We start from the raw sequence: 51,467 nt of genomic DNA, 5'->3' as shown, positions 1-51,467 counted from the left end.
AAAATAAAAGTAAAATCACCCGATTTAATTTTGTAGGACAAATAGGTAAAACGGCTCCCGGAGATATTTCCCTGATACAAGGGGTACATGTATTTGTTTTCAAAAATGATGTTTATAACAATAGGTTTAAAATTCCGTTTTCAGGAACTTCTTTAGCTCATTTTTATCTGGATAATGCCAATCCGGGGCTGTTAAAAAGAATCGAAGATGAGAAGATTATTATATCGGTTGATCTGAATCTGGCTGGTAAAGAATTGGTTTTGGAAGCAGGTTCTTATTGGTTGGCTTTTGCTCCGGTTGTAGCTACCGATGGTTTGCCGGAAGATAAAGTTTGGTATTGGTACGATGGTGATGGTGGCGGATATGACATGCTGGTATGGCAAAGCGGAGATACAGAATGGCGTTACAGGGGTGATCTGCGTTCTACAGCATTTAGTATTGAAGGTACAAAAGTAACGTTGGGTACTTCGGTATTGGATTCGCATACCGCTGTAGCGGCGATTTATCCTAATCCGACTGATGGTGTTTTTGCGATTACTCCGGGGCAAGGGATTGTTTTGACCGAAGTCTATAACATAACCGGGCAATTACTATTAAAAGGAAATTCGGATACAATAGATTTGTCAACTTACCCTAAGGGAACTTATTTAGTAGTTATTACGTATGGAAATGGCCATAAATCCAATACAAAACTAATTAAAGAATAAGATATCGGGATGTATAAACAAGAGTGTTCATTATTAGAGATACTAAAAAAATATATAAGCCATGATAAAAAAAATATTAGTACTGACCCTTTTATTGCCGCTATTTTCATTTGCACAACAGTTGCAATTACCGAAGTTTACCTATCAAGTTAACGAAGAAATCATTCTATACTATAAAAAATTTCCAGAAGCGGGAACGGATTGGATTGTATTTGGTAGAAAAGATACGGGGGAGGAGTTAAGAACTAGCGAACTTCTGACTGGAAATGGAACGTGGTCCAACAGTATCGGTGAACCGGGAACGTATTATTTTGGAGTGCAAAAACTTAGGGATGGTTCCCGTAATCTGGATGAAATATATGATTTTGTTGTTGTAGCGGATTCTTCAGCCGAAGAATCAATAATTTTTCAACGGAATGTTGATCCCGATGATATTTCGACGGGGTTTAAAGCAAGTATAACAAAGAGTGATCATGATAGTGTCTTTACTGACAGTTTTCAGACTTCGGAATCTTTTGATTTGTCAAGTATTACCTTTTATGGATTTCAAGTGCAGGATTTTTCATTTAATTCCGGTTTAGGGGTATCTATATATAAAGACAAAGATGGATCCCCTTCTGGGAAACCAACGGTGGAAGGTGAGGATGTAGTCATGGATCTTTTGCTTCATGAGGATTCTAAAGCTATTTACCAACATCTGACTTTAATAAGTGATGAACCTGACAATCGTAAAGAACTTAATGATTATACTGTCGATGTGAAACGTGCACTTGAGTTGGATGGAGCGCCGGCAGTGACTTTGGAAAAAAATGTAAGATACTGGGTATCTTTTGCGCCGTTATTTTCAGATGGTTTGTTAGCAGAATGGTTTTGGAGATCATTAAAAACCGAAGCCGGTCCGTATGCAAAAAGATTTGATTTTGGATTAGACGATTGGGTTGCTTTAAAGGCTGTTAATTTCGCCTTTACGGTAAGAGGTGTTAAAAGTAAAAAACTTAAAAACGAAGATTTTGTCTTAAGTCAGATAAGAGAAATTAAGATACTACCGAATCCGTCCGAAGGTTTATTTACGGTATTGTCAGATCAGAATATACGCTCGTTAAAAGGGTATGATGTAATGGGAAGGTTAATTACCCGGTCGGAGACAAATCAGGTAGATCTTACTTCGAATGAAAAAGGAATGTATTTGCTAATTGTCGAAGACGACGAAGGAATGCAAACAACGAAAAAAATCATAAAAAAATAAGAGAGATATACAGACATATATTAGACTTAAAACATACGATTTAAAATATAAATATAAACTGCACCCAAATGTCAGACGCTATCTTTGGGTGCGGTTTATTTCTAAATATCATTTATCTTTTTAATGCCAGTGTAACGCCATAATCAGAAAGTCTGTCTAATGCTTCCTGGCTGGTGTGGTCAAAATTATTGGTGTGTTCAGCGTGTTCTTTCTTGGTCTTTATTCGTCGAAGGGAATCATAAAAACGACGCACTTCGTCCAAAGTGGATAATATCGGTTTGGGTACGGCAATACTATTACCATTATCATCTTGGGCTACCATCGTAAAATAAGAGGAATTGCTGTGTTTTATTTTTCCAGTCTGGATGTTTTGCGAAACAACCCGAATACCAACAACCATAGAGCTTCGGCCTACATAATTGACACAAGCTTTTAACGTAACCAGTTCGCCTACTTCAATCGGATTTAGGAAATCGACTGTATCAACCGATGCGGTTACACAATAGCGACCCGAATATTTCGAAGCACAGGCAAACGCAATCTGATCCATTAACGAGAGGAGATAACCTCCGTGTATTTTTCCGCTAAAATTGGAATGCGAAGGCAGCATCAGTTCGGAAATACTGATCCGCGAAGAGCTGATTTTCTTAGGTTCGGTACTCATTTTTATTCGGTTAGTTCGTTGTTATTAGCACGGTTTAGGATGCTTTCGGGTAATGCCTTTTTGGCTTTGGCGCCCATCTTTTTTAATTTTTCTACACTGGTGATCAAGTTTCCTTTTCCGTCAACCAGTTTGTTCATGGCGCCCTGGTATTCGGTTTTGGCTTCGTCCATTTTTTTACCAATCTTGATCAGATCGTTTACAAAGCCTTCGAATTTGTCGTATAAAGCACCGGCCTGACGGGCAATTTCATAAGCGTTTTCCTGTTGTTTCTGATTGGTCCACATACTGTCAATGGTACGCAAAGTTGCCAATAAGGTCGACGGAGTAACGATCACAATATTTTTTTCAAAAGCCTTGTTGTATAAGGTAGCATCTTCATTTAAAGCGATTGCAAAAGCAGGTTCCATCGGGATAAATAGCAATACAAAATCCGGACTTTCCATCTGATACAGATCGTGATAGTTTTTACCGCCCAGTTGGTCAACATGACGTTTTATCGAGTTAACATGCTCTTTCAGGTAGTGAATTCGAGTCGTTTCGTCGTCTTCGTTTACATAACGTTCGTAAGCGGTAAGGGATACTTTGGAATCGACGATCATTTTTTTACCGTCCGGTAAGTTGATCACAACGTCCGGCTGTACACGATTGCCTTCTTCAGTTACAAAACTTTGCTGTACTTCATATTCGCGTCCTTTTTCCAATCCTGATTTTTCCAGTACTTTTTCCAAAATCAGCTCGCCCCAGTTTCCTTGCATTTTGGTGTCGCCTTTCAATGCCTTGGTTAGGTTTAGCGTTTCTTTGCTCATCTGCTCGTTTGTTTCCCGCAGATTTAGAATTTGCTGACGTAAAGCAGCGTGATAGTCGATACTCTCTTTATGGGTATCTTCAACTTTCTTTTCAAATAAGTGAATACGCTCCTGTAATGGCGATAGTATGTTTTTTAAGTTTTCTTTGTTCTGTTCGGTAAACTTATTGGTTTTTTCTTCCAGGATTTTATTAGCCAGATTTTCGAATTCTTTGGTGAATTTTTCCTGTAGCTGGTTTACTTCCTCTTTTTGTTCTTTGTTGCGTTCCCAAAGATTTTCAAAGTCGACTTCTTTTTTGGAAAGCTGTATGGCCAGCGCTTCTTTTTCGTTGCGGATGTTTTCCTTTTCAGTCTGAACCAATGCCAACTGTCGCTCAAACTGACTGCGTTCCTGTAAAAACTGTTGTTTGAGTTGTTCCTGTTGTGCTAACAGACCGTTAATACGCTCTTCCAATCCCGATTTTTCCGATTGTGAACGCGCGCTGAATAGGGCTTTTCCAAGATAGATTCCGATAGCCAGTGCTAAAATAAATGCGGCGAGTAAAACTAGAGTTTGTAACATCGTTTGTTTTGTTATGTAATGGTTCTGTAAAAATAGCTATTTGTTTTTTAGGAATGCAAAAAAAGAAGTCCCGTTCAAACGGGATAAAATTGATCAAAATAAGCTAAGATACCGGTACGGAAATCCGTATAAAAAAGGAAAGTGTTTTTAAGATATTGGGAGAGAGCGATAAGAATCCAATAAAAGTAACCTGTTACGGTAGCAACTTTTTGGTTTCCAGTCCGTGTTTTAATAAAGCAATCAGTTCGTCTTTTTCCTGCAGGCGTTTTTCGTATTGTTCGATTAGCTTTTGGTACACTTCGTCTAGAGCGATCAAAGTATCCCGCAATTGTAGTTTATCCTTTTGTTTTTTAGCAGGAGAACCCTCTTTTTGTTTAGACAAAAAACTCTTCGGCTTTACCTCAAAAATCGTACTTAGCTGTTCAATATGCGAAGCCCAGGATTGACTTTCTCCGTTTTCGATACGGGCATAAGCCGATTGTGAGATGTTGAGTTTTTCGGCAACTTCTTCTTGTGAATAACCGCGTGTTTTTCTCAAATGGCGAATTTTTGCTCCTACAGTCCGATTCATCTAATTACTCTTTTTTTAGGTCTTAAAAATATAAAAAATAAATATTATCCTATAAAAAACGGGTAAAATTACCCTTAAAACGAATAAGAACCTATTTTTTTACTTCCTAAATTTGAAAAAAACAAGATTTTTAATCATGTCAAATGCGATTCATTAAAAATTTTAATGGTTCAAAATGCATTGTTTTTTTAAGGTTGTTACCAGGTCGAATATAACATTTTCGAAGCGGTAAAACCATTTTAAATACCGCAACCAATCAAATTTATTATACAATGAAACGATTAAATTTAAAAAAGAAAGTAGTTTCCGTTTTAACGGATAAGGAAAAAGCAAACATCCAGGGTGGTGGAACAAACGAAACATGTGCCAGCTTCGCAACGGAAGTAAAATGGACAGATCCGGAGCCTTGTGGTGTAAAATTAACAAGAAGGGATTGTGTAAGTATACAAATCGAATGTGTGACACATCACTATTGTCCGACCTATACTTGGGAAGAGATGTAAAAAGAGCATCGTAGCATAAATAGCGATTGCACACCATCGCATTTATAATTGTATAAATGCATTGTAATATGCAATAGTGTAAAATTGTGCTATTTAAACCGTTGGAGAATACCGGTTCTTCAACGGTTTTGCATTTAATAATGACCTTGAACCTACTTTTGTTTATGAATTTTGATAGTTATAAGGAACTGAATACAATAGCGGCATATCTGCAAAACGAAACAGTACTTTTTCGTGATAATAAAGTCGCCCAAATCGCATTACATACCGGATTACCCGGGATCATTCTCACACTGACAGCTATCCGGAAGCAATTTCCGGAACTAGTAGATCCTGTCATTCTTACAAAATATATTGATAAAGTATATGCTATACTTTCGGAAAGTGAAGCGTTTTATCCGTCTTTTAGCGGTGGTCTGGCTGGTTATGCATTCCTTTTGTACCAGTTAGCAGCAGAGAAACATATCGATATTGCCGATTATAAAGAAGTTATCGAAGAAATTGACGAAATTATCGCAGAGCATCTGGATGATAATCTCGATGAAGATCATGTGGATATACTACATGGTGCGATGGGAATGGCACTTTATTTTATTGAAAAAGGACAGGCGGATTATGCTGAAAAGGTAATCGACCGCTTGAATATAACCGCTAAAAGAGAAGAAAATCGCTGTTATTGGAGTACGTTCGATTTTTTTAAAACAAAAGCCTATAAGATTGATTTTGGTCTGGCACACGGAAATGCCGGAATCCAATACTTTTTAGGTAAATGTATCAAACACAATATCCAAACGGATACCTGTAGAAAATTGCTGGAAGAAAGTCTGAATTTTTACCGCCACAATACTCAGGAATTAGGAACTATAAAATCGTATTATCCGACGATGTTGTTGGAAGAGGATTATCGAAACGGGACGACAAAACCGGAAACATCGAGAGTAGCCTGGTGTTACGGTGATCTTGGGATTTTATATACGCATTTATTATTGGCGGATGTCTTACAGGATGAGGCTTTACAGGCGGAAACGATAACAAAATTAAAACAGGTAGCCGGTCGGAGATTGATCGCTGAAACGATGCACCACGACGCCGGATTGTGTCACGGAACGGCCGGATTGGCATTGCTGTTTAAAAACAGTTACGACCGTACCGGCGAAATAATGTTCCGGGAAACCGCGGACTATTGGCTGCAAAAAACATACGATTATAAAACAGGAACCGATTCCGAAATAGGATATTGCCTTTATGATGGAGGCGAACGTAAGGAAAACGACAGTTCGTTGCTCGAAGGGCTTTCGGGAGTCGCTACGGCCTATCTGGCGACACTTTCTCCAATGGGAGCGCCTTTGGTTGACAAAGCGGTATTCCTTAGTTTGTAATGATTCAACACAATGTACATGGAACAAAAATCGCCCTATATAAACTTTGATAATTACGTCTTAAGAACACCTTTACTTCCAGTTGATCATTTTCTAAAACTGACTGCCGGAAAAGAGGTATCGGACGAAAACATAAAAAAACAATTTGAAAACCCGGTTGTAAAAGAAGCCGTTTTTCTGGCTTCGCCGGTTTTATACCGCGAAATAGAAAAATGGGTGTCGGGAAATAGTAAGGATCCAAAAGAGATCCAAAAAATTCGTCTCTCTTTCCTGAAATACCTGACCCGAATGGCTTCCCGATCGACTCCTTTTGGGCTTTTTGCCGGTTGTGGATTAGGAACTTTTGCAGAAGAAAGTGCTATCCGAAATACCGATTATACACAAAATAAACGCCATACCCGTTTGGATATGAATTTTGTGGGAGCGTTAAATCAATCGTTTACCACCAATCCGTCGATCCGGGAACAACTGCGGTATTATCCGAATTCCAGTCTCTATTTTATAGGTGATCATATCCGCTATGTGGAATGTCTGTATAAAAACGGAAACCGTATCCATCATCTGATCGAGATTGAAGGCTCGGATTATATTCGGGATTGCCTAAAACAGGCGCAAACGGGTGTTTTAAAAGCGACGTTGGCTGAGGCATTGGTTTCCGATGAAATTACCCAAGCGGAAGCAACGGAATTTATCGACGAGTTAATCGATAATCAGATATTGGTTAGCGAAATGGAACTTTCGGTTTCGGGCACGGAATTTATCGGACAAACGCTTAACATTCTTAAAAAAATAAAAGGAGCGGAAGCACAGGTGGCGTTATTGGAAGAAGTTGCCGTAAAAATAGGCGCACTTGATCATACTTTAGGGAACGATCCGGAACGCTATCATGATCTGATAGAAACACTACGCCGGTTTGAAATCCCTTTTGATGAAAAGTTTATTTTTCAAACGGATATGTTTCTGAACGCCAGTCGGAATGTATTGGCACAGGAAGTAACGGTTCCGCTTCAAAAGGCGATCACCGTATTAAATCGGATCACGCCCAAAAACGAAAATCCGCAATTACAGCAATTTATCGAAAAGTTCCGGCAACGTTACGAAGACCGGGAGGTTCCGTTATCGTTGGTGTTGGATAATGAATTGGGTATTGGTTATCCTGTAAATAATTACAAAGGAGGAATTAATACACTGTTGCATAATATCCGTGTGCCGAATGTTGGAACACAAAAACGAAAAGAAGTACGCTGGACGGCACTCGATAGTATTTTATATCGGAAAATGCAGGAAGCCCGGGAAAATAAAAGCAACGTAATCCGGATCGAGGAAGCCGATTTAAAAGGAACCGAAGCCGGATGGAACGATCTTCCGGATACCTTTTCGATCGTTGCTGAGGTGGTAAAAGGGGAAACCTCGGAGCAGTTGGTGATTCGATCTGTAGGCGGATCGGGCGCGGCCAATCTGATGGGACGCTTCTGTTTGGGCGATCCGGAAATGGACAAACATGCACGCACTATTATTCGGGCGGAAGAAGAACTAAATCCGGATAAATTAGTATCGGAAATCATTCACCTACCCGAAAACAGAGTTGGAAATGTGCTGATGCGACCGGATTTCAGGCAATTTGAGATTCCGTATCTGGCAACTTCAGGTAAACCTGTAGAAAATCAGCTTCCGATAACCGATTTAAGCGTTTCGGTAAAAAGCGGCCGGATCGTATTGCGTTCCCGTAAGCACAATAAAGAAGTTTTACCGCGACTCACAAATGCGCATAATTACAGTTATAACGCATTGCCGGTTTATCATTTCCTATGCGATTTACAGGCGCAGGGTAAAAGAGGCGGTTTGTATCTGAACTGGGGCGTTCACCGCGACGAATCGAATTTTCTGCCACGAGTGGAATACGAAAATGTTATCCTGTCGAAAGCCAAATGGAAAGTATTGGGCAAAGAATTTGAAAAACTAAAAGAAATCGATACCATCTCCGGTTTAACGGAAGTTACCCAATGGCGGGACGAACGAAAGATTCCGCAATATGTCTTTTTGGTTGAAGGGGATAATAAGTTATTATTAAATCTGGAAAACCTGACGTCCTTTCAGATGTTGGTTTCGGCTGTTGCGAAAAAAAGCGTGTTCGAGTTGGAAGAATTTCTGGGAACCGATGTGACGCTGGTAGGCGGAAACGAAACGGAGTATTTCGCCAATGAGTTTATTTTTTCTTTTTTTAAAACCGGATCTTAAAAAGAAACAAAATGGAGAACAATGTTAAAGCCTCGTTTCTTATAGGAGAAGAATGGCTGTATTATAAGATTTATACCGGTTTTGCAACAACCGATTCGGTGTTGTACAACCATTTTTATACGGTGGTAACCGGTTTGTTACGCGACGGATTAATCGACAAATGGTTTTTTATCCGCTATGCCGATCCGGAACATCACCTGCGACTGCGATTGCATCTTACGCAACCGGAACATATCGGAATGGTAATTCTCGCTTTTCGGGATACCTTTCGTCGTTTATCGGATCAGCATACGATCTGGAAAATCCAAACCGAAACCTACGAACGGGAATTGAGTCGTTACGGAGAAATGGTAATGGAAGAAACCGAAACGCTGTTTTTTTACGATAGCGAATGCATTGTCAAACTGCTTACGGTATTGGAACTTACCGATAATGATAATGAAAGATGGATGGTCGGAATGGCGGCAATCGATTCGTTTTTGGACGTGTTCGGTTATGATAGGGAAGCGCGGAAAAACCTGGTCGAACATCTTAGAGCAGGATTTTTTAAGGAATTCCAGGTAAATGCGGCGACTAAAAAAGACCTGAGTACCAAATACCGGAATCATAAAAATGAAATCGATCGTTTTATGAAAAGCGATCCCGATTCAAACGACCTAAAAGCATTGCTTCGGGAAAGAGATCACACGATTTTGGTTGCGGCGAATAGAATACGGCAAGCGTTGGAACCGGAACGTTTAAGCGATGTATTGGGAAGTCATATACATATGATGATGAACCGTTTGTTTGATTCCAATAACCGTCAGTGTGAAATGATATTATACGACCTGTTGTGCAGTTATTACACTTCGGTATTGGCGCGCGAAAAGAAAGCACAGTTAACGATTTCCGGCTAATCGATACAATTAAAAAAGTGTATTTTTGCCGCAAATACCACTGTTATGGCACACCATCATTTTCTGATCCACAAACCGCATGGCTATCTGAGTCAGTTTATTTATGAAAAGAAACGACATAAAAAACTACTGGGCGAACTCCATGCTTTTCCGGAAGGAACGATGGCTATCGGCCGACTGGATGAAGATTCGGAGGGCTTATTGCTCCTCACAACCGACGGTATGATGAGTGAACGAGTGCGTAGCAAAACCGTAGCCAAAGAATACTATGCTCAGGTAGACGGAATCATCACGGCCGAAGCAGTCGAAGCCTTGCAAAAGGGCGTCGAAATCGGGGTAAAAGGAACGCGGTACACTACAAAAAACTGTGAAGCGAGGGGTATAACCGAATTACCGGATTATATAGGAGTGGGACGAAGAATCCGCGACGAACGACACGGACCAACCAGTTGGGTTTCGATAACGCTTACCGAAGGGAAATTCCGTCAGGTACGAAAAATGACAGCAGCTGTGGGCTTTCCAACGTTACGTCTCGTTCGCGTGCGAATTGGAACTATAACACTACAAAATCTCGAAGCCGGAGCAGTGCGCGAAGTAGCACATTTTGAATTGCCGGAATCACTATAATAGCGCATTTTTTTTACTAGAAAATCACCAGTTGATCATCCTAAAAAATAACGAGCAGTTTACGCGTCGGATTTGAATATTGGCTACATTTGAGGTTCCAAACAAAACAAACAAAAAACAACAAAATTATGGCAAATGTAAATCCTTATCTAACATTCAACGGTACCTGTGAGGCGGCGTTTGATTTTTACCAATCGGTATTTGGTGGTGAATTCCAATACAAAGGGAAGTTTAAAGATATGCCTTCCGAACAACCTATTCCGGAATCGGAACAAGAAAAAATCATGCACGTAAGTCTTCCAATTGGCGGAACGGTATTAATGGGAAGTGATACATCTGAAGGTTGCGGCGGACATGCTGTTACAGCCGGGGATAATATTTCGATCTCGATCAATGCTGATTCGGAAGCGGATGCAAAACGTATTTTCGAAGGACTTTCAGCCGGAGGAAAAGTAACCATGCCTTTGGAAAAAACATTCTGGGGTGCTTTATTCGGAATGTTTACCGATAAATTCGGAATCCACTGGATGGTAAACTACGATTACGAACAAAAAGGATCATAACACCTTGATCATTCTATAAAATAAGACCTGTCCGGTTTCCAAAACCGGACAGGTCTTCGTATTAATTATAACCAGTCAGGTTTCTAAAACCTGACTGGTTTTTTATTTCTATACTTTATTTAAAAATCTCATCAAAAAAGTCAAGCATGGCTTTCCACGAACGCTTGGCTGCTTTTTCGTTATAGGCTACGCCTTTACTGTTATCGCTTCCGGCATCTTTATGCGTAAAACCGTGAACGGAATTGGCATAATACACCATCTGCCAGTCGGCTTTGGCATCGCGCATTTCCTGTTGAAAACTTTTAATGTCGCTTTCCGGTACATACGGATCATCGGCACCGTGAAGGATCAGTACTTTTGGTTGGATCAATCCGGTTTTTTCACCCTGTTCTTTTCCTAATCCACCGTGAAAAGAGACAATACCTTTTACCGGGAAATTTGCCCGTGCAGCTTCAATGGCTCCGGTTCCGCCAAAACAATACCCTATTACGGCCAGTTCTTTCGGATTGGCACCTTGTTTTACCAGTTCGTCCATGGCCAATCGGATGCGTTTTTGATATTCCGACGGATTCTTTTTGTAAAAACCGGCGCGTTCTCCGGCCTGTTTGGTATTTTCCGGTTTGTTGCCCACACCGTAAATATCGGCTACAAAAGCGTAGTAACCCAGTTTTTCCAATTCCTGAGCGCTTTCTTTTGCATTGGCATCAATGCCCATCCAGGCAGGTAAAATCAGGACACCCGGTTTATTGGCTTTTGCTTTTTTGGGAGTGGCTATCAAACCCTGAAGGGCTTGTTTACCATCGGAATAATCGATTGTTTTGAGTTGCGCCTGAGCAATACTGCTGGTTAGCATTAATATCAGAGCAGTGGTTGGGGTTTTCCAGTTCATGATAATTTTTTTTGTTCGGTTAAAATTACAAAACCGAATTGGATTTAGCGAATGATAAACTTCCCTTTTTCGCTGTCGAATACAATGTTTTCGTCTTTAAAAAGCTGATCAAATATCTGATTCGCAATTAGGTTACACGGCGTATCCTGTAAAACGGTTCCCGGTAACATCACAATCATTTCATCGCTAAGTTGTATGGCCAGGTCGATATCATGAGTGGAAAACAAAATACATTTTCCGGTTTCGTGTGCCAGTCGTTTTAAAAGTTGAAACAAGGTCACTTTGTGTAAAAGATCCAGATGGGTAGTCGGTTCATCCAGAATGATCAGCGGCGTATCCTGAGCCAACGCACGGGCTACGAGTACTTTTTGTAATTGTCCGTCGCTAATCTCATAATGTCTTTTATCGGACAGATGTGAGATCTGGGTGAGTTCCAAAGCTTTTTTAACCTGAGCGATGTCGTCATCAGAAAGTGTACCAAGCCAGTTGGTATACGGTTGCCGACCCAGTGCTACCAGTTCGAAAACACTAAGGTTACTCGGCGGTAGTTTTTCGGTAAGTACCAGGCTTAGATGTTGCGCCAGTTCAAGCGGATCGTAAGCGCTAATATTTTTATCGTTAAGTAAAACGGTTCCTTCCAACGGTTTCTGAATCCCGGTAAGGGTGCGTAATAAGGTCGATTTTCCAATACCATTACTACCGATTAATGTGATGAGTTTCCCTAATGGTAATTCCAGTTGCAGTTGTTCGGCGATAACGGTGGTGACCTTTTTGGTTTTGTAACCAATGGTCAGACCGGAAGCTGTTAGGATGTTGTTTTGTAGGGCCTCCATTAGTTGATCATTTTGCGTTTTCGGAGTAATAACCAGATCACTACCGGAGCACCGATCAGTGACGTGATGGCGTTAATCGGTAAGGTCATTTCACTACCCGGCATTTGCGAAAGCGTATCGCATAAAAGCATAATCGCCGCGCCTAATACTAAAGTCGCCCAAAATAATATGGCATGATTGCTGGTTTGGAACAACAGTTTGGCCATATGTGGCACGGCTAATCCGACAAAAGCAATAGGTCCGGCAAAAGCGGTAATGCTTCCGGCCAATAAACTCGTGGCGATGATAATGATAAAACGGATTCTTCCAAAATTGATCCCAAGGCTACGGGCATAATTTTCACCTAAAAGCAACGCATTTAAGGGCTTGATACTGATAAGGCTTAACAGCATACCGATAAACACGGTGGTACAAAGTATTGTGATCGAAGTCCACGACAGGTTTCCGAGACTTCCCAACGACCAGAATGTGAATTTTTGCAATTGTTCGGCGGTACTGAAATAGGTTAGTACGCCAACAATGGCCGAGGCAAAGTTCCCAAACATCAAACCAACGATCAGTATCGCCATCGTATCCCGTAACTGACGTGATACAAACAGAACGGCCATTAAAACCAAAAAGCTACCCAATGTAGAAGCGATTACGATGCCGTAGGAGGAAACCAGCAGATCGCGTAAAAAAACCGGTAAAATTCCAGCGCCCAAGATGACAAACGCCACTCCCAAACTCGCTCCCGAACTTAATCCGAGAACATAAGGTCCGGCCAGCGGATTGCGGAATAAGGTCTGCATTAGTAAACCGCTAATCGATAAGCCCATTCCGGCCAATATGGCGGTGAACGCTTTGGGTAGACGGTAATTCAGGATAATATATTCCCACGATTTTTTACTGACTTCATTACCGGTGAGACTGTTTAGGATTTCCTTTAAAGGTACGGAAACAGAACCCGTTCCGATATTGATCAGAAAAAGTACGATCAGGGTAATTCCCAGTAATCCGAATAACAGTTTATGGCGGTTGGTAGCGATCAAATTACTTTAATTTTTGGAAAAAATACAGTTGGTAATCCGGTAGTAATTCCGGATGTACAATACGGATCATATCTTTTAAAACCAGATCCGGACGGGTTGGTGCCAGTTCAAAATACATAAAACCGCCTTTCGGACCTCTTTTTAAAGCAAATGAATAAACTTGTTTGTTTTTTAGTGCATTGAACTGCGCATAATGCGGATTGGCATCCAATAATTCTTTAATCGATGAATAATCGCCCGGCGCAATCCAGAAATCGGCATTCTGAGCCTTGTCAAAAACGGCTTCAAACGAAACGGAAGCACTTCCGGTTCCTTTGGAATCTTTCCATAAATAATTGGCATTGGCATCTTTTAGGAAAACGGCCGCCCAACTGTCGCCTTGCGGTAAATACCAGGTGTCCTGATACATCGCGCCGCTAAATACGGTCGGTTGTTTTGTGGCGTTTTTGGCAATAGCCTGTGCTTCGGTATAGTCTTTTTTGATGTTGTTAAACAGGGTTTCGGCTTCTTTGTTTTTTCCGAATAAAGCACCAATTAGTTTGATCCATTCGGCTTTCCCTAATGGGGTTTGCTCGGTCCAGTCGCCGTTATATACTACTTTTAAACCGGCTTTTTCCAGTGCGGAATACGTTTTATTATTACTGTCGATACTAAAACCAACGACAACACCCGGATCGAGGTCGATCATCACTTCGGTATTCAGACTTTCGTTTTTACCGACTTCTTTTACTTTTTTCGCATCGATACGCGCTCGTGTTTTTTCGGACGAAATATAATCCGTATTCGGGAAACCAACCAGTTTGTCTTCCACGCCTAATAATTCCAATGCCGGTATATGAGTGGTTGAGGTTACCACAACCGATTGTACCGGTACTGCAATCGTGGTATATTTCTGAAGACTGTCCGGAATAATTCCGCCTTTTTCCTGTAAAATATAGGTAAAACCTTCTTTTGCATCCGGCCACGGATTGGTCACTTTTACCACGCTGTATCCTTCGTACTGATAAAGGGAAAGTCCTTTGGCATATTCGATACTGTTGGTTCCGGTAGCCACTGTTTTTTCGGAAGTTTGTGGTTCTTTTTTACAGCTGGTTGCGGTTAGTAATCCCAGAGAAAGTAAAGCTAAAAGCGCTATTTTTTTCATAATATGGCGGTTGCGGTTTCTGCAAAAATAAATTTATTTTCGATGTATTTTTGTAGGATATGCAAAAAAAAGGTTTTAGGATTAGATAATTTCAATCTTACGACTATCTTTGCAACGTATTATGGTTATACTTAAGCGATTCGCTGAGTATATTAAAAGGGAATCAAGTGTCGTCCGGATTTATGGATATAATCTTGAGCTGTACCCGCAACTGTGAGCTTTGTTCTTCCGAAAAACCGGAGAATGCCTGTTGTTATGCTTCGACCACTGTAACGTATCGTTACGGGAAGGTGAACCACAGGACGCAAGCCAGGAGACCTGCCATAGTAAATAATAATTAAAAGCTTTCGGGAAAAAAGGCTTGTTAAGACTATGAGATTAAAACTGCTTTTCGCATTTCTGTTTTTGAGTCAGTTGCTATTGGCCCAGAACGATACTATTAACCTGAACGAAGTGATCGTGTCAGACGTTCAGCTACGCGATAATAACGTGTCGCAAACCGTTTTAAAACTAAACGATTCGATTATACAACAAAATCAACCGGCTTTAACTTCGCTTTTAAATTATAATTCCGTGATCTATTTTAAAGAAAACGGATACGGAATGGTGTCGTCGGCTTCATTTAGAGGAACTACGGCGCAACAAACGGCCGTGTTGTGGAACGGAATCAATATCAATTCCCAGCTATTGGGTCAGACGGATTTTAATACGGTAACCACGCGCGATTTTAATTCCATCTCGGTAAAATCGGGTGGGGGAAGTGTGGTCTACGGAAGTGGTGCCATCGGAGGAACGGTTCACTTAAATACCGATTTCCGATTCCGCGAAGCCTTTCAGAATGAATTGTACCTGGGTTATGGTAGTTTTAATACAATCAATACACAGTACCGTCTGAATGCCGGAACTAAAAAATGGAATACGCAAATCAGTTTTAGTCGCAACAGTTCGGACAACGATTATCCTTTTGTCGGATCGGATGAAAAAAATACCAATGGCGAATACTATAATGCGACGGTCAATGCCAATATCGGTTATAAGATCAACGATAAAAACATCCTGAAACTATACAGTCAGTTTTACGAAGACGAACGGCATTTTTCCATTACTTCCGAAAATGCGATCCGAACCAAATACCGCAATGCCAACAGTCGGAATTTGTTGGTGTGGACCAATAGCGCAGGACAATTTACCTCGAATGTAAAAGCGGCTTTTCTAAAAGAACGTTATCAATATTACGACAATATCCAAAGTGATGCCTTTTCGTTTGGAGAAGTACAGACTTTTATCGCCAAGTACGATGTGGTATATGCCATCACCAAAAACATAAAACTAAACGCCATTATCGATTATACGATCAATGATGGAGAAGGTGAAGGTATTGGTGAAGCCAAACGCAAAATTGGTTCCGGAGTAGTGTTGTTTAAGCATAAGGTATCCGATGCGTTTACCTACGAAGTAAGCGGACGAAAAGAAATTACCGATGCGTATCAAAGTCCGTTTTTGTTTTCGGCCGGAGCGACCTATGCCGTTACCAATTGGTATAAAGTAAAACTAAACGGTTCCCATAATTTCCGTATTCCGACGTTTAATGACCTCTATTGGAAACCGGGCGGAAACCTGAATCTTCGACCGGAAAGTGCCTATCAGGCCGACTTCGGACAGGAGTTTACCTTTGGCGGATTGCAGTTGACGGCTACCGCTTATTATATGAAAATAAAAGACATGTTGCGTTGGCTTCCTACGAGTGAAGGCTATTGGGCGCCGGTAAACACCGACAGAGTGCAGTCGTACGGAGCGGAAGTTTTATTGGATTACACCCATAAACTCGGATCGCATGAGTTGGGATTAAAAGGAACCTATGGCTATACGGTTTCGGAAGATGAAAATACGAATAAACAGCTTATTTATGTACCCTATCATAAACTGACCGGAGCGGTATCGTATGCCTTTAAAAATTTTGGAGCCTATTACCAGGCATTATATAATGGTGAGGTATTTACCTTATCGGACAACGATCCGAAATATATGGTAAAAGACTATCTGGTGTCCAATTTTGGGATTGATTACCGTATCGGAAAGAAAAACACCTACCGTCTTGGTGCGCAGGTTCGAAACCTGACCAATGAAAAATATGAAAGTGTTGCCAGTCGCTTAATGCCGGGCAGAAACTATAATGTAACCCTAACTTTAATTTTTTAAAACAAATGAAAATCAACAAATTACTTGGTTTAGGCCTTTTAACAGCTGTATTTTTTGCCTCTTGTACCGATGAGGAAATCGTTTACAAAGAAGCACCGGCTGCCGTGTCTAAAGGTGCCTACGAAAAAGGTGTCCTGGTAGTGAACGAAGGAAATTTCGGTTCCCCGAATGCAGAAATAAGTTATATCTCATCTGAATTCCCAACCTTATTCCAGAATAGTATTTTCAATACCGTTAACCCAACAAAAGTTTTGGGAAATACAGCACAGAGTATTGGATTTAACGGAGACCTGGCGTATATCGTTTTAAACGGAAGCAACAAAATTGAAGTGGTGAACCGCTATACTTTCGAAAGTGTGGCAACCATCCAAACCGGATTACAAAACCCAAGATATATCGCTTTTGCCAATGGTAAAGGATATGTAACCAACTGGGGTGATGCCGGAGTAGCTACCGATGATTATGTGGCAATCGTAAACCTTACAACCAATCAGATTACAGGAAATATTGCTGTAGTGGAAGGACCGGAGCAAATCGTAGCCTATAATAACGCTTTATATGTAGCACATAAAGGAGGCTATAGTTTTAATGATAAAATTTCGTTGATCAATAGTTCTGATGTAGTGCAGACTACGATTACCGTAGGTGATGTGCCGTCTGTTATGGAAATAAACAATAACGAATTATATGTATTATGTTCCGGAAAACCGGCTTGGTCGGGTACCGAAACAAGTGCAAAACTGGTAACAGTAAACCTGGCGACCAATGCTTTGGCGCAGTCGCTTACTTTTGCTGCGGGTGAGCATCCAGCTCTTATGGATATCGAAGCAGGAAGCATTTACTTTATGAAAGGTAAAGGAGTTTATAAAAAAGATCTAGGTGCTGCGGCTTTACCAACAACACCGGTTTTCACTGCAACAGCAACTACTGTTTACGGTTTTGCAGCACAAAACAGTAAATTCTACGTAGGTGATGCTATCGATTATGTAGCAAACGGAAAAGTAACCGTTTACGACATGGCCGGAACACTTCAGAGAACGTATACCGTAGGGGTAATGCCAAACGGTTTCTATTTCAATAACTAATACGAATAACATCCGGTGATGAAAGGGTATAAAATAAAATGGAGCAGTAGTATAGCACTACTCCTTTTGTATTTCACTTTTGCTGCGTGTAGCAAAAGCGAAGACATTGTGGTGGAAACACCTTTGGAGGCCTATGATAACGGTGTTTTTATGCTGAACGAAGGTAACTTTATGACGCCAAATGCTTCGGTATCGTTCCTGTCGAATAACTTCCAGGACTTTCAGGCGAGTATTTTTCCAGCGGTTAATCCGGGTAAAATTTTAGGAGATGTAGCACAGAGCATGGCACTTTATGGTGATAAGGCTTTTATTGTGATCAACAATTCAAATAAAATTGAAGTAGTCAACCGTCATACGTTCGCTTCTTTGGGAATGATTACCGACGGATTGAGTCAGCCGCGTTATGGTGCTGCTATCAACGGGAAACTCTATGTGACCAATGCTGTTTCGAAAAATGTGACAGTATACGATACGGAAACGTTTGCAAAATTAGCTACGATTCCGGTAAATAAAACGGTTGAAAAAGTAGTGGCTGTTAACGGAAAAGTATACCTTCAAAACGCTTCTTTCGGAACCGGAAATGAAATCACAGTGATCGATGCTGCTACGAATACCATTAGCACCACGTTAACAGTGGTTGATGGTTTGAATTCTATCGAAGCCAAAGGAACACAGTTATATGCGTTATGCGGAAATACTACCGAAACCAAACTATATGCAATTAATACGGCGAATAATCAGATTGTTGGAACCAGTACGTTTCCGGTTTCTCTGGCAAATGCCCGTAATATGGATATCGATGGAGAAGTGGTCTATTTTACCAAAGGTAATGGCGTGTACCGTGTAGGATTGAATGAAACGACAGTAAGTGAAACGCCAATTTTTACGGTTGCGGATAACGACTTTTCGACATTCTATGGTTTTGCAGCGATTAACGGACGAATTTATGTTTCGGACGCCAAAGGTTTTGTAGCCAGAAGTCAGGTTACTGTTTTTAGTACTACGGGAGCGATATTAGTACAAAAAGAGACCGGTATAGGAACAAATGGTTTCTATCTCAATAATTAAAACTGAAATTATAAAAGTAGGCTACCTTATATAGGTAGCTTATTTTTTAGGTGCATTGCATCGAAAATCAAAAATAAATACAAAACAATGAAAAAAATACTACTTATCGCCTCGCTGGGGTTAACAGCAATTAGTAATGCACAATCCTATGCGCCACCGGCGGGACAGGAAGGATCAACGGCAATTGCGGCCGGTAGTTCTCAGTTTGTTGCATGGGCTACTGCGGCTACTGTGGTTCGCGGGCCACAAGATATCATTAATCCAAGCGGACCATTGGCAACTATAGGCTCCGCAGAATTGGCTACAGGCGCTGCCGACGGTAGTGGAATCGTAAGCTTAGGTGATGGTGGTAGTGCGGTATTGACATTTGCACAACCCATTGCCAACGGACCGGGATTTGATTTTGCCGTTTTTGAAAATAGTTTTTCGGATACTTTTTTAGAATTGGCTTTTGTAGAAGTGAGTTCGGATGGCGTAAATTTTTTCCGTTTCCCGGCACATAGCGAAACACAAACCGATACACAGGTAAATGGATTCGGAAATATAGACTGTCGTTATATCAATAATCTGGCCGGTAAATACAGAGCCAGTTTTGGTACGCCATTCGATTTGTCGGATATCCCGAATAATCCGTTGTTGAATAAAGATCGAATTACACATGTTAAAGTAATTGACGTAGTGGGAACGATCGATCCGCAATATGCAACCCGCGACAGCTTCGGAAATATAGTGAACGATCCGTATCCAACACCGTTTGGTTCCGGTGGTTTCGACCTTGATGCAGTTGGTGTAATCAATCAGGCAACACTGGGGACAAAAGATTTTGCTAACGAGCTGTTTGCAATTTATCCGAACCCGACCAGTGAAATCGTAAACATTCGTTCCGAAAAAGAAACAACAATTGTGATTTACGATCTATACGGACGTATGGTAAAACAACTACAAAAAGGAGACCATAAACAGATTTCCGTATCCGATTTAACAACAGGTACGTATCTGATTGTTTTGGAAAATGAAACACAAAAAGAAAGTAAAAAACTGATTATACGATAATCTGTTTATAAATGATCTAAAAGCCGGTGAACAATTCGTTTTACCGGCTTTTTTTATGATAATTTCAGACCGGCTTTATAATTAGTAACCATAAAACAGGAGTATAGTCATAGGATCAACCGGGAAAAATGAAAACGGACAGTTAGACGATAGCAGCTTTAAAGATCGTAGTCAGTTTGTACAAGTGGATTTCTATTTTTTTAAATCGTCATAAATACCTTTAATTTTATAATACTCCCAATCGCACCAAATAAAAACGACGATACAAACAAATCGGAAAACTATAGACAAAAGATGTCGAAAAAAGGACAATGAGGTTTAGTGTGGTTCTAAAGCGCTTATAGATAGTTAGTTATGATTATTTTTGCTTAAAAACGTACTGCTAATACAAAAAGTAAACGTCTATAAAAGACAAATTCGGAATAAACCAGCCCCACGAAAGTCTTTTAAACGTTCAAAAGAAGATTTTGAGGAACGACATTTAATAGTAACGAATAATTAATTTATTGATCATGAAAAAAATGATTTTTGTTTTTGGCGTACAACTAATTTCTATTATTGGATTTGCGCAGTGCATACAACAAGTTAAAACGGGGAAGAATCATATTGTTGTACTCGATGATAAAGGATATCTGTGGACAGGCGGAAGTAACGAAAGCGGAGAATTAGGTGATGGAACGGTAGAAAATAAAAAAAAATTCCATAAGATAGGAGATATGACATGGAAGCAGATTTTTGTTAGAGAGGGTATAAATCTTGCAATACGATCTGATGGAACTTTATGGGGATGGGGAAGTAATTTCTCAGGACAACTTGGTGATGGAACTAAGACATCGCGATTAAGCCCGGTTCAGATTGGAACCGATAACAACTGGAAATCGATTTCAATAGGATCCTATCATTGCATGGGATTAAAAACAGACGGAACTTTATGGGGATGGGGATTAAATGAAGACAAACAACTCGGATCCTGGATAACGAATATTGAAGAGTTGTCGCCGGTTCAAATAGGAACAGATTCAACATGGACGAATGTTTTTGCCGGGATAAGAAGCAATAGGGCTGTAAAAGAAGATGGATCGCTATGGAAGTGGGGATTAGTAGGAGAACCGGATCTGAAAAAGGTACTTGTTGATGGAATCAAACAGGTTGGAACGGAATACAATTGGAAACGTATTACGGGAACTGAAAGATATTTTTTTGGGTATAAAACAGATGGAACTTTATGGAGATGGGGAAGTAATGAAATTTCTTATCTGGGAGGTGAAAATGGAAACCTGATTAAGTTGAATGATGCAAAACTCTGGGTGGAATTAGTTTACAGTGACTATGACGATCACGCTTTAATGATTAAAGATGACGGTAGTTTATGGAGTGTCGGAGATAATAATTTTGGACAATTAGGCGATGGCACTACTGAAAGGAGAGAACATTTTATCCAGATTGGAAATGAGCATAAATGGAAAGCTGTTGCTGTTGGTGAAAATTTTTCCGCAGCTATTAGTGAAGATAACCGACTTTTTACCTGGGGAGCTAACGACTATGGGCAATTGGTCGATGGTAAAGAATCTGGTGATGGACCATCTCTTGATGAAGCAGATAGAGTGTTACCAAATCAAGTAGGTACAGAAGTATGTCTGCTAGGTACTCATGATAGCAATTTGAAAAAGAAGATAATGGTCTATCCGAATCCAACCCATCGCGATATAACTATCGACTTTGGTGAGGTACTATTTGAAGCCGCCACCGCTACGGTATATAACAGCCTCGGCCAAATCGTATCACAAAAAACAATTCAGAAACCAACTGAAATAGTACCTATAGAAGGAACTTCGGGCGTTTATTTTGTTAAAATCAATTTTCCTAACGGGGAAACAATAAACCATACTGTTTTGAAAAAATAAATACTATAAACATATAAAACTAAAATAAAGTGCAATAAAGAAACAATTAGAGGTTGGTTTTAAGTGTTTTTTTATTGTTAAGCATGAAAAAATAGAAAGTTAATTGTGAATCACTCATAATTGATTTTGCTTCTGAAGCAGGTGGGAATCGTCTTTTTCACCTGTTTTTTTATTATTTTTAATAAATTTAAAAAACGGTTGTAACAAAACAAATCCGTGTTCGTCTTCATTATATAAACCAAAACTAACCAACCCCAAATTATGAATCAACAGGAGTTTATCAGAGTAATTTCTCCTTTTAAAGACAAACTGTTCCGGATGGCGAAACGTTTGCTTGTGAGTACTGAAGAAGCGGAAGACGCGACTCAGGAAGTTTTGGTGAAATTATGGAAAAATAACCACGTACTGTCGAATTATAATAGTGTAGAGGCTTTTGCAATGACAATGACTAAAAATTATTGTCTGGATCAGTTAAAATCGAAAAGAGCATCCAATTTGCAAATTGTCCACAATAACTATTCCGATGGTACGGCAAGTGCTCAGAAGCAACTGGAAGATAAAGATAGCTGGAATTGGGTCGAAAAAATGATGGAAGACCTCCCGGAACAACAACGGTTAATTCTCCAGTTACGAGATGTGGAAGAATATGAATTCTCGGAAATCGCTAAAATTATGGACATGAACGAAACAGCAGTCCGGGTAGCATTATCGAGAGCAAGAAAAATAATAAGAGAACAATTGGTTAAAAAACACAATTATGGAATTCAATTCAATGGATAGGTTAATCGAAAAATACTTTTCAGGTGAAACCAGTATTGCCGAAGAAAAAGAGTTGAAAAATTACTTTTCGCAACCGGATGTGGCGCCACATCACGAGCAGTATCGCGCAATGTTTGGCTATTTCGCCCAGGCAAAAGACGAACAGTTTACAAAAACAGTTCCACTAAAACCAGGAAAACGCAAATATGTGGCGTGGATTTCTGTAGCTGCGAGCGTCGCGCTTTTGTTTGGACTTTTCACCTTTCTGAACCAAAAACCTCAGGAACAGGACCTCGGATCATTTGAAAACCCGGAAGTGGCTTATAAGGAAACGCAAAAAGCACTCGAAATGGTGTCGCAAAATGTTAATCTCGGCGTAAAAGGTATGGGGTACATGAAAGAATACGAAAAAACCACCAAAACAATTTTTAAATAAAAACAACAAGTAACAAAAACAGTATGAAAACAATAGTTAAAAAAATAGTAGTAGCGATCGCCTTAATAATCATGCCAAGTATGGTATTTGCACAATCGCCTTTTGAAAAATTTGCCGATCAGGACGATGTCACGTCTGTAGTGGTAAATAAGAAAATGTTCGAAATGATGAGTAAAGTGAAAATGGATGCCTCCGACAAACAAACGCAGGTGTACATTAACTTACTAAAAAAACTGGACAACCTGAAAGTGTATACAACCACTAGTGCCAAACCCGCTTCGGAAATGAAAAGCAGTGTGACGGCCTATTTGAAAGCGAATCCGTTGGAAGAACTGATGCGGGTTAATGATAACGGTAAAAACGTAAAAATCTACGTAAAATCAGGAGCAACCAGCAGTCAGATTAAAGAGTTGTTAATGTATATCGAAGGCGGAAGCGGAAAAGGAAATGAAACCGTATTGATGTCGTTAACCGGTAATTTCGATTTGGATGAAATTTCAGCCTTAACCGAAAAAATGAAACTTCCGGGCGGAGAGTCATTAAAAAAAGCATCACAGAAATAATATAAATCAGAATTCCTGTTCATCTTTGGTGAACAGGTTTTTTTAACATTAATACGGATATTATGAAAAGAATAGGAGCCTTATTGGTCGTACTTTCACTAGCACTGACCGGTTGTGAAACCAAACCGAGTTTACAGAAATATTTTGTGGAAAATACGGATAATAAAGAATTTTTAGCGGTTGATATTTCTCCGAGCATTATCAATGTGGATAAAGTGGCACTTTCGGCGGAAGAGAAAAAAGCGCTGGAATCCTTTAAAAAAATGAATGTACTGGCCTTTAAAGCCGATGGTAAAAACCAACAGGAATTTGATGTGGAACGCAGTAAAGTAAAAGAAATTTTAAAAGATCCGACGTATCAGGAATTGGTAAAAGCCGGAAATGGAAAAGATGGTGCTGCGATCTATTTCGTTGGCGATACCGACCATATCAGTGAGTTTGTATTGTACGGATGTAAGAGCGAAAACGGATTTGCCGTAGCGCGCATCATCGGTGATAATATGAATCCAAACGATGTAATGGCCTTATTTGGATTGATGAAAAAAGGAAACATCGATATGGAGCAGTTAAAACCATTACAACAGTTAATGGGAAAACCTTAAAAATAAAAAAAGCCCGTTAGGGCTTTTTTTATTTCTTTTTAAAATTTCTTCCATACCAGATTAAAAATCCGGTTACCGGGAGCATACCACAAATAAAACAGGCAATAAAAGCCAGTATTTTTCCGGGAATTCCCAAAATCGCCCCTACGTGAATATCATAGTTGGCGGTGATCAGTTTCTCTCCAAAATTTTTAGCACTGTGATCCCGTTGTGATAACAGTTTACCGGTATACTGATCAACTTGTAAATTATGATTGATATAATACGCACCGTCTACTTGTTGTACATATACGTTGATCACATCAGTTGCGCCGGCTGGTTTTCCATAATTATAGGCGCTTGCCGAGGGGTATTTTTCCCGACAGATTAGCAGTGTTGTATCCAATGCCGAAATTGTTCCCGGTTTTGTTACGACCGATTTTTCGGTTTTAACATCAGGTGGTGCGGTCGTTCCCGAACCGGCAACATAAACGATCGCCTGAAACCAGGTAAAAGCCCATACCATTCCGGTAAACGCAATTATAATCGCTATCGAAGCAATATAAAAACCCAGAATATTGTGCAGATCGTAATTTTTACGTTTCCATTGTGTCGTGGCTTTCCACTGAAACCAAACCCGCTGTTTGCGAGCGGCTTTGTTTTTGGGCCACCATAAAATGATACCGGTAATCAACATGATCACAAAAGTAAAAGTACCCCAACCGATAATGGGTTGTCCGATTTCCGTTTCCAACAGTAAGCTCCAGTGGAGCATTTTTACAATATTGAAAAAGTCGGTGGTTTCATCATAAACACCCAAAACCTTCCCGGTATACGGATTCACATAAACCGTCTGGTAATATTCGATATTCCCAAAATGAAAAATCGAATCGGGCTTGTCTTTTCGTTTATAACTGCGAAAGGTCCAGGCTTTATCCGGATCGTTATAGACAACAATCGATGCGTCTTTAATGCGTTCTCCAAGTTGCTGTTGGGTAGTTTCCCATAGCTGACTAACCGGAAGTGTCTTTTCGGCTTTTTCGGTTACATATAGTACATCTTTCCGAAGCCAATTGGAAATTTCTTCGTTAAATACAAAAATGCAGCCGGTTACGGAAAGAAAAAGTACAATGATGCCGGAAGCCAGTCCCAGCCACAAATGCATTTTTCCAATCCAATATTTAAAGTCTCTTTTCTTCTTCTTTTTAGTCATCCTGGAAAACGTTTTTTAGCAATTAGTTTGGTAAGGTATAAACAGCACTATGCCAGATAAACTGATACTCTTTGCCTTCATAATTTCCGGGTGTTTCTTCTTTTTGAGTAGCTTCCACCACATATTGCGTTTTATACGGCGTTTTAAACGTTAGCGTTCCGTTTTTGTCGGTTTTGATTTTTCGGGACCATTGATCCGGGATAAACAAATCGATTTCCTTTTCGGCAAACGGTTCGTTTTTATAAGTGATTTTTAGCGTTACTTCCCCTGCTTTTTTAGAAATGTCGGCTATCGATAAACCCGATGGATTTTGAGAAACACTATCCGCTAAACCGTTTCCTACGGTTGTTTTGGCCGTAGCATGGTAATGGGTTTTAAAAATTCCGAAATTGTATTTGGTAAAATCAATAACCTCGATTTTATCGTTATCCAGAATAAAAGTATAGGTTCCGTTTGTTTTTGGCGTAAAGGAAGCCTTGTAAAAAAGATCGGAAGGTGTTACGTCCAGTTTTGTTTTGTCACCATTTGGCGCGATTGCCCAAAGTGTGAAACGTTTCATTTTATTAAAAGTATCACTGCCTACTTTTTCGCGAACATCATGTCCGTATTCGCCAAAATAAACCCGAACTTCCTGTGGCGTATTGATTTTTCCTTTTGCGGTGGTTTCGATCCACATAAAATGGGCAAAGCTTTTGGTAGCACCCAGAATAAAAAGTGTAAAAATTAAAAACAGATTTCTCATAACATACGAGTTTAACGGTTAAAATAGAAAGGAGCCGACTCCAAGGAGTAGCTCTTTTTATGGGAAACCTGCCAAATCAGAAATCTGGCAGGTTATAGGATATGGCATTTTAAAAACACCCTGTATAACTAACTAAAATCAATTAGAATTTATAGGTTAATCCAGCCGTAATTGAACGCAATGTTTGCGGACTAACGGTAGACCATCCCGAATAATATTTTTCATTCGAAATATTATTCATCTTCAAAATGATATTGAATCGGTCGGCAGTATAGGATAAAGCCGTGTTAATTACCGTATAGCTCGGAAGAACAAAAGTTCCGATGTCCGCACGGTTTAATGTTTTTTGATCACTGGCATAATTTCCACCAAAACCAAAACCAAATCCTTTAATGCTACCTTCGGTAAACGTATAATTAGCCCAAAGGTTTACCATTGTTTCCGGACCGGCACTTTCCGGGCGCAATCCTAAATATCCTGATGTTTCAAGGTCTTTTGTTACTTCGGCATTGTTGGTGCTAAAACCGGCAATAATGTTTAATCCTTCTACCGGATTGGCCACCACGCTCACTTCAAGACCTTTACTTTTAATTTCGCCTCCCTGTGTATAGGTTGCAGGACCATTACCTACATTCATTACGATATTGCTCACCGTAATGTTGTAATAACTTACCGTAGCACTTAGTTTATTGTTGAAAAAGCTGGATTTAACACCAAACTCATATTGGTTTGCTTTTTCCGGATCGAAAGTACGGTAGCCTTCGCGCTCATTGGTTACCGAGTTGGTAATAGCTTGAGGTAATACGTTTTTAAATCCGTTCATATAATTGGCAAAAACGGATAATTTGTCCTGAATCGGTTGGTATAATAAACCGAATTTCGGTGAAAAAGCGGTTTGTCCTTTCTTTTCGTCTCCTACTTCTCCTATAAAATGATCCACACGCAAACTTCCCATAGCCGATAAGGCAGGTGTAATATTGATCACATCCGAAATATAAGCGGCATACGTTTCGGTTTCGGCATTCGATCGTGTAAAGTCGGTAGTTGCTAATGCGGTATCAGCAGCCAATTGTGTCAGGTTTCCGGTGTCTTGGCTATTGGATAAGGTTACCACACCCAAAGCGGCCCATCCGGCACCGTTGTCTTTTTGAATACCATTATAATAATCCAAACCTACGACCATACGGTTGCGTAAACCGGCAATTTTAAAATCACCAATAAAGTTTTGCTGGATATCGGTACTATTGGTTTGTGCGTTTGCTTTGGTAATATAGCGGGTAAACGAATCGTCTGTTCCGCTGCTGTATAAATAGGAATAATAACCATCAGATTTGGCTGTACTTCTGGAAATAGCCGTTTGTGAAGTCCATGAATCCGATAGTTTATATAGCATTTGAGCTTGTAAACTAAAGCTTGGATTGCTAATGGATAGTGCGTTTGACGTAAATGAATTTTTATAATTTTTGTCAAACAGTTTAATGTCGGTAAACGGAAGTGGTGAATTTCTATTTAGAAACAACATCGGTGCATACGATCCTTCCGAATTTAAAAATTCTGTATTGATCATAAATGTTAAGCGATCCGATGCTTTATAGGTTAGCGATGGTGCGATAAAAAATGATTTGCTATAACCGGAATCCTGGAAAGTGTCTCCGTTTTGGTAAGCGGCATTAACACGTAAAAAGACATCGTTGTTTTTACCCAGTGGGGTATTTACATCGGCGGTTACACGGTTAAGTCCGTAGGTTCCGGCCTGATAGGACAATTCGCCTCCAAAGGTTTCATATGGTTTTTTGGTTACAACATTGATCAAACCACCATAGGAAATCAGACTGCTTCCGTATAACGTCCCGGATGGTCCTTTGATCACTTCAATACTTTCGATATTTGAAAAATCAATTTTACCATTGTTGATATACGGTAAACCGTTTAACATGGTTGGTTGTACCGAAAAACCACGCATGGAAAAATATTCGGCACCGTCGCCACCACGCCCGGTCGATTCCCATAAACGGGTGATACCGGTTGCGTTTTTTAGCGCATCGTTAAAGTTGGTCACAACCTGTTCTTTTAATAATTCTGCCGGAATGGATACATAAACCTGCGGGTTTTCGATATCTTTTAATGGCATTTTCGATACGGTTGTACTGCTTCGTTTCGTGAATTTGTTTGTTTTTTTCTCGTTGATCACAACATCATCCAATTCGTTTACGGCTTCTTTTAGAATGATGTTGGGTAGTGTGGTTTGTGCTGCGTTTAGGGTAACTTTTGTTTCGGTTCTTTTATAGCCTACCATAGTTACGCGTAGGGTATAGGTTCCGTAATTCAGATTGGAAATGGTGTACTGACCTTCGTAATTGGTCGACGTTCCGATGGAGGTTTTCAGTACGCTTATACTGGCATTTGGAAGTGCTACTCCGGATTCATTTTGAACAACCCCTTTTATAGTTCCTTTGTTTTGGGCAAATGTTACTAGAGAAAATAGACTCCATAATAACACTAGGATTTGTCTGTTCATCTGACTATTTATTTAGATTCATTAAATTTTATTGCAAAATTAAAAGGCAAGCTCGGAATAGGCAAATTAATTTAGAATAAATAAATTATAATATGTAAGTTGTTGTTTGTTAATTATTTGTGTTTTATATTGCGTGAATTTGCGTAAAAAATTATAAGATTTTTTTTCTAAAAATTGTAATACGAATTTTTGAAGTTGTGACGACAGTCTTCTTTTTTGTCGAGTGATGTTACTTTATTGGATTTATTAGGGTAGGAAAAAACTTTAAAAATAATTTGTTTTATAGGGTAGTTGCCTTTATATCACTTACTTGTGAAATAATTTTAAGCTTTCAATTTTGATACAAGCGCTAAAAAATAACAGCATTATAAACGATAATTTCCTTATTTTTTTTAGGGTGCTTACTTTATTTTCGGATATCAATCGGGAACGTAATAAATAAAATTGTAATTCATAAAAAAAATATACATTTGTAAAAATAAATACTTGATAACTCAAATATATTTCAATGATAAATGAAGATTTGAATTTCTTACTTAACATGGCTAAAGTGCAATCGATCGTATCCCGAAAATTCGATTCGCTGAGTGTTCATGGTATCGGGTTTAGCGATTTTATGATACTCTATGTGCTATATAATGCACCTAGACAACGGATGCGCCGAATTGACCTGGCCGAAAGAATCGGATTAACGGCTTCCGGTGTAACCCGTTTGCTTGCTCCGTTGGAAAAAATCGGATTGGTGAGACGGGAAGTTAACGAAAGGGATGCGCGGGTGAGTTATGTCGTGATTACCGAAAATGGTGAAAAGCTATTCGAAGAAGCAAAAGTAACCGCCGAACAAATTGCCAATTCTTTACTACCAGCTAAAAAAGGGAAATCCATACAATTGATGGCGGAGTTGCTGGCCGAACTGGGAGGGAATCTGTAATCGGGTTTTAGCTAAAAAATAAAATGATAGAAAAGTTTATACTAATATGCATACAATTTCAATACATAATGTCGAATTGTGTTACACCGTTTTAGGCGAAAATAATCCGGAAAGTATCGTGTTGATTCCCGGTCTGGGTAGTCAGTTAATTCGTTGGGACGAGGCTTTTTGCCAGTTATTGGTTCAAAAGGGGTTTCAGGTAATCCGTTTGGATAACCGGGATTCGGGCGCTTCCGTTTATAAACCCGATTCTAAAAATGATTATGACGGTGATCTTGAAAAAGCGTTTGAAAAAGTGAAAAGGGAAGGGCCTCCGTATTCGTTAAACGATATGGCAGCCGATGTGATTGCCTTATTGGATCATCTGAAAATCGATAAAGCACATATAGCAGGACGCTCGATGGGCGGCATTATCGGGCAATTACTGGGAGCCAATTATCCGGAAAGAGTACGGTCGTTAACCATCATTATGTCAACATCTTTAAATCCGAATTTGCCACCGGTCGCACCGGATGTTATGGCTATGATGACAAAACCGGCGGTCGATGCATCCGTAGATCGCGAAGCCTATATTACGCATGCACTGACTTTTGCAAAGCGTATTGCAGGAACTGCTTTTCCATTGGATGAAGAACAGGAACGCAAGATGATTGAAACCGAATTAAAACGTTCCAAACCCGGGAATAGTGTTTTAAGGCAATTGCTGGCCATGGGTTCCTGGAGTTATCAGGAAGCGATTTTAAACAAAATAATGGTACCCACACAAATTATTCACGGTACGGAAGATCCGATTTTTCATCCGGAATGCGCAAGGGATTTAGTCCGTTCTATTCCGGATGCCAAACTTGAGTTGATAGAAGGAATGGGACATGCCATTCCACCGGAATGCTATACTGTTGTGACTGAATTAATTGTCGCGAATACTAAACGCCAAAAGCAATAGTCGTCTAAAACAAACGGCTGCAGACTATCTGTGTCTATAAAAATAAGTTTTTCTGTATCTGTAACTATTGGTAGTGCCTTTATAGCTTTGTCTTAGTAAATCAAATGTTATGAACCGTATCGTTACCGACAAAGCAGCGTGGAGTATAGCGGAAGTATATGCCACGGATATAAGACAATTAAAAGATTCCTTTAATGAATGGAACGGCCGGCCACAGGATACGTCGGTTGGAACGTCGTTCGGAATTCCGTTTTTACAACTGAAAAATAATACCAAGCCAATTGCTTTTGCCAGTCTGATCGTAAATGAAAATGGAGAAATAGGATATAAAATATATCAGAAATCTTCCGAAAATCCGAAAATACAAACAGAATGGGAACAGCAGGTTGCCATGGAATTTCTGGAAAAAAGAGTTGCTTTTAAAGATGCCGCTTCGTTACAATCGGGCATTTTATGCCTTTTAAACTGGCTGGATTATAGCTGTAATTAAAGAGTTTAACAATACATTTGTGAAAAGTAGTCCGATGAAAACAGAAGCGTTGTACCAAAAAATAGCCAGAACCATAGCCGAACAGATTCAAAGTGAAACCTTACAACAAGGTGATAAATTACCGTCAATCCGAAGTGCGCAAAAGCTGTATAATGTAAGCATTAATACGGTTAAACTGGCCTATCTGGAGTTGGAAAGTCATTCATTGATCGAACCAAGACCCAAATCGGGCTACTTTGTGAGTCAGACGTCGCAGCGAAAACTGGCATTACCGAGTGTCACCCGAATTAAAGCTACGGAAAAGAAAGAAACCGCTCAGGATTTAGTCGACAAAGTTTTCGGAACGATAGCCAATGAAGACGTAACACAGTTTGCTCTGGGTATTCCGGGAAAGAATTTCCTTCCGCTGGCAAAACTAAACAAGGCAATTATCAAAGCGGTAAAAGACCGGGACGATAGTGCGACATCCTACGAACCCGTTCAGGGAAGCGAACATTTGCGTCGGGAAATTGCAAAATGGGCATTGGTATTGGAAGGCAAAATTACCGAAGAGGATCTGGTGATTACTTCCGGTGCGATCAACGCGATTTATAATGGACTGATGGCGGTTACCAAACCGGGCGATGCTGTGGCGATCGAAACGCCGGCCTATTTTGGAGTGCTTCGGGCGATTCAGCTTTTGGGCTTACGGGCGATCGAAGTACCAACACATCCGGTTTTGGGGGTCGATCTCGATGCGTTAAAAGAAATCCTGCCACAGGTAGCCGCCTGTTGTTTTGTGACCAACTTTAATAATCCGATGGGATTCCAGATGCCGGATGAAAATAAAAAAGAACTGGTTCGATTGATCACCCACTATAATGTACCGTTGATTGAGGATGATATCTATGGCAATCTCTTTTTCGGAGCGGAACGTCCCAAGCCTTGTAAATACTACGACGAAGCCGGATTGGTAATGTGGTGCGGTTCGGTTTCCAAAACAATGGCACCGGGTTATCGGGTCGGATGGGTAGCACCGGGACAGTTTAAAGATAAAATTATTCGCCAGAAAATCGGACAAACGGTTTGTTCTCCTTCATTGTTTCCGGATGTTATCGCGCATTTTTTGGAACACGGAAGATATGATCATCATTTGAGAACCTTCCGACAAAAATTGTATGCCAATTATCTGCAGATTCAACGTGCGGTTGAAACGTATTTTCCGGATAATACTAAAATTTCGCAGCCAAAAGGCGGTTTTATGCTTTGGTTGGAACTGGACAAACGGATTTGTACGGAAGATTTGTACGAACAGGCTTTAAAGCAAAAAATGAATTTTGCACCGGGAAGAATGTTTTCCCAATACAATCAGTATAACAATTGTATGCGCCTCAATTATGCGATGGAATGGACCGATCGCGTTGAAAACGATTTAAAAAAACTGGGCACTATGGTTAAAAACAGTATTTAATAGCGGTGTCTTAGTTTCGTAAAATTTTCTCCATTGCTTTTCCTTTGGCGAGCTCGTCAATTAGTTTGTCGAGATAACGAACTTTCTGCATCAGCGGATCTTCAATAGTTTCGACACGGTAACCACAGATCACACCGGTAATTTTGGAAACATTCGGATTTAAAAGCGGGGCTTGTGCAAAGAAGGTTTCAAAATCGGTTTTGTTGTCGAGAAGCTGTTGTAAACTTTGCGGATCATATCCGGTAAGCCAGAATATAATTGTATCGACTTCGTCTTTTGTACGACCTTTTCTCTCTGCTTTCTGGATATAATGCGGATAAACACTCGCAAATGCCATTTTGTATACTCTTGAATTATCCATTTGAGTAGTTTTTTTATTGCGTTTGTAAATATCGGACTTCATCGGGACAATTCTTTAAAAAAACTTTCGAAACCTTTATATAATTTTTGAGATAAAGTAAGATTGTTTTTGTCATTTTCCGAATTGTTAAAGCGACCGAAGATGTCACTATCAAATTTTGAAACAATCAGAATTTCATTCACGGGTATGATTATACCTAATTTTTCATCAATTTCCTTTTTTCGATTACTCTTGATATACTCTTTAATGATGTCGGTATATTTTATTGTAATATCGATTCTTAAATTATCTTTATTCCGATAGCCACTAAAGTTTGGGATCATTCGAATATGACTTTCACCTAAAGGTTCTGAAATTTTAGTTACATATCCGATATAAACTTCGTTGCTTTTTGAGGTAATTGTCAAAAGTTTGTTTTCATCTTTTTTTGCGGTAAGTGAAAACCAAAATATTCGATCCAATTGATTTCCCCATTTCCGAATAGAATAAGCAAAAGCATATTTTCGATGAAAAATAATATTTAGAAATTTTCCTAAAGGATAGGACACCAGAAAAATTAAGATGAAATGTTTTAATCCGAATACAATATTGTTTTTCCCAAGAACATTATCGATGAATTCACTGATATCCTTTCGGCATTGTGGAAATGATTGAAGCGAGGTGAAAGAATAATGGTTTTGTAAAATGATATAATCAAATAAAAATGCAGTAATTGTTAGAATAATACTGCTTATCAGTGAATTAAAAATTAAACGCTGTTTGTCAACTCTAATGTTATAGTATTTTGTTAAATTAAAAGTACAAAGGAATATATATCCTGCAATTAAGGGTAAAATGATTAAATCAAGGCGTGGCATTAATCCGAATGACAACAATATTTTCTATTGTCACTTTTATAAATTTTTACAGCTTTATCTAATTTATCCAATAGCGCTAAAGCTTCTGTATCATCATTAAATAAATCTTCACTTTTCATATAAAAGGCACCGGAAGAAGTAACCGTAACTTTTTCAATATCGGAGTCTTTGTTATTACCAAACCATTTGCATATATTTTTGAAAAAATCCATATCGCTTTGTGTTTTTATAATTGTAAATATACCGATTTTAAAAGGGGCGAGCAATAGTTTCGCTGGCGTTTATCAGGTAAAAACAGGAAAAACCGGCTAAAGTCCAAATTTGTCCTGCTTTTACTTTTCCAAACATTAATGACTATTAAATAATTCCAACATAGTGGTTAATGCTTTATCAGAATGCATATGTTCACCGTTTTCAAGGGATTCCTGAGCGGCTTTGGCGGCTCTTTTCCGCATATTGGTTTCATAGGCGGCTATCGCTTCCTGTATGCTGTCGTATTCATTTGAAGTTAGGCATTCGCTTAATTCCAGCGCATCGAGCATCGCCATATTGGCACCTTCACCGGCAAAAGGTGGCATGACATGAGCCGCATCGCCAAGAAGCGTCAGATTGGATTGCGCTTCCCAGGTCTGATCCAAAGGCATACAATAAATAGGACGCGGGATAACCGTAGCGGGACTTTCAAACAGTTCGTTCCATTTGGAGTCCCATCCGATATATTCCGTTTGAAACCATTCCTGTAATTGTGCCGTATCGGAATAATCCAAACCATTGGTGGTCGTCCAGTTTTCCGGAACTTTAAAACTGGCGTAAAAGGTTAATTCACCATTGCCTTTCATCCCCATTAGCAGGCATTTTTCTTTTCCAAAAGCCATGATTTTGCCATCATTTAGTAAAGCATGTATAGTCGGAACCGCTTTTTCGGCATTTGGAATCGTAAATTCCACCATGGTAATACCGGAGTAAAAAGCCTTGATATCCGTAAGGTACGGACGTATTTTCGAATTGGCACCATCACCGGCAACAACAAGATCGGCATAGGCAGTCGCACCATTGTTAAAATACAATAGCCAACCTTGGTGTTGTTTTTCCATTCGGATAAAATGACGATCCCAGATCACGGTTCCCGGTTGTAAAGAATCCAAAAGCATGTTGCGCAGCGGACCGCGGTCGATCTCCGGTCGGAAATGGGCATGACCAAAGTTTTCTTCCGGTTTGGCATCGTGATCACTATAGGCGATTTCGGCCTTTTCGTTCATGATTAGCTTTTTGTCGGCTCCGGGGCGGAAATTCTGTTTAAAGGCCTCGAATAAACCGGCTTTGTATACGGCTGCAAGACCCGATCCTTCGTGTAAATCTAAAGGAGAACCCTGTAAACGGGCTTCCTGATTATAATCGCGTTCGTATACGGTGACGTTTGCGCCCTGAAGTTGTAACAGTCGGGCTAATGTTAGTCCTCCGGGACCACCACCTATGATGGCGATTTGTTTATGTGCTAGTTTCATATCCTACATTTAATGTGGATACAAAGCTATCGCTGTTTTAAAACGGATAATAGTATAAATCGGTCGTTTTGATTTTTGGACAGTTCACTTGGAACAACACCCGAAAATTTTTTGATTTCCTTTATAAAATGATTCTGATCGGTGAAGTTTAATTCCGGGAATAACTTGCCTTGGGCGATATGTTCCAAAGAGGCTCTGAAGCGTAAAATGGTACAAAAGGCTTTTAGCGAAAGTCCGAATTGCTGGTTAAAATAACGATTAATCTGCCGACTGTTCCATGCGGTTTTTTCCGAAAGTTCCGCGACACTCATTTCGCCTTTGGAAGTATAGATTAGCTCAAAAAGCTGGCGTTTTCGGTCGTCTGTTTTTGAAGGTAAATGCACGGTTAATTGCTGAGTCGCTTTTTTATGGAAAGTTTCAAAATCGAGTAAATCATCGGTGTCGAAATCCCAAAAACCATTCGGAAGATCTGTAGCGGTGTTCAGTAATGACGCTATGGATTGCTGTAGGATATATTCAACACCCAAAGGCTTAAAGCTAATTACAAAAGTACGGGTTTGCGGCGGAACGCTTCTTTGTTCGGGATAAGTCTCCAGTCCGAGGAGTAACGTCTGGATGGTTCCGGTTCCAGTTTGCGAAAAAAACAGATCAACCCGGCCATCGGGCATTACAACGACCTCTTTTTCCTGATTGGATGGATTGGAAAACATCCCAATGCTTTCGATATAATCGGCGAGTGCAGGCTCCGGTTCTTGGAATTGGTACTGGAAATCCTTGTCCATGGCTTTTGTTCGGTGTTAGGATACAGGTTTAAAAGTAGCAAATTATCAATTATAATAAATCGCCCGAACAAAATTTGATCAAATGAAAATACGTCGATGAAAAAAAAATGACCTTGGAACGTTTCGTCTTGTACAAGGAGTAAGCTCCTTATTTTTAGTAGCATGGTCTATTTTTGTAATAATAAAAAGGAAGGAAATGAAATTAGAAAAACTAAATAGGGTTGTACTTAGTGATTTGGAAATGAAAAGTATAGAAGGAGGCCGAATACCTTGGAATAAACTGTATAAATGGGCAGAAAGAGCCGGTGTTTTTATAGCGCTTGCAGATGCTGCAGATCGGTTCGTTGAAGGTTGGAATGCAGTTGAATGTGATTGTAAATAAAAAAAGAGCACTATTTATTGCGATTTTTTGCATTCATATTTCCTTTATTGTCATTATAGAATTGGCTATACGTTATTTTAATATTGATTGTGTCCAGTCAGATCGTCTTATGGCTTATTTGGAGTCGCCATTGGAATTACTGTTTGTAGTAACTGTTTTGGCTCCCATAGTAGAGGAAATCGCTTTTAGATATGCGTTAGTAAAAAGTAACTATTCTAATTTAGGACTCCTATTTGGAGTTGTTTTTGCCTTTGTCGCGAATTTTAATTCGTATTTACTCGTTTTGATGATTCTGTTAAACGTTTTGGCTTTTATTGTATTTCGTTTTTCAAATAAGAAAATACTCCCTAAAATTTTTCTTGTAAGCTATGTTTTAATTTTTGGAATTTCACATAGTTCTAATTATACTGTAGCCTCACTCCAAGAACTTCCGGTATATGCATTGGTAATTCAGTTTTTTCCTCAAATGATACTGGGAACGGTATTAACCTATGTTCGGTTGTCTTCAAACATATTTTTAAATGTAATTATTTATCATGCATTATATAATCTGGTTTTTGTTGGGTTAGCACTAATGCAGCTTTAAAAAAATAGAAATGGAAAATTTTAAGGAGTTGTCGATACAGGAGTTAAAAACAATTAGAGGAGGGGATTGGATTCGGGATTTTGGAAGCAGTTGCCATAAGTTATGGTGTATGTGTAAAGATGGTTTGGGCTATTTAAATGAAGTTGGTAAGGGAGGAAAAATGCATTCCGCAGGGTAAAGAGAGTTTGGTAGAATGGGCTAGTTTGTTTGAATGGTGCTAAAATAGTATTTGATAGAACACTTTCATATTACGAAAGTTAGCCGGATACGAAATAAAAGTAAGAGGTTTGATACTGCTTTAAGATGTTCGAATAGTTATAACGCAATAAATTTTTTAAAATAGTAATGAAAACTTAACACTAATTTAAAATAATAATATAAAATATGTTTTTGTAATAAAATTTAACATTTTTATGAATTTTTATTTTGTAGTAAAATTTTGGCATGAATTTTATTACTATACTTTTGGCACACTTTTACAAACAGCAATGAATAGGTTCATCCCTTTACTTTTATTTTTCTCCGGATGCGTTTTTTCGCAATCGGATTCGTTATCAATACTTAACAAACGTTTTGAAAACCGAAAAACGCAAACATATACCATTGATGCAAATACCGAAAGAATTTACTATCAACCCAAATGGCACGAACCGGTAACCAATCTGTGGCACGATTTTAAAGATACCAACAGGGATTTCATTGCCGATGATCACGCTTGGTATTTAGGTGGCGCTTTGGCAGCTACGGCAGTTATGGTTCCATTTGATCAGGATATAATCGATGAATCCCGAAGATTTGCAGATCAATTGGGATTGTCGCCCGATAATAAATACGGGAGTTTGGGACCGCTGAGTAATATTCCTCAGAATACCGGTGCGGCATTTTATCTGGTGGGTAACGGAACTACGGTATTGTTGCTGTCGGCTGGTTTTATGACGCATGCGCTTTTTACAAATGATTACCGGGCCTATGCCACCGCTTCGGGTATGCTCGAAAGTATGGCATTATCAGGGTTTTATATTCAGGTACTCAAACGAACTACCGGAAGAGAAAGTCCTTTTATCGCTCGTGAAAACGGTAATCCGGGTGGCGATTGGAATCCATTTCCTTCTTTTACGGCCTATGGTGAAAATACGCCTACTTACGACGCCTTTCCATCCGGTCACCTTGCTACTATCATGTCGGCATTTACGGTAATTACCACAAATTATCCCGAAGTGAAATGGCTTAAACCGGTTGGTTATTCGGCCATTGGACTTTTGAGTTTCCAAATGGTTCAAAGTGAAGTACACTGGATATCCGACTATCCTTTGGCTTTGATCATCGGATATTTTAGCGGTAAAAATATTGCCCGAAACCGTTTTGTTGACCGCAAAAAAAACGGACAGGCCAACCTTCAAAAAAAATACGACCTCCGCGTTACCGGAAACTACCACCGCTATGGCTTTCAAACCCTAGGCCTTAAAATGACATTCTAATGACAAAAATCCACCATTTACTGTGCTGTTTTGTAGCAGTACTATGCCTTCCTGTTTCGGGCTTTTCGGAAACAGTATCCGATACTTTGGTAGAATCCAAAATATTGATCAAGTCCGATACCCTGGTAAAACAAGACTGTTTTTCGTACAAAAAGCTTATCATTCCGTCGGCACTTATTATAGGTGGTACCTTGCTTCGGCATTCTGCAGTTAACAACAATGTAAAAGAGTTTAGAGATCGAAATTTCGGATCGTTTCAAACCTCATTCGACGATTATTTCCAATACAGTTCGGTTGCATTGATGTTTGGTGGGAATTATATGGGATTCAAATCGGAGCATAGCAATGCCCGTATGCTTTCGAATCTGTTGGTTTCAAAATTATTGCTAACCGCGATTACCTTACCATTAAAGAATAATATTGGTGATTTACGACCGGATAATTCGGCGTGTAATGCTTTTCCATCCGGTCATACCGCAGCCGCTTTTACCTGTGCGACTTTACATTTTTTAGAATATAGAAATAGTAATATATGGTTTGCCAGTACTGGATTTATGATTGCAACAACTACCGGAGCACTACGGGTAATGAACAACCGCCATTGGGTGAGCGATATCACCGCCGGTGCCGGAATCGGGATGACTACGGCTATTTTAACCTATTATTTTAATCCGCTAACGTTTGAGGTAAAAAAGGATAACAGAGTGTGTTTTAGTCCGACGTATATCGATAATAAAGCCGGATTGGCATTGAATTATAATTTTAAATAAATCGTTTTGCTATAGTTCAAAAAAACAGGATAAAAAGAAGTTGCTTTTGAGAACGGTATTCCAGAATCACTACAGTTTTGCATCGTAGTATTGCTGCTGTAACGAATACACCTCAAATTTCAAACGCTTTTTATAATGCGCATACAAACAACCATAACAAAAACACTTTTCCTGTTTTTTGCATTCAATATGGGATCGCTTCATACGATCCAGGCACAATTAAGTCCGCCCGGATTGGGGAAAACAAAAACTGCTTTTTGGTCGGCGGTTGGCGTAAAACGCAAGCTGGATTCCGTTGGGAAAAAAGAAAGCATGACCTATATCGGACTGGGACGAAAGAGTGATCCGGATCATTCCGGATTACTCGAAAATCAGGCAATTTTGGTTTTGAACCACGAAATCTATTGCAATTTTGCTCCGAATCAGCAGTATAGTTATGCGGTGAGTTATCGCCGACAGGATAATTACGAAACGAAAGCACCTTATCGTTTTGAAGACGTCGAACAGGAATTCCGGGTATACGGACGTTATGCCTATACGTTGCATTTGAGTGATCAGTGGCAATGGAAAAATACCGCCCGTCAGGAATTTCGAAAGTTTTATACCGCCGATTTCAATAAAGCAGCTGAAAATTTTCAGTTCAGAAGCCGACTCAAAACACAGCTAGCCTATAATTTTCCTACCAAAACAAAACAGGCATTTACTTTAAGTGCTGAAGGTCTCTTTGCGGTGAGTCGTTATAACGGAGACGATAAAAAGTGGTCGAAATTTACGTATAAAGAAGCGCGATTAGGTTTGTACTATATGTTGCAGATTCCCAAAACACCGCTTACAGTGGATATTGGTTATGTGAATAATCTGATCAAAGGATATCGTGCCGCGAAATCCGGGGTGCATTACCTGGCGGTCGATCTTATCTGGACGATTCCGTATTCGTGACACTATCATTTTTGTTGATCACAAAAAAACGTTCACATTTTCCAAATGTTGTGTCAGCAATCCTTTTATTACAAAAATCAGAAAGTTAAAAATGTATTGTTAGGTAAGGTAATTTTCTTAGTTGTACGACTAATTTTTTTCGTAAAATTTTAATTTTCAATCGTATCGAAATACTATTGTAAAAGAGCCGTTTTTTTATATAGATTTGTTGTTTACAGTAAAAAAATAATCTTTTTAACAGCAATTAATGAAAAAAGTAAAGATAATTATCTGTTTTCTTATCGTTATTCTGATTACCGCGTATTTTGTTTTTATTAAAACAGATTTTTACATGCCGGAATCAAAACGAATTGCGAATGAAAAGGGATTAACGGCATCAATTGTAAAAGAAGTTGCAAAAATTGCGACTACTAAGGATACTCTGTTTTTGATTGTTTATAACCCTTTTCTTATTTGTGGGAGCGAAATACATTCGAGATCACCATTTAATGAGAAAATGGAGGCATTAAAATATGCGATCAAATCACAATATTATTTTGATCAAATGACAAGTTTTCCGCCCATTTATAAAAACAACGACGTAACAATTGTAACCGGAACAAGCTCAACGGGCTATGAAGGCTGTGGTTGTTTTAGATCGGCCATTGTAAATTTTGAGCATGAAAATATGAGTGAAAAGAATGTGTATGAAGTTCAGTACAATGCGATAGGTAAAGATAAAGTTGAAATTGCGATAACGAATTTTAATACCGGTGAAGCACTACGAGTAATGGACTTTGTTCTAAATGCTAACAATTGGATTTTGAAATAAGATGTCAAAAATACTATCGTGTATTATCATAATGTTACTCTACCAGTTTTCTTTTGGTCAACAAACCCATACCGTTACCGAAGGACAATTGTACTGCATCGCTCCGGGAAAAGGAATAGTGATCCAAAAAGGAGCCGACTATTATCATTTACAAATTGAAGTCCGTTTTGAAGGAAAGCAACAAAAAATAAAATCGGTTGTAAGTCCTATAAAAAAAGAGGAAGCCGAGACACTATTCAAACAGGAAAATGCTATTTCATATGACAAAATAGACGGGAGTTATAATTTTAAAAAACTTCAGGAACTACAATTTACCTATACGGATGATGATACGGATAAGGAACATTATGAGATTCGTAAACTATGCCAATTCAATCCGAATTATTTTGCGATTTTTTCAGATAAGCATCAGAATGATAACGTATACACAAATATAGAAGAATTCCTGCCCTATATTTTTATTCAATTTGATCAAAAACGAATACTATATACGTATGATAACGAACCGTTATACCTGATTCCCGTTCAGAATAAAATACTTCTCTTTGGACTTTTTGATGCGTATGTTCCCGAATTAAAAGTTGAAAAAAAGAGTTTGACCAACCGTGAAATTTATACGTTTTCAAATCATGCTTTTTATGACCTGAAAGAGGATTATTTTAAAATAGATACCTTATCCAATAAAAAGGTACAGTTGAAAAATTGTTATAACGAAACGCTAATCCGTAAAACCTATGATACTATTACTTTGGGTAAGATTATAATAGGGTATGCTGGAAAATCGATCGATGTATATAATTTAACTTTTAAAAAACTAAACCAACACAAGGTTAAAGCGGTAAAGGTCAATCCGGGTTTCCTGCAGCTAATCGAAAAGAACAACCTTAAATCAATTGACTGGACCGGACAGGAGTTGAAAACAAAGGTTAGTTATATGGTTGATCATATTTATGAACCTACACCTAGAGAGTACTTTTATGAAATAGCATTAAGTAAAAAGAATACGGATTTTAGGCTTACAATGCGAAATCTGAACGATTTCGGTTTCGAAGATCAATATACAGTTTCTGACAGTATTGTTTTACAAAACACAACTGGAATTCAGGAAATCTATTTAAAAAATGCTACAAAGGATACGATAAAAAATGGTGTGGATTTTGGGCGTTATAGTGCGTTTAATAAAAAAGAAAGGATGAGTAAGCATGTTGCTTTTGACAATGTTATCGTTACTTTTTTAAGAAAAGACGGAACATTTGGAATGAATTATCTTCACTATTTTCTTAAACCGGAAGACAAAGCGGACTATTTTATTGACAACAATGCTTTTACGAATTATCAAAACCTACAATCGGTAGTGTACAAAGCACCTTTTTACAAAATAAAAAAGAATGATTTGTTTTTACTATTTCCTTTGCAAAAGCAATTTCGGTATAAAAATATAGGTGATTTTCAAGGGTATTTTGCCCGTTTTGAGCTCGGAAACGGACAAAAAGGCTGGTTGGATTTAAAAGGAAATGAATATAACGATGACTAAAAGCGAGCAAATAGATAACACTATAAAAGTAACGAGATGAAACTCTATATCCACAACAAAAAATCCGAACATCTTCCCTATGAAGAAATCAGGGAGGCATTTAAAGCCTTTCTTTTTACGCAAGATGAATACATCGGTATTGGGAATTGTCTGCGACAGACAGTTGAGAAATATGCGGTAGTGCATATCCGGATGCTAAAAGAGTCCGGTACTTTTGTCTGGGATGTTCCGGAAAGCAAAATTCCGATTGAATATATGGATGCCATTTTATCGACGATAAAAAATATTATAAATATCCCAATGGGAATGGCACCGTTTAGTAGTTATAATTTTAGTTATCAGATTATTGACGGTTCCTGGAGTCCAACCGATTCGAGCACCAAGACTTTTGAAATCGCTACTTTTATGGCGATTGCCGATATCATTGGATTTGATCATGAAAAGATAAGGGTTTATAAAAGAAATAAATCATAAGCAAGACATTTGTTTCCCTGAAAAAAAACAAAAAATAAGAATTGCAGTACGATTTTGCCCCGTACGGCTCTTGTGTTGATTTTTGAAACCTATTTAATACTATGAAAAAAATTATTGTTTCCGTACTGATGGCTTTGGCACTAACATCGTGTCTGCCAAAAAAGGATTCTGTTTCTATGAATAAAGAAGCCGAAGTCTATAGAAGATTGGAAAAAATTCCGGATAGCGTTAGAGTAGGGGAAATAACAATTCTGAATCTTTTTAAAAATCAGATTTTAGCACATAAAGCAGTAATATACGACAGTTTGAGAATTGTTGAAAACGTGTATAAACCACATAAAGGTTTATGGGATGATTGCTATGGAGCAATATTTGGCGAAGAAAATGCATCAAAATTTAACACGCCCGAAGGAATGATCAAATGGAATAAAACCTTTTATAAAGAAAATAAAATCTTTATTGATCAACGTGTTTTGGAAATGCTACAAATAGATATGGAACAGGTGTTCAAAGAGCGTTTACTAAAATTTGAACAAATGGTTCCGTATGTGCCAAAAGCACGGATCAGCATTCTTTTTACACCCATTACAGGAATTGGTTTCGGAGGCTGTAATGCGGAGCAATTCGCCTTTGAATTAAATAATAATACGCTCGATGTACAGTATTCTTTAGAAAAGGGTTTGCCTCACGAATTGAATCATTTGGTTTATGAAAAATTCAGAGGGGATGATGTCGATAGTAATTCGGCTTTAAGTCAGACAATAGATGAAGGTTTTGCGTGCTATTTTACCTATGTTTTTTTCAACAAAAAAATTACCGAACACGAGGCTGTCGAAAATATGTCAAAAGCCGATTGGGATTGGTTTTTAAAACACGAAAAAGAAATCTTTACAAAAGTAAAACCTTATTTTTCCGACAAATCGGGAGACAATCCGTTATTGCGAAACGACAAACTAAAATTGTTTCCGGAGGCACCCAAAACGCTAAATTATTGGTTAGGCTTTCGAATCATTTCAAAATACGTGGAAAAGCATGGTAAAAATTCCTGGCGCGATATTTATACTTTAAAAGCTACAGAAGTACTCGAAAAAAGCGGATACGAAAATTACATTCAAAAGTTATAATAGCGTTGGGAATCTAGATTTCTAATGTTTTAAAATTTTTCGGATACTCTCATCCGCTCCGGTTTCATTTATTTGTAAGATGATACTGGTATTAATTGCTCTTTTTGATCATAATTTCTTCCCATTTGCTTTCCGATTGTAGAGGAAAGCATTTTTTATTTTATACAGATCGGTTAATATATCTGTAAAAACCTGTCATAAATGGCAATACAACTTCCATAAAGTGCTCAGTACTCATTTCTGCCTTTTTTCAACGGCTGTACCTAATTCCTTTCTACTGCAAAGACAGAATCCAATAGCCTTATAAATAGTCAGATAACCTTACTTCTGATAATTTTGAGCCTTGAAAGTATAAATTTTAAAACCCGTTTTAGAGAAATAAAACCAAGTTGAAAAAGACCGTTCCAAAGGGGTGTTTTCTTTTTCAATAATGTACGTCGGAGGTTGTATCAATGTCCTGTTATAGGTGTTGAATGCTATACGATGACACATTTCTTTAAAGAGTACAATCAAAAAAAATTATGAGCCATTCGATCCTTCCAACCGAAAGTATTCAAAAAAAGTATGTAGAAAAAGAGGTAATCACGATTAAAAAAAGTGAGTGTACTACGACAAAAGCTAAACTTGTAAGTCATGATTCTCTGAATAAAGAAATGGAATGGCTGGAAACGTTAATTGCAATACGCTGTAAGGAGCTGTTTTTAAAAGGGAAAGCAACATCGGAAGACTTTGAAAAAATTCCGGAGTTGCCGGTAGTAGACAATGATTCCCCCTATGGCAGCACAATTAATACATATAAGCTTCAGGAGATGGACCGGGTTTTATTGGTTTTAGGCGTTGCTTCGGCACATTATCCATCGCTATTTAAGTCGTTTATACAAATAGAAGAAACGAATAGTGCAATGGCGATAGAGGTTGGAGGCGAATATAACCGTGGTAGTCGGACTTTTAAACCGACCTTCCAAACGGCTCTTTTTTTACTCGCTGGTACTGATTTATCATTATGGTCCTATTATAATGCACAACTGATCGAAGGAAGTGTGGTCGTACAAAATGATATTATTTACAATCGTACGACAACCGATTTTATTCACGGACAGATTGAATTGGACATTGCGTATTCCGGTTATTTTTTATCGGGCAAAAAACCACGACTGGATCATGGTAGTTATTTCCCGGGAAGTTTATATGAGTCGGATCTTACCTTAGACGATATTGTTTTAGAACCGATGGTACGGGAACAAATAAAACCCATCGGACAATATATTAAAGCTTTGGAAAGTGGTTTTTTTAAAAACGGAAACCACCGTTTTAAATCCGGATTTATGGCCTTGTTTTATGGTCCGCCGGGAACCGGAAAAACAATGTTGGCCGGAATACTTGCGAATACATATGGTATTGATATGTACCATGTTGACCTTTCTCAGGTGGTGAGTAAATACATTGGAGAAACGGAAAAAAATCTGGAGGTACTTTTTAATCGGTTACAGGGTAAAAACTGTATGCTTTTCTTTGATGAGGCAGATTCTTTATTCGGAAAGCGTTCCGATGTAAACGATGCCCACGATCGGTATGCGAATCAGGAAGTATCGTATTTGCTGCAACGTATCGAAAAATTTGACGGGCTTACGATTTTGGCATCCAATTTTGAAAACAATATGGATGATGCTTTTAAACGACGTATCGATTTATCTATAAATGTAATACGACCAACAGAAGCAACCCGTGAAGCACTTTGGAAACAATACCTGCCTAAAAATGTCATGTTCGAAAGCGAACTGCTTTTAAAACACCTGTCTAAAGAATATTCCTATACCGGTTCCAATATTAAGAACATCATGAAAAATGTTGCCATAGCATTACATAGTATGGGAGATACAATTATTACGCATGAATTGATAAGCCCGTTTTTGGCCATCGAAAGCGAAAAATCTTTCGGGAAAAATCAAGCCCGGGTACACCCATTTATACGGAAAACAGAATAGAACCTACCAAAATCTTTTGTAACGATACAGTTATACACCAATTAGCAACTTATGACCAGAAAAAAAACATTTGCGCCCAGGACAAAAAAAGATGAGGAGCAATCAAGCACATATTCACAAGCGGGCAACAAAACAAAAGTGAAAATCACGGATCAGGATGCCGCGATACGACTAAAAGAAAATGAAGTTACCAAACTAACCTACGACGGGTTTAAAAACCAGGCATTTAGTAAAATTGAAAAAGGCATTTCCACTCTGGAATTTTCTGAAAGCGGATATGCCGTTTTGGAAGTGAACAAAGCATTACACTTATTGGGTTACAGTATATCCGAAAAACAAGTCTCTTTTTCTCAAAATACACAAAATGCGCTAATCGCTTTTCAGATAAGTCAACGAATTACGCCTAATGGCGTTTTTGATATGATCACTTTATTCAAAATGGATCAGGCACTGAATGCCCTTCAGGAAGGTGAAGATGGCGGTCTTACGATTCCGGAACGGGCACAAATGTTATATGAAGGATTTACCCATAGAACGTTTTATCTTCTTTGGGGTACCGATGAAGACAAAATTTTTAGTGCTTTAGAAAAACTTTCATCAGATGATCGAATACGACTTATTGCCTATTATGATAAAGAATATAGTTCCAAAAGAAAAAAAGGATTAGTAAAAGAATTATATGACGAACTAGGTGACAGAGATCTCTATAAAGCGATAAATCTATTGTATGCCGATTATGAAGAACCGCAGACCGAACAACCGCAGGAGCAACAACAATCGGAAAGTACGACTACAACCGAAATGGCTGATCTGGAACTTAAGACAATTGATTTAGCTCCGGTTATTGTTAATGCTTTGCACCCATGGATTAAATCGAAAACAAAATATACCATTGAAGGCTCAAAAATTGAGTTTGATTGTGTCTTCGATTACCCAACGGGATCATTTCGCTCGTTGGATGAAAAACTCGTATTGCCACGAGTAGTCCGCAAAGTACTGGTTCAAAAAAATAATAGGGTTTACGATCTTTTTGCGACGCCCTATTTTCGTGCCGCCAATAGTGCTTATCAAGATGGAAGGGTTATTAATAGCTTTTCGATAGGTGCCTACGATCCGGGAGTCTATACGTTTATGTTTATTATTGAAGATACGGAGAAAAAAGCATTCAGCGCCTATACCACAACGCATCAGGTTAAAACCCTTGCCGATGCGGCTACAGAGGAGTTGTCGTCAAATGAAACGCAAAATTATAATGACTTCAGACAACAAGTAGCCTTTGTAGAGCAGAATTTATCGAAAAGTGCCGATAATGACCAGAAAACCGATCCAAATTTTTATATAAAATTGGTAAACAATACCAAAAATCCGGAAAGAGTAGTAAGTGAAATTGGAAGCTATGCTCCGCAATTATATTATTCTTTACAAGGAAAAATTAACACCAAAGACAACCATTATTTTTGGTTTGCAGAAATTACAACTCCAAAAGAAATGTCTAGTGATGCCAGTGCATTGTTAGGATCCAATTATGGTAAGAATGCTGTCGTACGTGGTTATCAAAGAGGAGAATACTACGGTAAAGATGGCTGGAACATGAATTCGTCACAATCCGCGGCCACGTTTTTAGGAACGATGTCCGGTATTTTTGTGATTCATTGTATCGAGTTAGACAAAGACAACAAACCAACCGAGCGCTATGCGTCCTTCCGACAAGTGGTGTTACCAAGTGAGGATTATGAAGCACTTCAGAAATTTCAAAAATATAAAGCGGATATTGATACCAGTTATAATACAATTAAACCGGGAACAGCAGTAGAAGTAAATGCGATCGCTATAGAAACCAAAACCACTAAAACGATAACACTTAATTTGTTTTTAGGAAAAAGCAAAAACAATCCGGGGAATTATGTTTTATCCGACCTTACGCCGGGAGCAGAACATAAGCGTACATACGAAGGAAAAAATATAAAAGAACTATTTGAAAGTTTTGATAGCAAAAATACCTATCCGGATGGTATGCTGGCTTATGAAATCCCGGCAAATGATTTTGGCTATCCTACTTTAAAAGGAAACTTCACGACAAATGGCGCTTCGTTCTGGGAAACCGTTTCTTCGGGAGCCGGTTGGGCGTCGTTAGGATTGGCTGTAGCCGGAATAGTAGCTTCGTTTACCCCGGCAGCACCAATTGCACCGTTCTTGTTTGTGGCTTCCGGAGCAACAGGAGCTACTTCCGGAGCGGCTAGTATTGTGGATAAAATGGAAAAAGGAACCCTTACATCCGAAACCTTAGCCCTAGATACCATCATGATTGCTTCAAGCTTTTTGGCGATAGGTGGTGCCATGTCCCGAGTTGTTTATAAAGGACTGCCAATTGTTAAAATCTCAGCAACGGGATTGCGTTATATTGTTATAACCGACTTTGCCTTAAACGGTACGGCGGGTATTATGATTACAGTCGACGGTCTGGAAAGCATAAAAGCGATCAATGCTAATGATCAACTAACAACTGCCGAAAAAATTGATGCTACGGTTAAGATCGTAGCGCAATTAACCTTAACTACGGGATTGTTGGTATTGAGTAGTAAAAATTTAAAAGGAGCAGAAGTAGAACAGCTTCCGGTTGAAAAAAAGAAAACAGTAACAACAAAACAAAAATTCAACCCGGAACAACACGCTGAATTTATTGATACTCCAGAAAATTTACCACGAGGAAAAGCACCAAAACCGACGGAAACGAAAATAAACCAAACGGAAACACCGAAAAATAAAAAGGTTACTTCCAAACCACAAATCGAAGTCATTCCGACCAAAAAATATCCTACAGAAGCGGAATTACTAAATTTTGAAAAGGCCTTAGATTCGGCAGATCCTAAAGTTCGTGCCGAGATCAATAAAATGGGGAAAGAGGAGTTTGATAACCTTAAAAAAGGTTATAAAGATAATCCGAAAGCCTTTACCGAAGCTCTAAAAAGTTACGACAGTTTCTTTGGAGATAATGGATGGCATAAATTTTGGAAAAATACACCCGACATCATAAATTCGCTAGATGATATTGATAAATTAAAACGCGAAAATAAATTATTGCCAACCGGTGATGCGACCGATATTGAACTGGCTTCGGTTCACGCTTTTACAGTTGATGGAGGATTTATAAACACGCCAGCTCGTTTTATGCCTTCCTGGTGGGGTGAATATAACAGTGCGGTATATAAAGATTTAAAAAGTGCCTTAGACAAACTGAGAAAAGTTAAAGAGCGAAATATGTACGGGAAAATAGTATTTAGTGGACGAACGGAAACCTTAGAGTATTTTGAGTCAACATTAAAAAATGGAAAAGGGACGGAAGTTGCTTTTACAGGGATGGTATCCGGTTCATTAGATAGAGAAGTGGCCGAAGGATTTATTCAACTTTCTGCTAAAAATGCAGGAAAAGGAAAAACAGCAGGAACAGCAGAAACAGTAGGAAAAGCAGAAGTAGTAGAAAAAGTAGCCATTATTAGAAAAATAGAAACAGCAGAAGGTGTTTATATTGATGATTTGTCCGATTGGGGTAAGAATTTTGGAAAAACAAGACACTTTAATGCTGATCCTCCATCTACAATGATACAGGAGGAAGTACTTATGAACGAAGGGTATTTTCGTCAAATGACGGAACCCAAGTATACCAAGACCGTTAATGGTGTAAAACATTATGAGATCGGATACAAAGAATTAGTAAAACCATTAAAATAAAGAAATATGATTTTTGCCATAGACGATTTTACACGTTTTAAAAACGAATTGCCCGAGTTTAATTTAAGATTATTATTAAATATCGAGGATTTAAACAATGCTATTTTTGACGAAGTATTTGCGGTACTTACACCACTACAGCAACAACAATACAGTATTTATAAAGCGTCTGAAGAAGCTCAAAAATACAGAGAAGAGCGAAACGCAGAACTACCGTATGTTGATTTTAGTAATTTGCCCGAGACTTTTGACGATGATTTATTACAAAAAATTAGCATATATCAAAAAGACGGAGAAGTAAGAAGAGCGATTTACGATTCGTTATCCGAAGATCATATCGGTCAGATGGCGTTATTTAATGCAAAAATATATGAAGAAGAAAAAGCCCGAAAGAGAGCTTTAATGTCAGACGAGGAAAAAAGAAAAGAAAAGGAATGGTGGGATAATTATAATGCGGATCCAACACCACGCTTTTTCGGAAATATGGGGGAACCGGATACCGTTACCGGTTATATTTTAAAATATGGTTATAATCCCATAACGCGTGAACCGGAGACAATTGAAAGTTTTAATAAAAAGTATACCATCGATCCCAAAACAGGCGATCCTATTCCAAGAGAAAACCAGGAATAGTACCTGTACCTATTGTTTATAGTTGAACACCAGTAATAAATTGTAAAACCACAACACAAAAAGTTGTGGTTTTTGTTTTTTTATAACTTTTGTTAGGTTTAAAACAGGAAAGTACATAAATGATAATATTACGGCTGTAATTTTAAGATACAAAATAGATTGTATTTAAAAACTTTGAGTATTTTTATGACATTCAAAATAGCGGTAAATACTTACAAACCGCAAGCGATGATTAAAGAGTCTAAATGAGCTTTAAGGAATAACTCTTTAAAATGTAATGGAATAATTCCGGAGCAATTTTACAGTAATTACAGTCAACCAAATACCTAAATATGGATTTTCAACAAGAACTCAATGAAATTTTTGAGCTTATAAAAGACACGCTGCCCGCCGGTGTAGAATTCACAACTTATAATATTCCATCATATTCCGGTAACGGTTCTAGCGGTAAATCCTACTTTACCCTTGTTGACGGAAAAATAAACAGGGATGCAATACCCGAAGCACTTAAAGACAGTTCCGAATACCGCAATATTGCGATAAACCGACGTATTAGCGATATCGAATTCGATATTACCGTTGCTCAGGAACCGGGACGTTTTGTTGTCTTTTCGATTTCGAAAGAAAACGGATATAGCTACAGAATCGCCACTCCGGAAGAGTTGGTACAACTCACAAAATTACATCTGAGAACAATTGTCGATCCGGGAATGCGTAAGGAGGTTTTTGCCGAAGTCGCCCCGGATAAAAAAACAGGTAAACCGGATGTCGTAGGAAGACAAATACTCTATTACGCAAACGGGGAAGTAAAGGAATATACGGGCGTACCGGCTTCCGATTTCGCTAGAGCGGCTTTTCATGCACTCGACGGAAAACTCAAATTTGTATATGTAATGATTTCCGAAACGGATGTGATCATCAAAA

The 51,467-nt window shown here is 38.8% G+C and carries 50 protein-coding genes and 1 riboswitch; of the genes, 35 read left to right on the top strand and 15 right to left on the bottom strand.

The features are described 5' to 3' along the window. Together Q1R07_RS10385 and Q1R07_RS10380 are read left to right on the top strand one after the other, a co-directional pair. Positions 1–707: T9SS type A sorting domain-containing protein (locus Q1R07_RS10385; protein WP_300489599.1), on the top strand; the 707-nt coding region annotated here is incomplete at its 5' end. Between the two features lie 61 nt (positions 708–768). After that, positions 769–1,953, top strand: a complete 1,185-nt coding sequence (locus Q1R07_RS10380; protein ID WP_300489596.1) for a T9SS type A sorting domain-containing protein — start codon at positions 769–771, stop codon at positions 1,951–1,953. A 112-nt stretch (positions 1,954–2,065) separates the two neighbouring features. On the opposite strand, the gene Q1R07_RS10375 is transcribed toward Q1R07_RS10380, so the two are convergent. The 3 genes from Q1R07_RS10375 to Q1R07_RS10365 all read right to left on the bottom strand — a co-directional run bounded on the left by Q1R07_RS10375 (position 2,066) and on the right by Q1R07_RS10365 (position 4,555). Next, positions 2,066–2,617 carry an acyl-CoA thioesterase gene (locus tag Q1R07_RS10375; RefSeq protein ID WP_300489593.1) on the bottom strand — a complete coding sequence of 184 codons (552 nt, stop codon included), beginning with the start codon at positions 2,615–2,617 and terminating at the stop codon, positions 2,066–2,068. Between the two features lie 2 nt (positions 2,618–2,619). Further along, positions 2,620–3,984, bottom strand: coding sequence for a DNA recombination protein RmuC (rmuC, locus tag Q1R07_RS10370; protein ID WP_300489590.1), 1,365 nt, complete (start codon positions 3,982–3,984; stop codon positions 2,620–2,622). 193 nt (positions 3,985–4,177) lie between these two features. Then, positions 4,178–4,555, bottom strand: coding sequence for a helix-turn-helix domain-containing protein (locus Q1R07_RS10365; RefSeq protein ID WP_300489587.1), 378 nt, complete (start codon positions 4,553–4,555; stop codon positions 4,178–4,180). 272 nt (positions 4,556–4,827) lie between these two features. Here Q1R07_RS10365 and Q1R07_RS10360 point away from each other — a divergent pair, with 272 nt between their 5' ends. The 6 genes from Q1R07_RS10360 to Q1R07_RS10335 all read left to right on the top strand — a co-directional run bounded on the left by Q1R07_RS10360 (position 4,828) and on the right by Q1R07_RS10335 (position 10,761). Then, positions 4,828–5,058 carry a hypothetical protein gene (locus tag Q1R07_RS10360; protein WP_300489584.1) on the top strand — a complete coding sequence of 77 codons (231 nt, stop codon included), beginning with the start codon at positions 4,828–4,830 and terminating at the stop codon, positions 5,056–5,058. 164 nt (positions 5,059–5,222) lie between these two features. Further along, positions 5,223–6,437, top strand: coding sequence for a lanthionine synthetase LanC family protein (locus Q1R07_RS10355; RefSeq protein WP_300489581.1), 1,215 nt, complete (start codon positions 5,223–5,225; stop codon positions 6,435–6,437). 18 nt (positions 6,438–6,455) lie between these two features. Next, positions 6,456–8,675, top strand: a complete 2,220-nt coding sequence (locus Q1R07_RS10350; protein ID WP_300489578.1) for a lantibiotic dehydratase family protein — start codon at positions 6,456–6,458, stop codon at positions 8,673–8,675. A gap of 11 nt (positions 8,676–8,686) precedes the next feature. After that, positions 8,687–9,571, top strand: coding sequence for a thiopeptide-type bacteriocin biosynthesis protein (locus Q1R07_RS10345; RefSeq protein WP_300489575.1), 885 nt, complete (start codon positions 8,687–8,689; stop codon positions 9,569–9,571). A gap of 45 nt (positions 9,572–9,616) precedes the next feature. Continuing rightward, entirely contained in the window at positions 9,617–10,198 is a 582-nt protein-coding gene (locus Q1R07_RS10340) for a pseudouridine synthase (RefSeq protein ID WP_300489572.1), read from the top strand. A 128-nt stretch (positions 10,199–10,326) separates the two neighbouring features. Further along, a complete protein-coding gene (locus tag Q1R07_RS10335; protein ID WP_300489569.1) occupies positions 10,327–10,761 on the top strand; it encodes a VOC family protein in 435 nt (144 codons plus the stop codon). A 115-nt stretch (positions 10,762–10,876) separates the two neighbouring features. Here Q1R07_RS10335 and Q1R07_RS10330 read toward each other — a convergent pair whose 3' ends face one another. From Q1R07_RS10330 to Q1R07_RS10315, 4 genes are read right to left on the bottom strand one after another with little or no spacing between them, the layout of a single operon-like run. Continuing rightward, entirely contained in the window at positions 10,877–11,650 is a 774-nt protein-coding gene (locus Q1R07_RS10330; protein ID WP_300489566.1) for a dienelactone hydrolase family protein, read from the bottom strand. Between the two features lie 44 nt (positions 11,651–11,694). Then, positions 11,695–12,483 (bottom strand): ABC transporter ATP-binding protein, encoded by a 789-nt coding sequence (locus Q1R07_RS10325; RefSeq protein ID WP_300489564.1) that lies wholly within the window; start codon positions 12,481–12,483, stop codon positions 11,695–11,697. After that, a complete protein-coding gene (locus Q1R07_RS10320) occupies positions 12,483–13,514 on the bottom strand; it encodes an iron ABC transporter permease (RefSeq protein ID WP_300489561.1) in 1,032 nt (343 codons plus the stop codon). Before Q1R07_RS10320 ends, Q1R07_RS10325 begins: the two co-directional genes overlap by 1 nt. A 1-nt stretch (position 13,515) precedes the next feature. Continuing rightward, complete coding sequence (locus Q1R07_RS10315; protein WP_300489558.1) at positions 13,516–14,658, bottom strand: ABC transporter substrate-binding protein; 1,143 nt, start codon at positions 14,656–14,658, stop codon at positions 13,516–13,518. 105 nt (positions 14,659–14,763) lie between these two features. Continuing rightward, a riboswitch (cobalamin riboswitch) is annotated at positions 14,764–14,999 on the top strand. Between the two features lie 31 nt (positions 15,000–15,030). Here Q1R07_RS10315 and Q1R07_RS10310 point away from each other — a divergent pair. The 9 genes from Q1R07_RS10310 (at position 15,031) to Q1R07_RS10270 (ending at position 24,327) form a co-directional block, all read left to right on the top strand. Then, positions 15,031–16,857 carry a TonB-dependent receptor gene (locus tag Q1R07_RS10310; protein ID WP_300489555.1) on the top strand — a complete coding sequence of 609 codons (1,827 nt, stop codon included), beginning with the start codon at positions 15,031–15,033 and terminating at the stop codon, positions 16,855–16,857. A 5-nt stretch (positions 16,858–16,862) separates the two neighbouring features. Then, positions 16,863–17,942, top strand: coding sequence for a DUF5074 domain-containing protein (locus Q1R07_RS10305; protein WP_300489552.1), 1,080 nt, complete (start codon positions 16,863–16,865; stop codon positions 17,940–17,942). 18 nt (positions 17,943–17,960) lie between these two features. Continuing rightward, positions 17,961–19,010, top strand: a complete 1,050-nt coding sequence (locus Q1R07_RS10300) for a DUF5074 domain-containing protein (RefSeq protein WP_300489549.1) — start codon at positions 17,961–17,963, stop codon at positions 19,008–19,010. An 87-nt stretch (positions 19,011–19,097) separates the two neighbouring features. Beyond that, positions 19,098–20,063, top strand: coding sequence for a T9SS type A sorting domain-containing protein (locus Q1R07_RS10295; protein WP_300489547.1), 966 nt, complete (start codon positions 19,098–19,100; stop codon positions 20,061–20,063). A 512-nt stretch (positions 20,064–20,575) separates the two neighbouring features. Continuing rightward, positions 20,576–21,967 carry a T9SS type A sorting domain-containing protein gene (locus Q1R07_RS10290; protein ID WP_300489544.1) on the top strand — a complete coding sequence of 464 codons (1,392 nt, stop codon included), beginning with the start codon at positions 20,576–20,578 and terminating at the stop codon, positions 21,965–21,967. Positions 21,968–22,228: 261 nt separating this feature from the next. Then, the gene (locus Q1R07_RS10285; protein ID WP_300489542.1) at positions 22,229–22,747 is read left to right on the top strand and encodes an RNA polymerase sigma factor; all 519 of its coding nucleotides are present in this window, start codon (positions 22,229–22,231) and stop codon (positions 22,745–22,747) included. Further along, complete coding sequence (locus Q1R07_RS10280; protein ID WP_300489540.1) at positions 22,725–23,162, top strand: hypothetical protein; 438 nt, start codon at positions 22,725–22,727, stop codon at positions 23,160–23,162. The genes Q1R07_RS10285 and Q1R07_RS10280 overlap by 23 nt, the downstream gene beginning before the upstream one ends. Before the next feature lie 23 nt (positions 23,163–23,185). Further along, positions 23,186–23,725: a DUF4252 domain-containing protein gene (locus Q1R07_RS10275; protein WP_300489538.1), complete on the top strand. Its 540-nt coding sequence runs from the start codon at positions 23,186–23,188 to the stop codon at positions 23,723–23,725. A 62-nt stretch (positions 23,726–23,787) separates the two neighbouring features. Next, positions 23,788–24,327, top strand: a complete 540-nt coding sequence (locus Q1R07_RS10270; protein ID WP_300489535.1) for a DUF4252 domain-containing protein — start codon at positions 23,788–23,790, stop codon at positions 24,325–24,327. 28 nt (positions 24,328–24,355) lie between these two features. Here Q1R07_RS10270 and Q1R07_RS10265 read toward each other — a convergent pair whose 3' ends face one another. The 3 genes from Q1R07_RS10265 to Q1R07_RS10255 form a co-directional block, all read right to left on the bottom strand. After that, a complete protein-coding gene (locus tag Q1R07_RS10265; RefSeq protein ID WP_300489532.1) occupies positions 24,356–25,519 on the bottom strand; it encodes a PepSY-associated TM helix domain-containing protein in 1,164 nt (387 codons plus the stop codon). Between the two features lie 22 nt (positions 25,520–25,541). Next, positions 25,542–26,261, bottom strand: a complete 720-nt coding sequence (locus Q1R07_RS10260; RefSeq protein WP_300489528.1) for a DUF4198 domain-containing protein — start codon at positions 26,259–26,261, stop codon at positions 25,542–25,544. 142 nt (positions 26,262–26,403) lie between these two features. After that, complete coding sequence (locus Q1R07_RS10255; RefSeq protein ID WP_300489525.1) at positions 26,404–28,779, bottom strand: TonB-dependent receptor; 2,376 nt, start codon at positions 28,777–28,779, stop codon at positions 26,404–26,406. 508 nt (positions 28,780–29,287) lie between these two features. Between Q1R07_RS10255 and Q1R07_RS10250 the strand changes: the two genes are divergently transcribed. From Q1R07_RS10250 to Q1R07_RS10235, 4 genes are all read left to right on the top strand, one after another. After that, positions 29,288–29,710: a MarR family transcriptional regulator gene (locus Q1R07_RS10250; protein WP_300489522.1), complete on the top strand. Its 423-nt coding sequence runs from the start codon at positions 29,288–29,290 to the stop codon at positions 29,708–29,710. 46 nt (positions 29,711–29,756) lie between these two features. Then, positions 29,757–30,653 carry an alpha/beta hydrolase gene (locus tag Q1R07_RS10245; protein ID WP_300489519.1) on the top strand — a complete coding sequence of 299 codons (897 nt, stop codon included), beginning with the start codon at positions 29,757–29,759 and terminating at the stop codon, positions 30,651–30,653. 109 nt (positions 30,654–30,762) lie between these two features. Next, entirely contained in the window at positions 30,763–31,143 is a 381-nt protein-coding gene (locus Q1R07_RS10240; RefSeq protein ID WP_300489516.1) for a hypothetical protein, read from the top strand. A 34-nt stretch (positions 31,144–31,177) separates the two neighbouring features. Continuing rightward, positions 31,178–32,593, top strand: a complete 1,416-nt coding sequence (locus tag Q1R07_RS10235; RefSeq protein ID WP_300489513.1) for a PLP-dependent aminotransferase family protein — start codon at positions 31,178–31,180, stop codon at positions 32,591–32,593. 10 nt (positions 32,594–32,603) lie between these two features. On the opposite strand, the gene Q1R07_RS10230 is transcribed toward Q1R07_RS10235, so the two are convergent. The 5 genes from Q1R07_RS10230 to Q1R07_RS10210 all read right to left on the bottom strand — a co-directional run bounded on the left by Q1R07_RS10230 (position 32,604) and on the right by Q1R07_RS10210 (position 36,098). Then, entirely contained in the window at positions 32,604–32,954 is a 351-nt protein-coding gene (locus Q1R07_RS10230; RefSeq protein ID WP_300489511.1) for a DUF2200 domain-containing protein, read from the bottom strand. Between the two features lie 38 nt (positions 32,955–32,992). Beyond that, a complete protein-coding gene (locus Q1R07_RS10225; RefSeq protein ID WP_300489509.1) occupies positions 32,993–33,811 on the bottom strand; it encodes a hypothetical protein in 819 nt (272 codons plus the stop codon). Beyond that, the gene (locus Q1R07_RS10220; RefSeq protein ID WP_300489507.1) at positions 33,811–34,023 is read right to left on the bottom strand and encodes a hypothetical protein; all 213 of its coding nucleotides are present in this window, start codon (positions 34,021–34,023) and stop codon (positions 33,811–33,813) included. The genes Q1R07_RS10225 and Q1R07_RS10220 overlap by 1 nt, the downstream gene beginning before the upstream one ends. Positions 34,024–34,158: 135 nt before the next feature. Further along, positions 34,159–35,316 carry an NAD(P)/FAD-dependent oxidoreductase gene (locus Q1R07_RS10215; RefSeq protein WP_300489504.1) on the bottom strand — a complete coding sequence of 386 codons (1,158 nt, stop codon included), beginning with the start codon at positions 35,314–35,316 and terminating at the stop codon, positions 34,159–34,161. 26 nt (positions 35,317–35,342) lie between these two features. Continuing rightward, a complete protein-coding gene (locus Q1R07_RS10210; RefSeq protein WP_300489501.1) occupies positions 35,343–36,098 on the bottom strand; it encodes an AraC family transcriptional regulator in 756 nt (251 codons plus the stop codon). Positions 36,099–36,294: 196 nt separating this feature from the next. Between Q1R07_RS10210 and Q1R07_RS10205 the strand changes: the two genes are divergently transcribed. From Q1R07_RS10205 to Q1R07_RS10140, 14 genes are all read left to right on the top strand, one after another. Continuing rightward, a complete protein-coding gene (locus Q1R07_RS10205) occupies positions 36,295–36,480 on the top strand; it encodes a hypothetical protein (protein WP_300489498.1) in 186 nt (61 codons plus the stop codon). Continuing rightward, positions 36,425–37,066, top strand: a complete 642-nt coding sequence (locus Q1R07_RS10200; RefSeq protein WP_300489495.1) for a CPBP family glutamic-type intramembrane protease — start codon at positions 36,425–36,427, stop codon at positions 37,064–37,066. Before Q1R07_RS10205 ends, Q1R07_RS10200 begins: the two co-directional genes overlap by 56 nt. Before the next feature lie 10 nt (positions 37,067–37,076). Beyond that, positions 37,077–37,244, top strand: coding sequence for a bacteriocin (locus Q1R07_RS10195; RefSeq protein WP_300489492.1), 168 nt, complete (start codon positions 37,077–37,079; stop codon positions 37,242–37,244). A gap of 310 nt (positions 37,245–37,554) precedes the next feature. Then, entirely contained in the window at positions 37,555–38,544 is a 990-nt protein-coding gene (locus Q1R07_RS10190; protein WP_300489489.1) for a phosphatase PAP2 family protein, read from the top strand. Continuing rightward, on the top strand, positions 38,544–39,314 hold the full coding sequence (locus Q1R07_RS10185) for a phosphatase PAP2 family protein (protein WP_300489486.1): 771 nt from the start codon (positions 38,544–38,546) through the stop codon (positions 39,312–39,314). Before Q1R07_RS10190 ends, Q1R07_RS10185 begins: the two co-directional genes overlap by 1 nt. A 135-nt stretch (positions 39,315–39,449) precedes the next feature. Beyond that, positions 39,450–40,253 carry a DUF2490 domain-containing protein gene (locus Q1R07_RS10180; RefSeq protein ID WP_300489483.1) on the top strand — a complete coding sequence of 268 codons (804 nt, stop codon included), beginning with the start codon at positions 39,450–39,452 and terminating at the stop codon, positions 40,251–40,253. A 247-nt stretch (positions 40,254–40,500) separates the two neighbouring features. After that, a complete protein-coding gene (locus tag Q1R07_RS10175; protein ID WP_300489480.1) occupies positions 40,501–41,064 on the top strand; it encodes a hypothetical protein in 564 nt (187 codons plus the stop codon). 1 nt (position 41,065) lies between these two features. Continuing rightward, the gene (locus tag Q1R07_RS10170; protein ID WP_300489477.1) at positions 41,066–42,598 is read left to right on the top strand and encodes a hypothetical protein; all 1,533 of its coding nucleotides are present in this window, start codon (positions 41,066–41,068) and stop codon (positions 42,596–42,598) included. A 36-nt stretch (positions 42,599–42,634) separates the two neighbouring features. Continuing rightward, positions 42,635–43,072, top strand: a complete 438-nt coding sequence (locus Q1R07_RS10165; RefSeq protein ID WP_300489474.1) for a hypothetical protein — start codon at positions 42,635–42,637, stop codon at positions 43,070–43,072. 101 nt (positions 43,073–43,173) lie between these two features. Further along, positions 43,174–44,196: a DUF2268 domain-containing putative Zn-dependent protease gene (locus tag Q1R07_RS10160; protein ID WP_300489472.1), complete on the top strand. Its 1,023-nt coding sequence runs from the start codon at positions 43,174–43,176 to the stop codon at positions 44,194–44,196. Between the two features lie 521 nt (positions 44,197–44,717). Next, positions 44,718–46,181 (top strand): ATP-binding protein, encoded by a 1,464-nt coding sequence (locus Q1R07_RS10155; protein WP_300489469.1) that lies wholly within the window; start codon positions 44,718–44,720, stop codon positions 46,179–46,181. 138 nt (positions 46,182–46,319) lie between these two features. Next, positions 46,320–49,910, top strand: coding sequence for a peptidoglycan-binding domain-containing protein (locus Q1R07_RS10150; protein ID WP_300489466.1), 3,591 nt, complete (start codon positions 46,320–46,322; stop codon positions 49,908–49,910). Between the two features lie 6 nt (positions 49,911–49,916). Further along, positions 49,917–50,543 (top strand): hypothetical protein, encoded by a 627-nt coding sequence (locus Q1R07_RS10145; protein ID WP_300489464.1) that lies wholly within the window; start codon positions 49,917–49,919, stop codon positions 50,541–50,543. A gap of 332 nt (positions 50,544–50,875) precedes the next feature. Then, on the top strand, positions 50,876–51,467 hold a 592-nt coding region (locus tag Q1R07_RS10140; RefSeq protein WP_300489461.1), incomplete at its 3' end, for a hypothetical protein.

It is taken from the genome of Flavobacterium sp. (assembly GCF_030146175.1).
Lineage (GTDB): Bacteria > Bacteroidota > Bacteroidia > Flavobacteriales > Flavobacteriaceae > Flavobacterium.
The sequence above is the reverse complement of the archived record's forward strand: the minus strand, read 5'-3'. Positions and strand labels throughout refer to the sequence as shown.

Bases quoted from the DNA above. Each gene is read 5' to 3' on its own strand.
- Q1R07_RS10335 (WP_300489569.1), top strand. From the start codon at position 10,327: ATGGCAAATGTAAATCCTTATCTAACATTCAACGGTACCTGTGAGGCG.
- Q1R07_RS10230 (WP_300489511.1), bottom strand. From the start codon at position 32,954: ATGGATAATTCAAGAGTATACAAAATGGCATTTGCGAGTGTTTATCCG.
- Q1R07_RS10250 (WP_300489522.1), top strand. From the start codon at position 29,288: ATGATAAATGAAGATTTGAATTTCTTACTTAACATGGCTAAAGTGCAA.
- Q1R07_RS10145 (WP_300489464.1), top strand. From the start codon at position 49,917: ATGATTTTTGCCATAGACGATTTTACACGTTTTAAAAACGAATTGCCC.
- Q1R07_RS10220 (WP_300489507.1), bottom strand. From the start codon at position 34,023: ATGGATTTTTTCAAAAATATATGCAAATGGTTTGGTAATAACAAAGAC.
- Q1R07_RS10280 (WP_300489540.1), top strand. From the start codon at position 22,725: ATGGAATTCAATTCAATGGATAGGTTAATCGAAAAATACTTTTCAGGT.
- Q1R07_RS10170 (WP_300489477.1), top strand. From the start codon at position 41,066: ATGTCAAAAATACTATCGTGTATTATCATAATGTTACTCTACCAGTTT.
- Q1R07_RS10165 (WP_300489474.1), top strand. From the start codon at position 42,635: ATGAAACTCTATATCCACAACAAAAAATCCGAACATCTTCCCTATGAA.
- Q1R07_RS10190 (WP_300489489.1), top strand. From the start codon at position 37,555: ATGAATAGGTTCATCCCTTTACTTTTATTTTTCTCCGGATGCGTTTTT.
- Q1R07_RS10260 (WP_300489528.1), bottom strand. From the start codon at position 26,261: ATGAGAAATCTGTTTTTAATTTTTACACTTTTTATTCTGGGTGCTACC.
- Q1R07_RS10295 (WP_300489547.1), top strand. From the start codon at position 19,098: ATGAAAAAAATACTACTTATCGCCTCGCTGGGGTTAACAGCAATTAGT.
- Q1R07_RS10285 (WP_300489542.1), top strand. From the start codon at position 22,229: ATGAATCAACAGGAGTTTATCAGAGTAATTTCTCCTTTTAAAGACAAA.
- Q1R07_RS10160 (WP_300489472.1), top strand. From the start codon at position 43,174: ATGAAAAAAATTATTGTTTCCGTACTGATGGCTTTGGCACTAACATCG.
- Q1R07_RS10380 (WP_300489596.1), top strand. From the start codon at position 769: ATGATAAAAAAAATATTAGTACTGACCCTTTTATTGCCGCTATTTTCA.
- Q1R07_RS10345 (WP_300489575.1), top strand. From the start codon at position 8,687: ATGGAGAACAATGTTAAAGCCTCGTTTCTTATAGGAGAAGAATGGCTG.
- Q1R07_RS10225 (WP_300489509.1), bottom strand. From the start codon at position 33,811: ATGCCACGCCTTGATTTAATCATTTTACCCTTAATTGCAGGATATATA.
- Q1R07_RS10310 (WP_300489555.1), top strand. From the start codon at position 15,031: ATGAGATTAAAACTGCTTTTCGCATTTCTGTTTTTGAGTCAGTTGCTA.
- Q1R07_RS10300 (WP_300489549.1), top strand. From the start codon at position 17,961: ATGAAAGGGTATAAAATAAAATGGAGCAGTAGTATAGCACTACTCCTT.
- Q1R07_RS10360 (WP_300489584.1), top strand. From the start codon at position 4,828: ATGAAACGATTAAATTTAAAAAAGAAAGTAGTTTCCGTTTTAACGGAT.
- Q1R07_RS10200 (WP_300489495.1), top strand. From the start codon at position 36,425: ATGCTGCAGATCGGTTCGTTGAAGGTTGGAATGCAGTTGAATGTGATT.
- Q1R07_RS10245 (WP_300489519.1), top strand. From the start codon at position 29,757: ATGCATACAATTTCAATACATAATGTCGAATTGTGTTACACCGTTTTA.
- Q1R07_RS10215 (WP_300489504.1), bottom strand. From the start codon at position 35,316: ATGAAACTAGCACATAAACAAATCGCCATCATAGGTGGTGGTCCCGGA.
- rmuC (WP_300489590.1), bottom strand. From the start codon at position 3,984: ATGTTACAAACTCTAGTTTTACTCGCCGCATTTATTTTAGCACTGGCT.
- Q1R07_RS10240 (WP_300489516.1), top strand. From the start codon at position 30,763: ATGAACCGTATCGTTACCGACAAAGCAGCGTGGAGTATAGCGGAAGTA.
- Q1R07_RS10355 (WP_300489581.1), top strand. From the start codon at position 5,223: ATGAATTTTGATAGTTATAAGGAACTGAATACAATAGCGGCATATCTG.
- Q1R07_RS10175 (WP_300489480.1), top strand. From the start codon at position 40,501: ATGAAAAAAGTAAAGATAATTATCTGTTTTCTTATCGTTATTCTGATT.
- Q1R07_RS10270 (WP_300489535.1), top strand. From the start codon at position 23,788: ATGAAAAGAATAGGAGCCTTATTGGTCGTACTTTCACTAGCACTGACC.
- Q1R07_RS10330 (WP_300489566.1), bottom strand. From the start codon at position 11,650: ATGAACTGGAAAACCCCAACCACTGCTCTGATATTAATGCTAACCAGC.
- Q1R07_RS10255 (WP_300489525.1), bottom strand. From the start codon at position 28,779: ATGAACAGACAAATCCTAGTGTTATTATGGAGTCTATTTTCTCTAGTA.
- Q1R07_RS10290 (WP_300489544.1), top strand. From the start codon at position 20,576: ATGAAAAAAATGATTTTTGTTTTTGGCGTACAACTAATTTCTATTATT.
- Q1R07_RS10325 (WP_300489564.1), bottom strand. From the start codon at position 12,483: ATGGAGGCCCTACAAAACAACATCCTAACAGCTTCCGGTCTGACCATT.
- Q1R07_RS10340 (WP_300489572.1), top strand. From the start codon at position 9,617: ATGGCACACCATCATTTTCTGATCCACAAACCGCATGGCTATCTGAGT.
- Q1R07_RS10155 (WP_300489469.1), top strand. From the start codon at position 44,718: ATGAGCCATTCGATCCTTCCAACCGAAAGTATTCAAAAAAAGTATGTA.
- Q1R07_RS10210 (WP_300489501.1), bottom strand. From the start codon at position 36,098: ATGGACAAGGATTTCCAGTACCAATTCCAAGAACCGGAGCCTGCACTC.
- Q1R07_RS10195 (WP_300489492.1), top strand. From the start codon at position 37,077: ATGGAAAATTTTAAGGAGTTGTCGATACAGGAGTTAAAAACAATTAGA.
- Q1R07_RS10205 (WP_300489498.1), top strand. From the start codon at position 36,295: ATGAAATTAGAAAAACTAAATAGGGTTGTACTTAGTGATTTGGAAATG.
- Q1R07_RS10315 (WP_300489558.1), bottom strand. From the start codon at position 14,658: ATGAAAAAAATAGCGCTTTTAGCTTTACTTTCTCTGGGATTACTAACC.
- Q1R07_RS10185 (WP_300489486.1), top strand. From the start codon at position 38,544: ATGACAAAAATCCACCATTTACTGTGCTGTTTTGTAGCAGTACTATGC.
- Q1R07_RS10375 (WP_300489593.1), bottom strand. From the start codon at position 2,617: ATGAGTACCGAACCTAAGAAAATCAGCTCTTCGCGGATCAGTATTTCC.
- Q1R07_RS10235 (WP_300489513.1), top strand. From the start codon at position 31,178: ATGAAAACAGAAGCGTTGTACCAAAAAATAGCCAGAACCATAGCCGAA.
- Q1R07_RS10305 (WP_300489552.1), top strand. From the start codon at position 16,863: ATGAAAATCAACAAATTACTTGGTTTAGGCCTTTTAACAGCTGTATTT.
- Q1R07_RS10350 (WP_300489578.1), top strand. From the start codon at position 6,456: ATGGAACAAAAATCGCCCTATATAAACTTTGATAATTACGTCTTAAGA.
- Q1R07_RS10365 (WP_300489587.1), bottom strand. From the start codon at position 4,555: ATGAATCGGACTGTAGGAGCAAAAATTCGCCATTTGAGAAAAACACGC.
- Q1R07_RS10265 (WP_300489532.1), bottom strand. From the start codon at position 25,519: ATGACTAAAAAGAAGAAGAAAAGAGACTTTAAATATTGGATTGGAAAA.
- Q1R07_RS10180 (WP_300489483.1), top strand. From the start codon at position 39,450: ATGCGCATACAAACAACCATAACAAAAACACTTTTCCTGTTTTTTGCA.
- Q1R07_RS10275 (WP_300489538.1), top strand. From the start codon at position 23,186: ATGAAAACAATAGTTAAAAAAATAGTAGTAGCGATCGCCTTAATAATC.